Consider the following 57394-nt stretch of genomic DNA (forward strand, 5'->3'; position numbering starts at 1 on the left):
GGCAAGTGAAGTTGTGGCATCAGGAATTCCTCGAAAGAATATCTGTATAGAGTTCATCTCAAAAATCGTATCTTCGCAAAATCCAGTTTGTTTGATTGCCTATTTTTGTATCTCCTCCCCTGGCACATGTAATCGATTGATTTATATTTGTTCTTTAGAATGCTTTAAAAACGAGGGATGCTCCGAGATCAGGTTGTCTAAAGTTACGCTTGAGCAAATCAAAGCCCCCATTCCTAACGCTATCGCAATGGGGCCATTTGGATCACGAATCAAAACTGATAACTTTGTCCCAACTGGAGTGCCGGTCATTCGAGGCGGAAACCTCAATGCGTCGCGGCTACTCGATGACGAGTTTGTTTATCTTACAGAAGAGAAAGCAGATGAACTGCGCACATCAAATGCGCGACCCGGTGACATCGTAATTACACATCGCGGGACTATAGGACAAGTAGGAATAATTCCTTACAGCGCACGTCATCCACGGTACGTGGTCTCTCAGAGTCAAATGAAATTCACCGTGGACCCGGAAAAAGCCGATCCATTTTTCATCTTCTACTTTCTTCGCTCCCCCGTCGGCCAGCATCAGCTATTAGCCAACACGTCGCAGGTCGGAGTGCCCGCAATTGCGCAGCCAACAAGCAGTCTAAAGACTATAGAAATCTTGCTTCCGTCTACCGTTGACGAACAACGCGCCATCGCCCACATCCTCGGCACGCTCGACGACAAGATCGAACTCAATCGCCGCATGAACGAAACGCTGGAAGCCATCGCGCAGGCGATTTTCAAGTCCTGGTTCGTCGACTTCGACCCCGTTCGCGCCAAAGCCCAGGGCGAACCGCCCGAATCCATCTGCCGCCGCTTACGGCTCACCCCCGACCTCCTCGCCCTCTTCCCCGACCGCCTCGTCGATTCCGAACTCGGCGAGATTCCGGAGGGGTGGGAGATGGGCACTATTGCCGACCATTGCATCTTGAACGCCGTATCGTGGACAGCCAAAATGCTTCCGGCCAAGGTGTATTACGTTGATCTTGCCAATGCCAAGAACGGCATTATTTCCGAGATCCAAGTGTTCTCTTCTTCCGCCGCACCTAGCCGCGCTCGGCGTGTGCTTCGTGCAGGAGACACGATTGTTGGCACCGTCCGGCCCGGCAATCGCTCATTTGCGCTGATAGGCCAAGGGACTCCCCAGCTAACTGGAAGCACGGGCTTCGCGGTTCTCTCTCCAACACGAAACGAGCTTCGCGAGTTTGTCTATTACCTGGCGACGAATGATAATAACATCAGTAGGTTGAACCAATTAGCAGATGGCGCGGCCTACCCCGCTGTGCGATCAGAAGTCGTTACCGCTGGTGTCTGCGTTCTTCCACCCCCCGACGTAATTGACGCATTCCATGTAGCAACAGCCGAGATGGTTGATTACCAGATAGCTAACCGGGTCAATAATGACACATTAGCTACCATACGCGACACGCTCCTTCCAGAACTCTTATCCGGTGAACTGCGCATGCTATCCCACGATCAGGCCGTGGAGGTAGTAGCATGACGGAACCGGTTTACTACCACCTCGGCAAGTTCCCGCCGGCGGACCCGGAGTGGAGGCAACTCATTCCTCTGATCGGTAAAGCCAACGCCGGCCTGGCCCGCTACGATGGCTTACTGTCGGCGATTCCGAACGCCTCCGTGCTACTCTCGCCGCTGACCACGCAAGAGGCAGTGCTATTATCCAAGATCGAAGGCACGCATGTGACCATGGGTGAAGTGCTGGAACTGGAGGCAGGCGGCGAACCGGAAGATGTGACCCAGCCCAAGCGCGACGATGCTGAGGAAATCCTGAACTACCGCATTACACTACGCGCTTGCGTGGATGTCTTAAGGGAGCGGCCGCTGTCGCAGCATTTGCTGCGGCAGGCACACTTTCTGCTGATGCAGGGCGTGCGGGGAAAAGACAAGACGCCGGGCAATTACCGTACGGAACAGAATTGGATCGGCCCGAAAGGTTGCCGCATTGACGAGGCGAGCTTTGTGCCGATTGCCCCCGAACACCTGAGTGCTGGAATGGATGCTTTGGAGTCGTATATGAATGTCGATGACGAGCCAGACTCCTTGGTGCAACTCGCCATCGTACATGTGGAGTTCGAGGCGCTTCATCCCTTCAGGATGGAAATGGCCGCCTTGGCCGTATGCTGATTCCGCTATTCCTTTACAAGAAAGGCGTTCTCAGCAGCCCCGATTTCTATATGAGCGGCTACTTGGAAGCTCATTGCAAAATCTACCATAAGCGGCTGCGAGCTGTGTCACGGGACGGTGCCTGGACCGCGTGGTGTATTTTCTTTCTGGAGGGAATTATCCAGCAGTCGGCCGAAAACGAACAAAAGGCACGAGCGATTCTAGCGCTGTATGAACAGGTCAAGAATCGAGTCGTAGATCTGACAATCAGCTCGAAACCTACAAGGCTGAAATTTCAGACCTGTTCGTATTCAACGAGGCGCTGGTGATTTCCGATGGTCTGCATGCGCGCGTGGGTTCACTCACCGCCGACCGCGAGCGCTTTCTGCCGTGGCGCACCGTGCGCAACGAGAACGACCGGCCGTTGCTGGAGTTTGAGCTGGAAAAGGTAGTGCGTGGCTTTTTCGCGCCTGAATTGCTGCTGGACTATCTGCGTTATTTCATTCTCTATGAGCAGAGCGATGACGGGCTGATCAAGAAGATTGCGGGCTACCATCAGTTCCACGCCGTGCGTGAAGCGGTGCGTGTCACGGTGATTGCTGCCACGCAGCCACAGGTTGAGAAAGACAAGGCGCACCAGGAACGCGCCACCTATGGCAAACAGGTGGTGCCCGGCTCGCGCAAAGGCGGCATTGTCTGGCACACCCAGGGCTCGGGCAAGAGCATTTCCATGGCGTGCTTTACCGGCAAACTGATGCAGCAGCCGGAAATGCAGAACCCCACGATTGTCGTCGTCACCGACCGCAACGATCTGGACGGGCAGTTGTATCAAACTTTTGTCGGTGCGAGTTCGCTGTTGAAGGAAACCCCGCAGCAGGCAGAAAACCGCGAGCAATTGCCGGCATTGCTGGCAGGGCGGGCATCCGGTGGCATCATTTTCACCACGGTACAGAAGTTTGCTCCGGGGCAGAATGAAGACGTGTTTCCATGTCTGACTGAGCGCACCAACATCGTGGTCATTGCCGATGAGGCGCACCGTTCGCAGTATGGCTTTCGCGCGGTGCTCGACAAGCAGTCCGGCCAATACAAATACGGTTTTGCCAAGCACCTGCGCGATGCCCTGCCCTACGCCACCTTTGTCGGCTTTACCGGCACGCCGGTGGAGACGGATGACAAGGATACCCGCGCGGTGTTCGGCGATTACGTCAGTATCTACGACATCCAGGATGCCGTGGATGATGGCGCCACGGTGCCGATTTACTACGAAAGCCGCCTGGCCAGGCTGGATATCAATCAGGCGGAGATCGAACAACTCAGCGACCAAGTCGAGGAAATCTTCGAGGACGAAGAGAGTATCGCGCTGCGCGAGGCGGCCAAGACCAAGTGGGCCGCGTTGGAGAAGCTGGTCGGCGCTGAACCGCGTATCCAGCAAGTCGCGGTCGATATCGTGCAGCACTTCGAAGCGCGCAATGCAGCAGTAGAGGGCAAAGGCATGATCGTAGCCATGAGCCGCGAGATTTGCGTTCACCTCTATAACGCTATCGCGGTGCTGCGGCCGGAATGGCATAGCCCTGACCCGGCGCAAGGGGCAAGGGGCAATCAAGGTGATCATGACCGGCTCGGCAGCCGATAGCGAACTGATGCAGCCGCACATCTACAATGCCGCCACCAAAAAGCAACTGGAAAAGCGCTTCAAGCACCCCAAAGACCCGCCCAAGCTGGTGATTGCGCGCGACATGTGGCTCACCGGTTTCGACGTGCCGTGCCTACATACCCTATATGTGGACAAGCCGATGCGCGACCACAACCTGATGCAGGCCATCGCCCGCGTGAACCGCGTGTTCCGCGACAAGGAGGGCGGACTGGTAGTGGACTACATCGGCATCGCCGCCGAACTGCGCCGAGCCCTCAAGATCTATACCGACAGCCGTGGCAAGGGCCAGCCCACTTTGGATGCCGCCGAGGCCTTGGCCAAGCTCAAGGAATTGATGGAAGTAGCGCGTAGCCTGCTGCATGGCTTCGACTATGCATCCTATCGCATTCAGGCGACAAGCTTGCTGCTGCCCACCGCCAATTTTGTACTGGGACTGGAAGACGGCAAGAAACGCTGGGCTGACGTGGTACTGGCCATCACTAAAGCCTTCTCCCTGTGCGGGACGCTGGACGAGGCGATGGAACTACGCGAAGAAATCGCCTTTTTCCAGGCCATCAAAAGCGTGATCGCCAAGGCGACGGAGACCGACAAGAAACTCTCCGAGGACAAGAAAAACACCGTCCTCAAACAGATTCTGGATAACGCGATGATCGCCGAGGGCGTCGAGGATATCTTCAAGCTGGCGGGACTGGAACGGCCGGACATGGGCATCCTGTCCGATGGCTTTCTGGAAGAAGTGCGCAATGTGCCACAGCGCAACTTTGTCGTCGAGCTGCTGCAAAAACTGCTCAATGACGAAATCAAATCCCGCAGCAGAGCCAACGTGATTCTGGAGAAGAAATTCAGCGACCGCCTGCAGGAAGCGTTGAATCGCTATCGCAACCGGGCCATTGAAAGCGCTCAGGTGATCGAAGAATTGATTCAGATGGCCAGGGAATTCCGCGAAGCAACCAAGCGCGGCGAGAATCTGGGACTGAATCAATCCGAGTTGGCTTTCTATGACGCTCTAGCCGACAACGAAAGCGCGGTACGTGAGCTGGGCGACGATATCCTGAAAAAAATCGCACACGAACTCACCGAAAAGTTGCGCCACAGTACCACGGTTGACTGGCAAAAGCGCGAAAGCATCCGCGCGCGATTGCGCAATCTGGTGCGCATCACCTTGCGCCGCTACAAATACCCACCCGATAAACAAGAAGATGCCATCAGGCTAGTGTTGGCACAGGCAGAACGGTTGTCTGACAACGGTTGTCTGACGAGTGGACAAAGTAGGTATCAACAATGGTTTTAGTACCCTAATCAGCATTCAATGATTAGGAATAAGATAAGGTGCTACCTTGCTCACTATCTTGAATATATACGCATCGTACTTCAAAATTCAGCATCAATACCTTCTCCCGCTGGGAGAAGATTGGATGAGGGATTATGAAAACCGAATTTTGAAGTACGATGCGTATAAGTGACGGTTCGTTGAATGAGACCTAACTTATAACCAGCATAACCTCAACACGATTCCGACAGTCCAGCACTTCGGCCACCCCCTTGAGATCATGCCTTTCATGCTAATAAATCGTGTTTACTTCCCTGCTTCACAGGGCTGGCGCAGCATCTTCCTGACCGCATCGGCATGCATCTCTTCTGCCACAATCTGGCTACGCGCATATTCTTCCAGCAAGACCGACTTGCCCTGGGCCAGTTCCAGCAATTGATAATAGCGCTCCAGCGACTGGCTTTCATGTACAAGAGATTCCTGCAGGATGTCGCCAACGGGAACTGAGCAGACTAAGTCGGTATCATGCGCATGCGTCTCCAGCAATGAACCGATGGCAAGAGAGGGATGTCCTCCCAACAGAGTAACCAATTCACCTGCCTTTCGCGCATGCAACAAGCCTTCCTCTGCTTGTTTGTTTAGCCACTCGACAATGGGAATGCGATTATAACCATACACCATCAAGGCGTAGTGGGTATAACGCACCACGCCGGCCAGTTCGAGTTCCATGATCTGATTCAGTAATGCGACTGCTTTATCTTTATCGAGACTCATATATTCCTCCTTTCAGCTCTGAAGTTATGAGAACCGAAGTTTTAATAAAACTTCGGTTTATATGAGACTCCTTTTCTCATTGCTACGTTCCATCCACCTTGCGCTGGAAGCGTCTGCCCCGATTCCTTCACAACCTCTTTGTTAAAAAGCCAGCGTGGCGCGGTTGATTCGGCCTTACAGTTTGTCCGCGTGGCTGCTGAGATATTCTGCCACCCCTTCAGGACTCGCTTTCATGCCGGGTTGACCACTTTTCCAGCCAGCCGGACAAACTTCGCCATGTTCCTCATGGAAACGCAATGCGTCGACCATGCGTAGCATCTCATCGACATCGCGCCCCAACGGCAAATCATTGACCACCTGATGACGCACGATACCCTGCCTGTCAATCAGGAAAGAGCCGCGCAGCGCAACATGACCAGGATGGGTTACGCCATAAGCATTCATCACCTCGCCACCCAGATCGGCCACCAGCGTAATATCGATCGGACCGAGTCCACCTTTGGTGATGGGGGTGTTACGCCAGGCGTAATGCGTGAAATGGGAATCGACTGAGACGCCGATTACTTCCACATTACGCTGCTGAAAATCTTTTGCTCGATGAGAATGTGCGATGATTTCCGAGGGGCAGACAAAGGTAAAATCCAAGGGGTAGAAAAACAGCACTGCATATTTGTTACGAATATGCGTATAAAGATTGAAATTTTCATCGAAACTGCCATTAGGCAACACGGCAGGTTTAGTAAAATCAGGTGCAGGTCGCGTGACGAGTACAGTCATAGTATTTCCTTTCTAGTTGAGTAAATTTGATTTGGTAATAATTGAATTGACCTGTATGGGGTCAACTTTATGATTAAATCTTTTCTTCTTCTTTCTCTTTCTTAGACCATATACTAGATACCCTGGACACAAAAGTAAATAACATAAATTTCGCGATTGCATCCGCATCGAAATCAATCGCGCTCGCCAGTTCTTGATTTTAGATAACGTGATGTTGTGGGAATACCCTCTTAACCACCGCACGACGAAGGAGAAAACCGATGAGTAATGCTATGCAACTGGATACCGTTATTGTTGGCAGAAGAATTACCGTTCTTTATACTTGATGCCCGTTATAGCATCAGGAGCAAAAATCATCCCTCCTTTTTACCCAGATCAACAAGAAATCGGTCCAAGATTTCCTGACCAGCATGAGGCATCACGACAACATGTGCACAAGGCGCTTGTTGCCCATCGATACTCAATCCCATGGTCGCCAAGCTGTAGCGATTCACTACGGCATCACTCGGTTTTCTGAAATAAATCGTATTGGATTGGTGGTTGGCTCTCACAGGATGTAAATCGCTATAGTGAGTCGCCATCTCCTTCAACAAATATGCCGTATTGTCCAGCATGGCCTTGGCATCAGCGGCCTGCTTTGTAAATGACGACTCTGAGCTAAAGAAATAAAACTCAGCAGGTTTTACCGCATCGCGCGAACAGGTAATGGTGCCAGGTACCTGCAAAATATACTCACATTCATGAACCTGGCCAAACTGGGCATGAAACGCCTCAAAATTTGTCTTGGGCGTGATGAACAAGCCTGCCGGTGAAGGGAAACCAAAAAATTTGTGGCATGAGACGGCGATGGAGTCGTAGCGTTTTACCTTCTTCCCTGTTCTCTGATCAGAAACTTCGTGCCAAAGATCACTCGCAAATTGGGTATGAGGTAGATAGCCACCAAACAGTGCAGCATCCAGATGAAGATAAGAGGTTCGACCTTTAAGTTTTGATTGAATACCATCAATGGAATCAACTGCACCTTTGAAGGTCGTGCCAATCGTTGCGACCACTAGGGCCGGGTGGTTGGGATTTGCATTCAGTTGCCGTTCCAGATCGTCAATATCCATGCTGCCATCGCGAGAAGTCCCAACCACCACCCATTCCAGATTCAATAAGTCTCTGAGAATCTGAATCGAATAATGAGCTTCCTGCGTGAAATATATCTTGGGCATCTCTCCTGTTTGGCTTTTTAGAATCGTGCGGCCCATATACAGCCCGTGCATATTGCTGTCCGTACCACTATTGGTAAGAAAACCCCAGATATTGTCTGGTGAAAAGCCATACACCGCACCAAACCGGTTTATGAGCTCTTTTTCAAGAAGATGGCTATTAAAAGGAATGTGGCTATGATCGTAGGGATTGCCTACGTTGTTAAAACTAAACTGATTAAGACCCACATCAAATAGCTCCTTGCGCCAGGCGAAAAATTCCTCTGGTGGCGTAGTCATATTGATTGGATATCCCAGAAGCAAATTTTTTTGCTGTGGAAATCCTTGCATGCTTTTTAGCATTGCGGAAGAAGCATACTGCGGGCGATTCAAAAAGGATTGGCCCAGCACCCCATTAGGTGCGCAAGTCGCCACCAAAGCAGTCGCACCGGTCAAGCCAATAAATTGCCGTCGATTCATCAACATGGTATTGATCTCCTGCTCACTGCGCACATCTGGATTAAGATAATGAATAAGAGGATCAAGACAAAAAAAAGTTTATTCTTGTCACTTTCCTTCTTTATTTATTTAAATAGGTAAAACAAAAGACAAGAATTATCACACCATTCTATAAAGAACCGGGAATCTGCCCCCTTCCTCCAGTATAAGCGCCAGTCGGGCAGATTCCTCCATTTCGCTGTAAAAACTACATGCCCCCCATCAATGCTGACTGAAGTGCACTGGCAACGGAGCTTCCACCCGTACCTTGAACATATTGCACAACGATGGGTATGAATTTTTGTACCATGTCAGGTGCCAGGCCGAGTTGCTGGAATGAGCCTGCCATACCAGGTAAATTTCCAGCCGCCATGCCTGCTAAATCCCCCATCATACCCCCTCCCCCGACAGCACCTGCACTAGCAGCAGGTGCAGGTGCAGATACGGGTGCGGGTGCAGCAGCCAGCAGGCCTTGCATATCGGGAACCGAATTACTCAGAGTCGTAAAATCCCCTGCCGACATTCTGGATTTGGCATGCTGGAATAGCGCCCCTGCTCCACCTTCTGCTTGCGGCTGGGTCACGCCTAGTTGCTGCATCAATAGCCCGATCAGACCGGTTCCGGAAGTCGTTGCGGGTACAGCCGTTGTCGCAGCCTCGCCAGCCTGTAGCACTTGCGCACCTTTCTGTACCGTTCCGGATGCACCAGAAAGATCATCAAAATCAACCGCATACACATGGCTGGTCAAGAATAACGCAATGCTCAATGTAAAACATGCGCTTAACCATCTGATTGCTTTCATCGCTTACCTCCTTTATGAAAAGAACAGTTCTTGATAAGGAATTAGGATCTCTGATTAGAAAATTAGGTACTTAGCCTAAACACCTTCCCACTCTTTCCGTAATCATCAGAATTCATGGGAATAGTTAGCTTACCACCGATCCCGCCACTTTTTACTACAGAATGTCCAGAATGATTTGCGCTTAAAATGGCCTCGCTCGTGCTCGAAGGCGCTTTTTATTTATTAGCTTGCCTGGGAAATGCCATTGAACGACATCATCCTTGCTCCTTGAATCTGTGAAAACGAACTTTAGGAACCATCAGGATAGACTGATATTCCAATGATTAACCCGGATATTTCATAAATTCGCGTGATGATCACGCAGGATTTTGATTAATAGGGAAGTTTTGAGAAAGAGGGGTGTAGTGACTCATACACCCGACTGAGCAAAATCTTTCTTATTAATCAAAAGACAAGTGAGGACACGTGCCAATTTATGAAATATTCGGGTTAAGTTGCCGTGGTACGGTATCTTTCCATAAAACCAAGCCATGTATCGGTCCACTCCTCGATCGAAGGTGAATCATCATGAAAGATTGGAATGTCGTGGTCACTGTTGCAGAAAATTGCTTCAAGGACGGTTTCTCGCTGCTGTCGAATTATGGTCATGTCGAGAAGACGCCCTTTTATAATGTGCTGACCCTCAAGGTGGTGGATATCGAAGCGTTTCTCGAGTCTTTTCTTGAGGACAGGCGAGCAGATCCAGCCTATCTGCACGTATTTTGCCGGGTCATCCCCTGCACCCATGGTTTCTTTTTTCAAACGGTCGAAGCATTTGAGGAAAAAGCCAAGCAGTGTATCCAGTCATTCTTGCCCCAATTGGCTCATCGCAGTTTTCATGTCCGCATGCATCGCCGGGGTTTTCATGGGACGATAAAAAGCCAGGATGAAGCAGGTTTGCTCGGTAATTATCTGGATGAACAACTGCGATCACAAGGGGCAGCGGGTAAAGTGACCTTTGATGATCCTGATGTGATTCTGGACGTTGAAATCGTCGCTCAGCAGGCAGGCTTGTCATTATGGTCCCGCGATCAGCGCAAGCGCTATCCGTTCCTGAAATTGGACTGACTCTGCATGGGGTGATGAGCCACCATGAAACGGCGAGATTTTCTAATCCGATCATCAGCCACGCTGCTGACGCTGATAACCGGCATGGAGAAAGCCATGTCAATAACCGAGGCTAAAGAATCCACAATGAAAACGCCCATTACACTGTTTTTGTGTGGCGATGTGATGACTGGCAGGGGAATCGATCAATTATTACCTTATCCCAATAACCCGCGCTTGTATGAGCCCTATGTACGAAATGCGCAACGCTATGTCGAGCTGGGCGAGGAAATCAATGGCGCGATCCCCAAGCCCGTCAGCTTCGACTACATCTGGGGCGATGTGCTTACCGTGCTGGAAAAAACAGCGCCCGATGCACGCATCATTAATTTGGAAACAAGTGTTACCTCGAGCAATGACTACTGGCCGGACAAAGGCATACATTACCGCATACATCCGAAAAATGTCGCCTGTCTTACCGCCGCAAACATAGATTGCTGTGTGCTGGCGAACAATCACGTTCTAGACTGGGGATATGCCGGTTTGACGGAAACGCTGAGCACTCTGAGAAATGCCCATATTAAAACGGTGGGTGCCGGCGCAAATTTGCAGGAAGCACAATCTCCAGCCATTCTGGATGTGCCCGCTAAAGGCAGGATCCTGGTATTTTCCTGTGGCACAACATCCAGCGGCATTTCAAGCGAATGGGCTGCTCAGAGCAGGAAAGCGGGCATCTATTTTTTAACGGATCTATCCCGCAGGATAGTTGATCGCATCGCAATGATCGTGCATCAAACCAAGCGCCCTGGTGATGTTGTGGTGCTTTCCATACACTGGGGCGGCAATTGGGGATATGAAATTCCCCAAGAACACATCGACTTTGCTCACCTGCTGATCGATTCTGCCAGTGTCGACATCCTACATGGTCATTCCTCCCATCATCCTATTAGCTTGGAAGTATATAAGGAAAAACTCATTCTGTACGGATGCGGCGATTTTCTGAATGATTACGAAGGGATAGGCGGTCATGAATATTATCGTGGCGATTTATCCCTGATGTATTTTGCCAGTATCGCACCCGCTACCGGAAAATTGGTCGCACTGGAAATGGTACCGATGCAAATCAAACGCTTTAAATTAAACCGCGCCTCGCCAGAAGATGCAAGCTGGCTGCAATACACACTAAACGAACACAGCCGCAAATTCAATTGCAGGATCGAACTAACCTCAGACCAGACACTGAAAGTTGTGTATTAAGCTGCCACCCATTCATTTTGCGAAAGTGGGTAAACACACCGAAACGCATAGTTAAATTTGCACCCTACGGCGGATGACGCAAACTTATCCGCCCTACTGCGCTGCGCCTATAAAACAGCGCGACAAAGTACCGTGCAGCAGAGCAAATCAGCTTGATGGGTGTGTAACACTCAATTTCACAAGAAATGCTCAATCCAGACTCACGGATCATTTTTGCCTTAGCGCGTTCTTTACAGACTACCTCAGGCTACATCTGGATTCGGAAGTCCTTGACACTGCGATCTGATCCAGTTTATTAAACTGGCTTTCTTTCTCGGTCGTTTCCCGCCAGTTAGATTTTAAATGATTGTAATGACCATCCTGCCACATTCATTTCTTCGGATTATGCTGCTTTGCCTTAGCATCCAACTCACGGAGATGAGCCAGTTTTTCAGCGATTTTCGCTTCCAGACCATAGGTGGTTGGATGATAAAAATCTGCTGGCGGCATGCCATCCGGGAAGTAATTTTCACCCGCGGCATAAGCGCCTGGTTCGTCATGCGCGTAGCGGTAATTTTGTCCGAAACCCATGTCTCTCATGAGTTTGGTGGGCGCATTGCGTAATCGTACCGGCACGCGGCGTGAGGGGTCATGTTCGATCAATGAGCGGGCTTTTTTATAGGCAAGGTAAGCCGCGTTGCTTTTCGGGGCGCAGGCCAGGTAGAGCGCTGCCTGCGCCAAGGCCAATTCCCCTTCTGGGCTGCCGAGACGCTCGTAAGCGTTACAGGCATCCAGGCTAATGGCGAGTGCACGCGGATCGGCCAGGCCGATATCTTCCGTCGCAATACGAATCAGCCGCCGGCCAATATAAAGCGGGTCAGTGCCACCGTCGAGCATGCGGCACATCCAGTAAAGTGCGGCATCCGGGGAGGAGCCGCGAATGGATTTGTGTAATGCTGAAATCTGGTCGTAAAACTCATCGCCGCCTTTATCAAAGTGACGCATGCTACGCGATAACACATTGCGCACATAATCCGCATCGATCTCGGTCACGCCTTCGGTCCCGGCAGCGATATCCGCCTGCTCAAGCAGGTTCAATAGACGCCGCGCGTCGCCATCGGCAAAGGTGATCAACAGGTTTTTCGCTTCGTCGGAAAAATGCAGTTTTGGCAAATCCGCTTGACAAGCGCGCTCAAACAGGTGCGTGAGCTCGTCTTCGGATAAGGGACTCAGCGCATAGACCTGCGAACGCGAAAGCAGGGCGCGATTGACTTCAAATGAAGGGTTTTCTGTGGTGGCGCCGATAAACGTGATCAGCCCCTGTTCCACATAAGGCAGAAAGGCGTCCTGCTGCGCCTTGTTGAAGCGGTGCACTTCATCGACGAACAAAATGGTGTGCCGGCCCGATTGCTGGAGTACATGCTGAGCTCGTTCGATGGCGTCACGGATATCTTTTACACCGGACAGCACTGCTGACAGCGCAATGAATTCAGCATCAAACACGCGCGCCATCAGGCGTGCCAGGGTGGTTTTTCCGCTGCCTGGCGGCCCCCATAAAATCATGGAGTGCGGTTTACCGGATTCAAAGGCAAGACGCAACGGTTTGCCAGCGCCTAACAGATGCGCTTGACCGATGACATCATGCAGTGATTGAGGGCGTAAGCGCTCAGCTAACGGTGCAACAGGTTTTTGCGGTGCAAATAGATCAATCACTGATCACATCGGCCCCTTCAGGCGGGGTAAACTGAAATAAATCGGGAGCGAGCACAGGATTGGCAGCAAGATCTGTAAATACCAATAAAGTAAATTGTCCGAAGTTGTCGCGCAGCACCATTTCGCGCAATTCGCCTGTTTGGGAAAACCCCATGCGGATCAATTCAAACGTGCTTTCCTGAGCCTTAGGTATGGCTTCCAGCCATTCGATCTCATCATCCACCTCGATTTCTGTCAGATCAAAATCCCGTTCGATGGTACTGCTGCCCGCCAGCAAGGCAGCCGGGCTGCTGCCAATCGCCAGATCCAGTTGACGTACCGTGACCTGATTAAGATCCTGATCATAAAACCATACTTTTGCACCATCCCCAACAATCAATTGCTGATAAGGTTTCTCATACGTCCAGCGGAATTTGCCGGGTCGCTCAAACATCATGACGCCACTGGCTTCCTGCACGATCTGAAGGTTTTTATCAAGCAAGGTTTGTGAAAACACGGCCTTGAAAGTTTGCGCTTTTTGAACGAATGTCCTAAGGCTATCGATAGCGGAAGCCTGAGTAACAAGGGAAAATAAGCAAAGTAACCAGAATAAGCTCAATCGAATCATGCTGCCCCTCATAAAATTAGCCGAATGGAACCCGTACAGTCAAACATACTTTTGTCACCCACCAAGGCTTCCTCAATCATCCCGGTTAGGTGCCAGCACCTCCCGGTTACCATTGCTCTGCATAGCGGAAACGAGGCCGGCGCGTTCCATTTCTTCGATCAGGCGAGCTGCGCGGTTGTAGCCAATACGCAGTTGTCTCTGCACCAGCGAAATCGAAGCCCGGCGTGATTTCACCACAATGGCGACCGCCTCATCATACAGCACATCGGTTTCACCTCCTGCCTGCCTGCTTGTTTCACCATTTTCGCCAGTAAACTCGTTTTCTTCATCATTCGCATTGAGAACTTCCTCGACATAACACGGTTCACCGTGTTCCTTGAGGTATTCCACCACTTTGTGGACTTCATGATCAGCCACGAAAGCGCCATGGACACGTTGCGGATAACCGCTGCCGGGAGGCAGATAAAGCATGTCACCCTGGCCGAGTAAGGCTTCTGCACCCATTTGATCAAGAATGGTACGTGAATCGATTTTGCTGGAAACCTGGAAAGCGATTCGTGTCGGAATATTGGCTTTGATCAGGCCCGTAATGACATCAACCGAAGGCCGCTGCGTCGCCAGCAACAGATGAATCCCCGCCGCACGGGCTTTCTGGGCAAGCCGCGCGATCAATTTTTCGACTTTTTTCCCCATGATCATCATCAGATCAGCCAGCTCATCAATCACCACCACAATCAAGGGCATTTCTTCCAATTGCACAGGTGTATCAGGTGTCGGGCTAAGTGGATTGGTCAGCAATTCCTCATTCTTTATGGCCTCGCGGACTTTCTGATTATAGCCAGCAAGATTACGCACCCCCAGGGAGGACATCAGCTTATAGCGCCGTTCCATTTCAGCCACGCACCAGTTGAGTGCACTTGCCGCATCGCGCATATCGGTCACTACCGATGTCAGCAGATGGGGAATCCCTTCATAAACAGACAGCTCCAGCATTTTCGGGTCGATCAGGATCAACCGCACCTGCTCGGGCGTGGCTTTGTAAAGCAAACTCAGGATGACCGCATTAATCGCAACCGACTTACCGGAGCCAGTGGTTCCTGCCACCAGCGCATGCGGCATTTTCGCGAGATCAGAGACAATAGGGCGTCCACTGATATCCTTGCCGAGTGCAATGGTCAACGGTGAAGGCATATCAGCATACGGCTGAGAACTGAGGATTTCATGCAAACGCACCATTTGCCGCTTGGGATTGGGAATCTCCAGACCCATGGTGGTCTTCCCAGGAATGGTTTCGACCACGCGGATGCTCGCAACCGAGAGGGCACGCGCCAGGTCCTTCACCAGATTAATGATCTGATTGCCCTTGACGCCGACAGCGGGTTCGATTTCGTAACGGGTGATGACCGGGCCAGGATGGGCTGATACCACTTTGACTTCAACACCAAACTCCTGCAGCCGGCGCTCAATCAGGCGAGAGGTAAATTCCAGCGTGTCATTGGATAGCACTTCGACATTTTTCTGAGGCTCATCCAGCAGATGGAGTGGCGGCAGGAGCGCATCCGGTGAATCACTAGAAAAAGAGGTTTGTTTTTCTTTGACGATGCGCGCGGGTTTCTGCACAGGAGGGTCAGGCAGCTCTATCCGCAAGGGAGAAGAAGGTTCGGCAGGCTTTCTATAATCCTCTCTTACCGGTTCCTTCTCGTCCTTGACGCGCATGAACGAGGAAGCCACTTCGGCACGCCGGTCTCGCAGGGCCAATAAGCGATTCCAGAGGGAAAAGCATGACTCTTCAATGGTCTCGCCTATTTTCTCGGAAATACGTACCCAGGATAGCCCTGAAAAAAGACTGAAACCGATCGCCATCAGAATCACCAGACCGAGCGATGCGCCAGTAAACCCAAGTATCAGGGAAAGATTTTTACTGAGGATTTCACCCAGCACCCCTCCAGGCACGAGGGGGAGCGAGATATTAATCGTATTGAGACGCAGCGATTCAAACCCACTGCTGGCAGTGAGCAGCATCATAAAGCCTGTCAGCGAAATCAGCAGCGTGCGTGGATCAAAGATGCTGGCAATATCGATGCGACGATAACTCCACAGCACTGCCGAGAGAAAGAAAATGACCCACCACCACGCTGAGGCACCAAACAGATAAAGCAGTAAATCTGCCAGCCAGGCACCCGCTCTGCCCCCTGCATTACCCACCTGATCGATATGATCGCTATGTGACCAGCCAGGATCAGTACGGTCAAAGCTCATAAAGATTAATATCAGATACAAAGCGACGCCACCCAGTATCAAGCAGCCCGCTTCTCGTAATAATTTGGAGATTCTCGGTGGCAAAGGATTATTGTTAGCCTTCTTCGCCATCGACTTATTGACAGCACTCATGCAAATATCAGGAAAATAGAGATAAAAATCAGTTTGATGATATGGAAATCATATAGAAATTCTTGAGCAAGTTCTTGTCATCATCGGTTGATCGACTTATGAACCAGCGCAATAACCTGTTATTGCAAGGCGCCCGATCACAAGCAAGTACTACGACTTTTGGGAGAAGCTATATTCTCACGAGTTCCAGGCGCGTTCCAAACTTAGAAAAGCCCGCCTACTTTTGGGCAGCTTTGAGCAATTCAATAATAGACGAATTATTGGCAATATCCAGCGCGGTCTTGCCACTCACGCTCTTGAGCGCGGGGTTGGCGCCTTTGGCTAACAACAGTTTGACGATATCCTCATGCTCATGCAATGCTGCCCACATCAAGGCAGTGATACCGTCCTGATTCTGCTGATCAATGCTGGCCCCTTTTGCCAATAAAGTTTCAACGACAGCCGTTTGGCCATTCTGCGCAGCGAGTATCAATGCTGTAAAATCGTTGGTAGCCTTTAAATCAGGCTGCGCACCACTTGCCAGCAATGTTTCGACGATTGCCGGGTGACCGGATAAAGCAGCCAAAATCAGTGCAGAAGCGCCGTTTGCGTCTTGCAAATCAGGCTCCGCTCCTTTTGCCAGTAAGGCTTTTACAATTTCCAAATGGCCATTCTGCGCAGCCAGGTGGAGTGCCGTCGTTTGATTCTCATCTCGCAAATCAATCTTGGCTCCTTTTGCCAGTAAGGCGTTGACAATTGCGCTATTGCCTTTGGCCGAGGCAAGCATCAAGGGCGACAAGCCATTTTTGCTTTGCAGATCCGGGTTAGCACCTTTTGCGAGCAAAGCCTCGACAATGGCTTCATGGCCATTTTTAGTCGCCAGCAGCAACGCAGTTCCCCCTTGAACATTCTGTAGATCCAATGCTGCTTTATTTTCCAATAGCAACTTCACAACGGCAGCATGACCATTCTGCGAAGCAACCGCCAGCGCAGTAAACCCATCAGGGTTCTGCAAATCGATTTGGGTTCCTTCTCCCAGCAATTTTTCGACAGTTGCGGCGTCACCGGTCAAGGCCGCCTTGAGAAAATCCACTTCCTTTTCGGCAAAACTCACCGATGCCTGAGTAACCAGAATGGTTACTATCGCCATAAAAACTAAACGTCTGAATTGCGGGCCGAACAAAATTTTCATATGTTTCATTAATCTACCTGAAATAACGTGATCTGTAATGGTGGTCAAGTATAACGCACCCTATTTTTAGCCGTGTTATTTTTTATAAACTGGAAAATAATCCGATCCAAGCGTCCCTATCGCCGAAGCGGAAAAAACTTTCAGATGCGTGTAATCGCCACAACAAAATAAAAAAGTGGCAGCCAAGATGTCAATCGAGTTCAATCTGTACAGCGTAGTGCCTGGGCAGCAAATTCAAGCAGATCCCGGGTACGGTGTTCGATCACGTCGATCAAAATTTGCATATCTAGTTCTTGATATTCATGCACCAAAATATTACGAAATCCAACCATTCCTTGCAGTTTACGCATCATTTCTTCGTCAATCACGCCGGCTTGCGCCAGCAAGGTAAAGGATTCACGGCTATCGCGTGGCAATCCGAGCTTGCGAATTTTCACCAGATGATTGGCGATATCAATAGTTAATTCTGCAGCACGCTGTAGATTCATCGCTACCGCATCCAGGCGAAGCTGATCCTTCACAAAAGGCAAGCCTGTTTCTAGATGATAATATTGATCGATTTGCTTGAGGCAACGTTCAATGCTGACTTTCTTGCTGAGAATAATGTCATTCATGGGTCGTAGAATTTTCCACTGCGCAAGCCTTCATTCAAAATAGCCGCCCGCTCCTCGTTGAGTTTCTGATAGCGCGAAAGCACCCGAATTTCGAATTCATCAACGGCCGTTCCATCTGTCTGAAAAAACCGCCGCCCGCTCATGATAATCTCTTTTTGCAACACGGTCGGCGCCAGGCGCAGGTTGATCAAATCCACATCCCGGTTGAATGCCACCTGCAGCGCCTGATGCAGCTCGCTGAATAAAAGTGAACCTGCCCCTTTCGCCTGCTTGGGTGGCAACAGGATGGCGATATCCAGATCACTTTCAGGTCGTTCATATTCCGTCCCCCAGGAACCAAACAGGTAAATCGCCTGCGTCTCCGGCCAGGCACCCAGAATCAACTGAATCAATTGCTCTGTATTACTCACCACACCCCCTCCCGCTTAGTGGAATATCGCAGATCAACTATTCTTATACTCACGAAAACTAGCTAATAAACCCGCAAAAGACTTGGGTGCATATCGCTTGAATCCCGCTTCATCCACATAAACAAAATCATAATTTATCTCTGCCTGCAGCACGTTGATATCTTCGCACCACTGGCGCAATCGTCGCATTTTCAAGGGTACGTCCAAGTCTTCCTGTCCCTTGGTTTCAACCACCACAACCCATTCAGGAGACAGCTTCACCAAAAAATCTGGATAGTAGTTGGCGATATCGCCAGCCGTGTTGACGTAATCGAGTTTGAAATGCACCGCCAGATAGTTTTTGGCAAAAGACACCACATCGCTGCAATCTTCCAGGAAACTGGCAAACTGCAGCTCGAAATGACTATCGCCGATCACCCGGTTGAATACACTCTTCTTGGGCATCAGATAACCCTGATCCTTCACGATAAAGGGGCGAGTCTGCCGCAATTTGAGGGTGTCGCGGATTTCTGCATCCCCTTTGGATTTCGTTGTCAGTCAGTTTCATCTTATTTCATCTGTCCGCTACATCGACAACGGTTTGTCATAGCCGGTCAATTCCAGGTAGCCGCGTCCTGCGGGCTGGCCGTCGCGCGTGACCGTCACGGCCCCTTCCCAGTAAACCGCGCCGGCCGACAGGCGTGAATCGAGTTCCTGATCATCCATCATCGGTTCAAGCTGCCACTCGATATTCCCGGTTTTGATGCGCATGGCGACCGGATAATCTGCATCCGTCAGGGGTGAGCGCCAGGTACGCATGGGATGGAAACTGATTTCATCCGGCGAAAAGAAGGTCATCTGGCCAGCAGTATCGCGCAATGCCGCATACGCCCAGACTTTTTGACCGTCCTTGCCGCGTATCTGAAAAGCCATCAGCGCGGAGCCATCGTCGAGATTGATGCCGGTCCAGTCCCATCCTTCCGCGTTCGGATCGAGATATTCCGATGACCATTCGTGATCGAGCCAGGCGCTGCCTTTAACGGCTATAGGCCGATTTTGGTGCGTCACCGTGCCGCTGACTTGCAAATGCGGCTCACTGTAATAATAACTGGCCTGCTCTGATCTTGGCCCCTTGCGGGAAAAGCCATTCAAATCTTGCAGCATCAGCGGCTGCATCGGCGCTAGCGACAGTTCAAGCGCAAAATCGGCCCCTTCCGCGTAGGTACGGTAACGGCCGTCCGCTTCACGGATAAAATACCAGTCATCCAGCTTCACCTCGCTATTGCCTGCTTTAGCATAGGCTAGACCAAACCCCTCGCGCGCGCTTTTCTCCTCATGCAGCAGCTTGCCGGCTGCCGGATCGGACAGCGCCGCATGACCGATGATCAATCGTTTGGGGGCAAAACGGCTGGGATTATCCTCATCGTATTCGGTGGCCGAGCGGAAGAAAGTCACCTGGAAGCCCAGCGGCTGCCGGTCGGGCGTTTCCAGCCAGCCCGTCACGTACCACCATTCAATGCGGAAATTTTCATGCGCGCCAAAATCCTCCGGAAAAATCAGCGCTTTCGGCGTCACGGGCGTATACACCGGCGGCGCGGCCAGTGACATCCCCAGCGTTGTCAGCAATATCAATAGCATGAACAGTTTATGCATCACGAGCTCCTTACCAGTCCTCTTTGACCGCGCGGATCACGCTGCCTGACACCGCCTGCCGCCCGGCGAGCAGCGCGGTCAACGCTGCCGCCAGCAGCATGGCGAGCGCCATGATCATCAGCCATGGCCACGGCAGATGAAGCTGCATGGTCCAGTGAAACGACTGGGGATTGACGATATAAATGAGAATCAGGCTGATGCTTCCACCCAACAGGAATCCGATAAGGATGCCGAATCCGGCCAGCAATCCCCCCTCCAATGCCAGCATGCGATAGATCTGACCGCGTGTCACGCCGATATGGCGCAGCATGCCGAATTCCTTGATGCGCCTCAGCGCTTGCGCCGAGAAACTGGCCGCCACGCCGAGCAATCCCACGCCCACCGCGATCAGTTCCAATAAATAAGTCACGGCAAAACTACGGTCAAAAATCTTCAGGCTGATTGCCCGGATTTCATTCGGCTGCCAAAACGTCAGCGACTCGCCGAAGGGCAGCGCTTTCAGTGCGGCCATCACCTGCTCAGGCGTGACGCCGGTCTGCAACCACAGCGCCGTTTCATTGACATGCAGCTCACCCGATATCTTTTGATAATCGCTCAGTTGCATCTGGATGGCGCCAAACTGACGCCCATAGTCACGCCACACACCAGCCACGACATAATCCTGCCGCCCGTCGCTCAGCGGCAAGACTACCCGTTTGCCCACCTGATAATCATAGAGATCGACCATCGCTTCCGATACCCAGATGGGAATCGCGTCCCGTGGAATTTCTGCAGGGACTAGCGCATCGTCTGTCATCGGCACGGTATTGCCTGGATCCGCCTGATCGATTGGCCGGGCAATCAGCGTGACAGTCGGCCGGGCCGGATCCAGGGTAATCTGCAGTGAACGGATCAAATCGATGCGTTCGATTCCGGCTGTGGCCGCGATCGCTTGCTGCTCCTGCGGCGTGAAACCAATCGCATCCTGGCGCACCTCGGTGCGCACATAGACATCGGCAGGCAGAATATGCGTCAGCCAATCTTCTATCGACAGACGGAAACTCGCCACCATGATCGCCATCGCCACCATCAGGCTGAAACTGGCCAAGACGCCCCCCAGGGCAATCGCAGCCTGTTGCGGTGCATTAGCCAGTCTGGCCAGTGCCAAAGTCGCCAGCGCACCCGCTGTCAGGCGGTTACACACGCGAAACAGGCCAGAAAAAAACCATGCAGCCATTGACGGCATCCAGGCGATTCCGCCGATCAGTAATAAAGCCACCGCGAAATAGCCAAAAAGGGGCAGTTCAGCCACCGGCGGCAGTTGCGTCAGGACAACCGCCAGCGTTACACAGACCAACGCAGGCCAAGGTGTACGCAATCCCGCCAGCGCAGTATCCTCGCTCCCCGATTTGAGCGCTGGCGCAGGATGAGCTCGCGCTGCTTCCCAGGCAGGCATCAGGCTGCCCAATAAGGTCACGCTCACACCTAGCACAAAAAAGAGTACAGCCGCCAACGGACTCAATTGAATGCTCGGCTTGATCTCTGGGAAAAACCCTCCACCAAGCTCCCCGCCAAAAACATGCAAGGCTGTCGCCGCCAGCGCGTAACCCAGCCCAAGACCCAGCAGTGAGCCCACTATGCCAAGCAGGCTGCTCTCGCGCAGGATCTGCCGCAGGATTTGATTACGCGTCAACCCCAGCACGCGCAGCAGCGCAAACTGCGGACGCCGCCGCAGGGTGGACAGCACTTGCGTCGAAAACACCAGAAACGTGCCGGTAAACAACGCAACCAATCCCAGCACGTTCAGATTGATGCGATACGCGCGTGACATGTTATGGACGCGCATTTCCTGATCGGCTGTTTCAGTGACCACGTATTGCGCGGGCAATTCCTTTTCCAGGGCTGCTTTGAAAGTACCGTGATGGATGCCTTGCTTTAGCTTAAGATCGATGCGCGACAGCACGCCGACATGATCAAAATGCCACTGCGCCGCGCCAATATCCATCACCGCAATGCGCTGCCCGGCATGCGCTCTGGTCAGTCCGCCCGCTACCCGCAATGTCACGGTTTGGGTGCCCAGACGCAGCGGCAGCTGGTCTCCCTGCTTGACTTCCAGCCATTCCATCGCTGCAGGCGACAGAAAAATCGCATCGGCTGACAACATGTCGAAGGCGCGATCGTCAGCAGGCACCCCGACTAAATCCGGCGTCATGGCCACGGCGCGATACACATCAATCCCCAGGATTTTCAGAGTATTGTGCCTGTCATCCTCCGGCCTGCCAGGGACGGCGGCCTGGATTTCCAGCACTGGACTCGCGACCGCCACGCCTTCACGTTGCGCCAATACCGGATAGAGCATTTCGTCAAAGGTCGGCTGCGTGGCGCGCACCTGCAAATCGGATTGACCAGACAAGCTTTTGACGGCTGCAGAGAACTCATTGACTGCCGCGGTATTGATCAAATGGATCGAAAACCCCATGGCAATCCCCAATGCGATCGCGATGACCGCAACCACGATTTGTAGCCGATGCGCCTGCCACTCGCCCAGCAGCAACCAGCGGGACAACAGATTACGCTTCATGCAAACGAGCTGTATCTAAGGATTGCAAGCCACTCTTGGTCAGCAGCAGAATACGGTCAGCGGTTGCCGCGGCTGCCTGCGAATGGGTGACGATGATGCCCGCCGCACCGTTGGCCTTGATTTCGCTACGCATCAACTGGAGAATCTCCTGTGCCGTGTCCGGGTCAAGGTTACCTGTTGGCTCATCGGCCAGAATCAGGCGGGGGTGATGCACCAATGCGCGCGCAATCGCCACACGCTGCAACTCTCCGCCCGATAATTGCCGCGGAAAATCCTGCTCCCGCCCCGTTAGCCCGACCGCGGACAGCATTTGTTTCGCGCGATCGAGCGGCAAATCATTGAGCAGCAGCGGCAAGGCGACATTCTGCAGCAAGGTCAAATGAGGCAGGACATGAAACGCCTGAAAGACAAAACCGAAATGATGCCGCCGCAGGTGGGTTACGGCATCGTCATCACCTGCTGACAGCGCGATGCCATCAATGCAGATCTCGCCGCTATCGGGCGCATCGAGTCCGGCGATCAGGTTCAAGAGCGTCGATTTCCCCACGCCAGAGTCTCCCATAATCGCCACATACTCACCTGCAGCGAGGGTATACGACAAATTAGACAGCACTTGCCGTCCATTTACATAAGCCTTGCTGACGCCGCGTAATTCCAGGGTCGCTGTATTTTTCATGATAAGCCGATTGTCCCATGAAAAAGAACCAAAAGGCAGCTATACGGATCAAGCAGACAAATATCGTTTATTTGTCTGGCTAGCCCGAATATTTCATAAATTGGCACGTGCCCTCACTTGCCTTTTGATTAATAAGAAAGATTTTGCTCAGTCGGGTGTATGAATCACTACACCCCTCTTTCTCAAAACTTCCCTATTAATCTAAATCCTGCGTGATCATCACGCGAATTTATGAAATATTCGGGCTAGACCTAAACTCATTCAGGATGTTTGGCAGGTGTCATGAAATCTGGCTGTCCTAAGCCAAGCATTTCCCTTCAAAACACGATGGTCCAGCCGCTACGGGATTGCTCTTTGGTATAGGATACGCCGTGATACTTAAGTCCATCGGGATTAAGCAAGCTAATAATGCCCCCGTTGTTCCCCAATTGCGCGCCCTGACCGTCCAGTTTCACTACGCCAGCCGCACCTGGATTAAGCACCAGGTTACTGATAAAAGAGCGTTTTTTATTTTTATCTGCGATCAGCCAACCGGACAAATCAACCCTGCTTGGCGAGCGATTTATCAAGGTCACCGTTTCATTCCCTGGATCGCTTCCTTCCGGATCGACCAGCGCCGCGATAATTTGGATATCGGATTCTATTTGAGGAGGTATCAGGCCTTCGCATTCAGGGAGTCGATGGCCTGTTTGATCGTCGGTATGCCAGCACTGTGATTGGAAGGCCAGAAAGACCGCGACCCATTGTTCTGGCCAAACCTCGATGCCAGCCCCAACCTGTTCGATACTGGGAAAATGAAAAAGCAGTCCGCCATCCTGCCACACGCCGTCTTCCTCAACAAATTGCCCCACATTACCTTGATTCATGTGGATATCGTGAATCCCGTTTCCAGGCAAAAAACCAAAATATTTGTCTTTTATCCTTGCTTCAGGTCCCCAGCGTTCACCAAAAGTGTAAATGCTCGCCCGTTCGTCACCAATGGCGCGTTGTACATAAGCATCTATCTTTTCATTGAGATCATTATCCGGCCCTGGAATGTTATGCGGTAACGGACGCATTTGCCTGGGGTCGAACAGATTGCCGCGTATGAAATCCAGCGCCATTTTGTCTGGCGCATTCTCCAACCGGGTAAATCCCTTCTCCAGATTGACCAGTTTTTTTAGAATGGGGTGCTGAAAATCATCGATGATTAAATATAAAAGCTCAGAGGGCGCCAGCTTGGACTTTACATTAATGGCGATACGATAGTCCGTGGTGTCGTCGATCAGATGCACCTCATAATGCGGGCTTGAACCTTGTCCAACGATTTTATTAATCGCCTTGCCTTTAAGAACGCCATATTGTTTTAAAGCCATAATTCCTCCTAAAATGCGTTGTGGTAGGGGTAACGTTTGAAAACTGCTGTTCAAATCTATATGATTTTTCTCTATTCGCTCGGTCAACTTAGGTTATTCATAGATGACAAAGCCGCCGGGGGGAACCGTTAAATGAACCGCTTTGCCATTTCGTACTTCAATCTTAATTGCTGACCCTATCTGAACCCGGTCGGTTGAATAAATACATTCCAGAAATTGCGATTTATCACCGTGTAGAGCATTATCAATTGTCACCCAGGCGGTTCTGGGCTTATCGATGTCTGTATTAACAGCAAGTACTATCTCGTGATTATCGAAAATGCGGGACCACGGCACAACAGAAAGAATACGGTCGCCTATCATGTGCGGCAAACCGAAAGTACCGGCCTCGCCACTCTCAGAAATTTGCCGAAGATACTGCCGGCCTCTACGCAGTGCGAGGCGTTCTTTTCTAATTTGATTAATGTCGGCAATCAGCCGATAGATTTCATGCGCCTCATTAAAGAAATGCCGATCAGTGCTTTGCAGGGAGCCGAATTTTCCGCCAAACATGCACTCACGCAAATAACGGTCATTATCGCCCGCACCGTTGAAAGCTTGTTCTGTACCGTAATAAAGACAGGGAATGCCCATCGTGGTCAGATTAAGCGCAACAACCGCTGACAAATGAGCATAGCCGTGATTTATCGTATCGCCACAAAAGCGCGCTTTATTTTCACCTTTACGAACCTGATCGTGGTCATCGAATAACGTGACAATATGCTTGCCATACCAGGTATGCGAGCCTTTACCCACCAGTACTGAGTTTCTGAACAGACTGAAATAGGATTGCGGATCGCGATAGCCTTTAGCCAGATATTCCAGTTTATCCGGTATCTCATCAATTCCCAGAGCAGCATTGAGTCCTGTGGTTTCCATCAAATTAAAGGCAAATTCACGTCCGCCGGTGATTTCACCGATCAGATAGAAGTTTTCCTTACCCAGGCTTTGAGCATATTCCTGAACGACTGCGGTGAAATAGCGGGTTGCTCCAGGTTCCATGTGCTTGACGGTATCAATGCGATAGCCATCAATATCAGCGAATGCGATCCAGAATTTATAGATGTCGCAAAAAGTGGTCAGTGCTTTGGAGGGGTAAAAGTTATCAATAATCCGTTTACCCTCGGCATTATAGTCATGCCTTCCGTGATCGATGTCTTTCAGCGTAATAAAATCACCTTCCCGAAATTCCGGATCATAATCCCAGTTTGAAATGCGTCCCTTGCAAGTGAAATTATCCGTATCCTGCAACTCTTCCGGCCAGATCGCTTGATCCGGCCATGCTTCCGGATGAACTGCCAGATCGATCCGTGCGAATGGAACCTCAGCTTTTCCATCAGCGTTACGATAACCTTTAACCCGGTAGGAACGATTGTCCCAGCGCGGATCCATGTAATGACCACCGTGCCCATCGTCGGTAACATAGCGGTCAGCATCATAAGCGAACACATCGCCGGAATGATTGAAGATAATATCCAGAATAACGTAAATACCCTGAGCATGCGCAGTATCCACGAGATCCTGCAAATCTTGTCGGCAGCCGAAACGAGGATCGATGTCCAGAAAATTCTGTATGGCATAGCCATGGTAAGAATACTCGTCTTTCGGCATCTGCTTAAATACTGGGCTAATCCAGATTGCGCTGACCCCGAGCCGTTTCAAATAACCTATCTTGCTTGCCAGTCCCTTTAATGTTCCGCCCAGCCAACGGTTACCCTGAGCAGCCCATTGCTTGCGATCCGCTTTATAGGCATCGCGGTCAAATTGAAATTGCGGCGTGGTTCCGGTCAGAACCGGGCTACCGCTATTATCTAGATAACTCTTTTCCTTGCCATCAGAAAACCGGTCCAGCATCAGAAAATAGAGCACCTGATCTTCCCAGGCTGCGGGTGAAGGTGTGAACTGCCGCTTTTGATAAGACACCCAGTCAATATCTGCAATCGATCGTTCGATTTTATCGTGGGTTTTATTATCTGTATTTTTCATGGTTTTTCTAACCCCCTGCTTCATTAAGAATTTAATGAATTCACAGTAACGCCGATTATTCGCCCGGTGGAAAATCTCTAAGTTGCTCAACATCCGTGATCACGATCTGGGGTTTTCCCCTGTAAATTCGGCGGATACAGGCTGGCTTCCCCCGAAACGTAAACATAGTTTCGACCTTGGCTCCCATAGCGCTTTTCGATCAGCCGTAAAATGGCTTGCGTGGCTGGCGAATGGCGATCTCCGGCGTTGGTTGCCGAGTTCCAGCTAGCCACGCCTGCTGCTTGAGCATTGCTTCAGCCTCCATGAACTGGCTGTGATAAAGTCACGAATGCCCGTATTTAACGAAATAAAGACTTCATTCCTCCTGCATCATTCTTAAATTCGAGTTTTCTTGATCTCCGGCTTTATCGACATAATTGCTCCTACAGCTTTATTTATTGCCAGCGCCTGTACGTTCCAGAAGGAAGTTGAATGATGAGAAAAAGTCTGAGGTCAAGGTGGAGCCGATGATATTCCCATGATTGTTTATAGCTTGGACAAACCAAAGAGAACCATGCTCGGGAGGCATGTCCGTGACCAAATCGGCCAGGTTCAATCGCACGCCCGGGCTAGGGATAAGATAGCTGTTGCCACTCTCACTAGCCGGACTCCTCACCTGCGTGATCACGATCAGATTATCGTCATTGAACTTCAGATCATTGCTGATGGTGGGGAATTCAGGAGTTCCTTCCACAAAGTAAGTATGAAATACCCCTTCTTTATCCCATACGCCGATGCGTTCAATACCGCTGAAAACGAACGAATAGCCGAGGATATCGCCACGGTTGTTGATAGCCATGGCCCAGGAGTAGGACTCAGTCGGCAGCGGGTGGAGCAGCGTGGCCAATCCGGTGCGGGGATCGAAGCGGAAGCCCCTATAGCCAAGCCCCTCAATGAACGTGGTCCCGGAAATGATCCCCTGATTGTTCATCCTAAGGGAGAAGACGGACGGAGTGACTGGCCCGAAATCCAGCGGCGTCACTTTGCCATTCTTGTAAAGTGCCAGCGTTCCATTGAAGTTCTCATCCACAGAAAAAACCAGGGCCATGCCTGAATCGTTGATTTCCAACACGAAACTACTAATTTCTCCCGGAAGCCGCGGAATCAATTGTACTTCGTTCCCGCGAAACAGCGCAGCCTGCTCGAAGAAATTCTCGGGATCAATCAGCACCGACCCGCCGATCGTGCCGCCTTGGTTGGCCGTAATGGCGGAACCCTCCTGCAAGATAGTCAGGTTTCCATCTTCGAAAACAGCGACATAGTTGATAAATGTTCCATCCGACTCATTGAAGGCGAAAGCGTTACCGTAAACGCGGCCATCGTTGGTGATAGCGGAGGGACTGAAACCACCCAGGAATCCCGGTGGGAGTGGAACTGTTTCATCGAGCCAGACATAGTGATACGCTGGTATTACGCCCGTGGCTGCTTTTTTAAGCGGTACGACGCTTTGATCCTCAGCTTCGAGCGGCAGGAATTTTTCAGGATGCTTTTTGGCCAGGGCGGCATAAACTGCCGCCGGAATATTCCGCACCTGCCCTGTCAAACACGGGTCAATCACTTTGGTTCCCCGCAAGCGATGGGCATTCACTGCAGCTTCCCCAATTGCCTTCTTATCCACGGAATCGTTTCGCAGGAACCTTGCCGAAACTGGTTCCCTGACAATACACCCCATTTCTCTGGCGTCTTGCGTTAAACCGTTTGAGCCCGCGAGTGCTACAGGGAGTAATAAGAAGAATGTAACAAGCATTCCAGCAACCATGGCAAACTGTCTCTTGAAAGTTCTCATGATGTTTCTCCTCAAATAGAAGAATTCATTGGAGATTCCCGGCACGACTACTACAACGACTGGCAGCAGAAAAACGGGATCAACCCATTAGCCAATTCCATTTCTGCCGCCAGTTCACTTTCTGATCGATACCCGAAACAGTGTGGCGCAACAGATCAAACCAATTCAGCTTTGTCGCATGATGATATTAAGAAACAATAAAGAAGCAGGCAATAATGCAAATGCATACAATTTTTATTTCTCAGTATTGAAGGACTCTGGAATGGAGCGATCAAAATTGATTCAATCGATCCTATTGGATGGATGAGCGCTTGGCGCCTGCAGCGCAATCCGGCGTAGCAACCAGCCCAGCAAATCGGAACCGGTAATGATGCGGCGTCTTTCCTTCTCCCACACCAGAATCAGGTCTTCGTCGATGACATCGTCACCCGGTCGCTCCGGACGCACGATCAACCGGGTCAGCGTCTGTCCGAGAGGCAAGTGCGGGTCGCGCACGACCAGAGGACGATGGCACAACTGCACAGGATCAAAAGGCGCGGGGTCGAACAGCGCAGCTCGCAGCAACGCAGCCGTACTCACCACTAAGCGCGGTTCATCGGCTTCATCCACCAGCACCAGCCACTTCTTGTCGCAGACCGCGATGCGCTGCAGAAACGGATCTTCCACACTGCGCGTGATTTCCGGGAACACGGGTCGGCCATTACGAAACGCCAGACGGATCACGCTTTGCGGATCGAGCAGCTCTCCTTCCTGGCCAACCGGCAGATCATCCAGGGCCAGGAAATTGATCGCGCCGACAGCTTCAACATGGCTGATTTCAGTACCGCCACCACGAGCGTGTTGTTCCAGTATCTGGATGATCTCATGCTCGCGCAGCCAGGGCGTTCCTTCCGGACCCACCCAGGCATCGAGCAGTTTGCTTGAGGGCCAGGCCACCGGCCATAGTATTACCCGGTAGAAACGCAGCATCGGCACAAACCGCGCCGTAACCGACAGCGCGTGGCGTGAGAAATAGGCCTGTGGAATGATTTCACCGCCAAAGGTAATAACCACCGTGGAAAACAGGAAAGCACTGAAGCCAGTCAGCACCGAATCGGCCAGTAAGGTTAGCAATACGTTGATCGCAACATTCCCCAACAAGATAGTGGTCAAGGTGAAATTGGCGTCTTGCCGTAAGGCCAGGACGCTCTTGGCACCCACGTCACCACTTTCTGCTGCAACTTCCAGACGCAGACGGCTTAGGCTGAACACGGCCAGATTCAGGCCAGAAAATACCGCTGATTGGCCCAGGCACAGCGCAATGCCGAGCCAAGCAAACAGTTCGCTCATGAAATACTCCTCGCTCGTTGCAATTGAACTCCGGGCTTCACTCGTCCAAGGAATCTGGCGGTTCCATATCGCCGTTTTCGGCCCCCTCTTCAGTCAGATAATGGCATAGACGCCAGGTATGATAGGTTACGCGCTCCAGCCAGCGAATGGCATCCAATGCCTCCAGCGCATCGAACGGACTCTGTTTTCCGTGGGCTGTCTGGCGCAGGATAGCCAGACGCTCGTCGCGACGTAACTCCGCCAAGACCTGCGCTTGGTGTTCCATCTGCATCAGCCACTCGAACGATACCCGATCGAGCAATCCCTGGCGTGCTAACGTCAGCACTTTTTGACAGCGGGTCAGCGCACCCTGCAGAGCTGGCTGGGCCATCACCTTGCGTGTGGCGGCAGACAGGTTCAAGCGGGTGAGCAAACGTGCCAAATGATCAATCGCGTGCAATTGGGCTATTCGCGAGCGGGATAGCGGTTCGTCGTCTGCAATCGGTGGAATCTTTGCAAAGAAGTGTTGCGTCGTTTTTAAAGCACTCTTGACTTCAACCCGCTGTGGCTCGCTGACACGCGCCACCGCACTGCTCAACAACTGATTCAGTTGGCTGATCGTCTCAAGCGTGGTGACGATCAAGGTACGGCGCGTGGATTCCAGCGCTACTGCCGGAGCCTGTAACAACGTATCGTCCAGGTGACGGGTAAGCCGCGGCCCCTGCTCAGGCAGCAGCCGCTCAATCGAGCGCGCAAAAGCACGGTTAAAAGGCAGAAAAATCGCCACGCCCAAGGTAATGAACGCAGTATGGAACGCAGCCAAACTCACCGCACCCGGTTCCAAACCCATCTGCTGTTGCGCGAATGTCAGCCCCCATAAAAATGCTGGCAATAACAGCAGGGCCATGACGCCGGTAACCAGATTGAATGCGATATGGGCAAGCGCGGTGCGTTTGGCGGAGACGCTGCCGCCACTGGCAGCCAATGCGCTGGTAACAGTCGTGCCGATCGCTGCACCGATAACGAGCGATGCTGCCTGGTCAAAATTAACCGCATTAGCATGCAGGGCAGTCAATGTCGTCGCCACCACTGCGCTCGAAGACTGCATCACGACCGTCATGAGTGTACCGATCACGACCGTTACCAGATGGCTGATCATCCCTGTCGATGGCAGCGCAGCCAGATCGAAGATCCCCGCCATATTCTGCATGCTGTTCTGCAAATAATCGATGCCTATGAAAATCAGGCCGAAACCTGCCAGAGCCAGACCCAGCGAGCGCCAGCGTCCATGGGAGAGTAACCGTAAAAGCGCACCGATGCCTACCAGTGGCAACGCGTAAAAACCCAAACTCACTTTCAAACCCAGCATCGAAACGACCCAGCTGGTGCCAGTGGCTCCCAGGCTTGCTCCCAGCACCACGCCCACCGCCTGCGGGAAGGTAAGCAATCCCGCGCTGACGAAACCAATCAGCGTCATGGTCGTCGCACTGGAAGACTGTACCATCACGGTCACCAGCGTCCCGGAAGCAAAAGCCTTGTAAGGTGTGCCAGTGAAGCGCACCAGGGCGCGGTTAAGCGCGTCACCGGCTAATGCCTTGAGCCCGTCAGTGAGCAATACCACACCCATTAGAAACAGGCCGATACCTCCTAGCAGCTGGAAAATCATGGCGGTCATGATTGGATCGCTTCAAGTGAACAAAACAATCCGCGCGCTTCACTCAACAACATTAATCTGATCAATCTCTACTCTCCACTTTGTACAAAAATATGCAGGTTATTGACTGTTGACAGTATCCATCAACGCTTAGATAGGGTTACCGATTCCAGCATTTTTAGGCTATTTATCCTTACCTATCATTGGACTCGCTTGGCTCCATCATCCGTTTTGATTTTGTCTGAGGTAACCCGAATATTTCATAAATTGGCACGTGCCAATTTATGAAATATTCGGGGTAACATGATACGCTCCAGCTGTAAATCGGCATCGATGCGATGAATGATCGGTAATCGGTCGGTCCGGATTTTCTGACAGCTTGCCACATGACAATCAGCGAGGAGCAGGAAACGTGCCACCAGATAATGTAGCTGAATTTCGTTTCTATGCCGAGCTGAATGATTTTCTTTCTCCCGAGCAACGGCAGCAAACGATGCGCTATCGTTTCAGTGGTCATCCAGCAATCAAGGACCCGATCGAGGCATTTGGTGTGCCTCATACCGAAGTAGAATTGATTATCGTCAATGGCCAAGCGGTAAAATTCAATTATCGACTCCAGGCAGGCGACCGTGTCGCCGTCTATCCGGTTTTCAAAAGACTGAACATTGGCCCTTTGCTCAGGCTGCGCGAAAAAATTTCACCGGAGCCACGCTTCGTGCTGGATGTCAATCTGGGAAAGCTCGCCAGATTCATGCGCTTATTGGGTTTTGACAGCCTCTATCGCAATGACTATCAGGATGCCGCTATTGTAAAAATCGCAGTCAGCGAGCAGCGTATCGTGCTGACGCGGGACCGCCGCCTGTTACATGCCAAACAGATTCAGCATGGTTATTGGGTGCGCGCAATCGATGCCGGCAGTCAGATCGATGAAGTCATCCACCGCTTCGATCTATGCAGGTTGATTCACCCTTTTGCACGCTGCCTGGTTTGTAATGGTGTGCTCGCATCCGTCGACAAAACGAGCATATTGGATCAGCTTGAACCCAAGACCAAACGTTACTATCAAGCTTTCCGTCAATGCGTCAATTGCCAGCGCATCTACTGGGAAGGCTCTCACCTGGAGAACATGCGGCGACGCTTCGCTGGTTTACTGACGCGGGAGCGCACTGATCCATCAGAAATCGATATGACCCAAGCGTCAAACGAGTAGACCGTTCAGCCTAACGGTTGTCACGCTGTTCGACCTGAGCTCGTCGAAGTCCAATGTCAGTTATACTCATCACACTTTAAAATTTGGCATTGACAACCTCCAGCGGGAGAAGGTATTGATGCCGAATCTTGAAGTATGATGAGTATACTATGATCATGTAAGCTACTTATCAATCACATAAGTAACTTCCCCTACTCCCATTCCAAAAATGAAGGAGTCACCATGCCCATCCATAATGCTGATATCGCAGCCATTTTCGAAGAGATCGCTGATTTGCTGGAAATCGATAGTGCTAACGTGTTTCGCGTGCGCGCTTACCGCAATGCTGCCCGCACCTTGCAGGAATTGGGTAAAGATGTGCGAGCGATGGTAGAAAAAGACGATGACCTGACCAGACTTCCTGGCATTGGTGATGATCTTGCCCATAAGATACGGGAAATCGTCGAGACCGGTCACTGCGTTATGCTGGATAAACTGCACAAGCAACTGCCGTCGACCATCACGGAATTACTGAAAATCCCCGGGCTGGGACCGAAACGAGTAAGCGCGCTGTATCACGAGCTGGATATCCATACGATGGCGCAATTGCAACGCGCCGTGCGCGATCACCGTATCCAGGCCCTGCCCGGCTTCGGTGAAAAAACCGAGATGCACATTGCCGATGCCCTGGCCATTCACGCGGGCAACACCGGCCGTTTCAAATTGGCCGTTGCTGCCCAGTACGCCGAGCCGCTGGCAGCCTGGCTGCGTACAACTCCCGGAGTTCAGCAAGTAGTGATAGCAGGCAGCTACCGGCGCGCACGGGAAACGGTAGGCGATATCGATATTTTGATCACTGCTATCTCAGATAGCCCGGTCATGGCGCACTTTTGCGGCTATGACGAAATAGCTGAAGTCCTCTCTCACGGCCCGACGCGTAGCAGCGTAGTGCTCAAGTGCAAACTGCAAGTGGATACACGCGTTGTCAACCCTGAGAGCTACGGCGCAGCCCTGCATTATTTCACCGGCAGCAAGGCGCATAACATCGCCATACGCCGCCTGGGTCAGGAGCGAGGACTCAAGATCAATGAATATGGCGTCTTCAAGGGGCAGGCTCGCATCGCCGGTGAAACGGAGGAATCCGTCTATCAGGCAGTAGGATTACCGTTCATTCCTCCGGAGTTGCGTGAAGATCGCGGTGAAATTGAGGCCGCCCGGCATGGATATTTACCCAGACTTATCGAACTCAGTGATCTAAAGGGTGATCTGCATGCTCACAGCAAGGCAAGCGACGGTCATGATACCCTCAAAGAAATGGCCCAGGCTGCGCTACAGCGTAGTTTCGAATATCTCGCCATTACCGAGCATTCAAGCCGGCTTACTATCGCTCGCGGCCTCGATTCGGTACAGCTCACCAAACAGATCGATGAAATTGACCGACTTAACGAGCAATTGAAAGGCATCACGCTGCTCAAGGGGATTGAAGTCGATATTCTGGAAGATGGCAGCCTGGATCTGCCAGACTGGGTACTAGGAAAGCTGGATCTGGTCGTCGGCGCAGTGCACAGCCGCTTTGGCTTGTCCCGCGCCCGGCAGACCGAGCGTATTCTGAGAGCGATGGATCATCCTCATTTCACGCTGCTGGCTCACCCCAGTGGTCGGCTCATCGACAAGCGCGAACCCTACGATGTCGATATGCTGCGTATCATCCGCAAAGCCAAGGAGCGCGGCTGTTACCTGGAGCTCAATGCTCATCCCGAGCGACTGGACTTGCTCGACACCTACTGCCAGGCAGCCAAGGAGGAAGGCGTTCTAATCAGCATCAATTCAGATGCGCATAGCGTGCTGGATTTCGATAATCTGCGCTTCGGTGTCGGACAGGCGCGGCGCGGCTGGCTGGAGAAGAAGGACGTGCTCAATACACGATCTTTGCATGAACTTAGGCCGCTACTCAAGCGCACGATGTAATGGCCTACCGCAACAAGTGCTTCCCCACTCCGTGGGTGTTCCTATTTTTGCTTTTGATAATACTGCCGGGCTGCGTCCATCGGCAGTTTGTCACCCAGCCCTACCCTCGCTGGGGCGAGGAAATCCCGATCAATCAGGCAAATGATGCCAATCCGCTGATCCTGCGGCTGATGCGACCCGCCGAGCCGATTCATGCATCGGCCTGCGTGCTCCTCGTTCACGGCATGAATGAATATATCGGGCGTTATGGTGAAATCGCCCGCTATTTCGCTCAACGTTTCATCGTGGCAGGCTTCGATCTCTATGCACATGGCCTGTCCAATCCGATGCTGCAACAGGCAGATCAGGCCTTGACTGCAGGCGCTGCCAGACAGGAAGTCGGTGATGCCTACCTGGCGCAAACTCGATTGTATGATCTGGAGCCGATGCGACAAGGTCTAAGTCAGGCGTTGCGGCATTTGATCCTCCTTTGCAATGAGCAAGATAAAGAAGAAAAACCGAACAAACCGGTCTTCATTGTTTCTCATAGCCTGGGCGCTCTGATTGCCGCATCTTATTTGCTCTCCACTGAGAATACGCACGATTCAGCAATGCGGGTACAGGGAATCGTCTTGCTCGGACCGGCTTTCTCCGTCAGCGAAGTGCCGGGCTGGCGCGGCTGGCTGGCAAATCCGTTCATCAAGCTATCGTTTCATGCCGAGGAACATTTCCTGAATCCGCAGAATGAACCTTTGCCATTGTTGATCGTGAATCAGCTCATGTCCCTGATCACTGTGCCATTGCTTGATGGCCTATTTGAGGTTTTGTCCTGGCCTGGCCTGCGCACACTATTTACGCCGGTCACACCGGATTGGGTGGTAGATTATCTTAGCGATAGTGAAGCGGAAAAGGCAGAAATCCGCGCGGATGGCTGGTTTATCCGCCGCAATCTGCCGCGCTATGTCAAAGGAATCGAAGCGGAAGTCGTTCGCTTTCGCCGCCACATGAACACATTCGCTATCCCTTATTACCTGATCTACTCGGGCCGCGATCCGATCACCCCTGCCTGGGGGAATGAAGATTTTTCTCGTGTTACCCAGCAGAACCATCCCGACAATGCACTGCTGCCGCTACCGGAACTAAGCCACCACGAGCATCTGTTCTCATCACAACCCTTACGCGATGAACTCCTGAAAAAAATCGAGCAGTGGCTGGATCAAAGGGTGCTTTCTTGGAATCATGAGAAAACGACGAGGCCATAATAATAAATATATTCCCTGACATCAGGCTTTTTACGGGGGGGAAGAAACTACGAAGTAAGTTCTGATTCCCGGGTATCTAACGCGCAAATGGAATCAAACCATAGGTGAACCTGTCATCTCATGAAGTGTTTTAACGGCGCCTGAGTCCAGATGAAGTGCTTGCGCCAATTGACGCAAATAATCTCTTTCCGCATTCGTGTCTATATCAATTGCGAATAATGAAGCTGCATAAACCTGAGTGGCGACAATTTGATTAGGTACATTAGAAACCAGCTTGTTTAGATCCAGAGGCTGATTTAATTCATCACGAATAAATTGACGTTCTTCATCCGTAATCCCGTCTTCACCCACTTTGCCCATAAGTTTGTTCATTTCTGACTGGTCAAGTTGCCCGTCTGCTTTGGCTGCACTGATCATCGCCCGTAGTATGAGTTTTTCTGTTGCTGCAGAAGTCATCGTTTCTACTTGCTCCTTAGGCAAGGAATCAGCAAGTTCCCTCTCCTGCAAATCAGAAGATTGAGGAGCATATTTTTTCTGAAGTGCATTGATTGCCAGAGCACCGAGCATGGATAGCGCACTTCCGCCTAGCGCACCTTTTGCTGCAGCAGCTCCACCACTTAGCAGAGCGCCTGCCAGTGCCCCCAAACCGCCTAATTGGCCACCTGTTACGTTACCCGCCTGCTTGGAATGCAGGAATTTTTCAATCAAACCCAACCACTTACTTGTAGGTTGAGAAGAATTGGCCACATTTTCAAGTCTAGCATGCCCCTCATTTGTCATCACGTTCAACAAACGTCCAACAATATCGCCATAGCTCATGGTATAACTCCTCTAATTAAATAATTTTCATGAACCATTAACCCGAATATTTCACAAATTGGCACGTGTCCTCACTTGTCTTTTGATTAATAAGAAAGATTTTGCTCAGTCGGGTGTATGAATCACTACACCCCTCCTTCTCAAAACTTCCCTATTAATCTAAATCCTGCGTGATCATCACGCGAATTTATGAAATATTTGGGTTAAATGGTCCGTTTAAATTCCCATAAAATCAGAGCCATTAGTTAATCTGAAGTGAGAAAGTGAGTAAATACGTATAAATACGTAATTCAATCCTGATATATCGATAATTTTTTATCTATTTCATAATATTTCTGACTCATCATCATGCACACGTTTCCTCCTGCATTGATATGCTCAACAATCATCCATGACATGAATGATCTTCCATGAAACGTCACAACAGCCTTTACCCTTTGTCTCATGATCATCATCACGTTCTTGTTCAAGCGAGAAATCTGCGTATAGCCTCTGCCCATTCCGATAGAACGTCGCTTCACCAGATTGTCAGTAATTTTATTACTTTCTGGGATGCCAGCCTTCAAACCCATTTCCGTCAAGAGGAGGAAATTCTCCTGCCCATTTTTTCACAATATTCATCGACAGACCGTCTGGAAATCACTGAAACCTTAAAACAACATGTCAATATCCAGCAAGTCGTGGATCAGTTGAGAAAACACATTGAGCAGGAAACAGCGCTGGCTGTGAAAAGTCGGGAGCTTTCGGAGCTGCTCGGCATGCATATTCGTTATGAGGAGCAGCACTTATTTCCTGCTATTCAGGAAGGGGTACCAGAAGAAGCATTATGGGAAATCAACCGCCGGCTCACTACAAAATAAGCGCATTAGCGGCGATCTGGCAGTAAATATATCTATCAAATAGAGGTTTTAGAGAATCATGAGTCAATTATTACCCATTTCTTAGAATACTTAACCCGAATATTTCATAAATTCTAGTGACTCATACACCCGACTGAGCAAAATCTTTCTTATTAATCAAAAGACAAGTGAGGGCACGTGCCAATTTATGAAATATTCGGGTTAAGGTTTTGCTGATGAAATTAGCAAAACCTTAATATATTATTTCAGGTGCTGGCCGAATAGCTTCCAAGTCAACTTTTAGAAGTAACACCTTGATCCACAACCGAGAAGGAGTAAGCTATGCGTGACAAAAAGAAATTGACTACCAGTGCAGGTTGCCCGGTTGTCGACAACCAGAATGTAATGACAGCAGGGCCACGAGGCCCGATGCTGCTCCAGAATGTCTGGTTTCTGGAGAAACTCGCTCACTTTGATCGCGAAGTCATTCCTGAGCGACGCATGCATGCTAAAGGTTCGGGAGCCTACGGCACCTTCACTGTCATGCACGATATTACCCCATACACACGTGCCAACATTTTCTCCCAGGTAGGTAAAAAAACCGATGTGTTCGTTCGTTTTTCTACGGTAGCGGGTGAACGGGGCGCAGCGGATGCGGAGCGCGATATTCGTGGCTTTGCCGTTAAGTTCTATACCGAAGAAGGCAACTGGGATCTGGTCGGCAATAACACACCCGTATTTTTTCTACGTGATCCGCTAAAATTCCCCGATTTGAATCATGCCGTGAAGCGCGACCCTTGCACCCATCTCCGCAGCGCAAAAAATAATTGGGATTTCTGGACACTGCTGCCAGAAGCACTGCATCAGATTACCATCGTCATGAGTGATCGTGGCATTCCAGCAACCTACCGGAACATGCACGGTTTCGGCAGTCATACTTTCAGTCTTATCAACGCTGATAACGAGCGTTACTGGGTCAAGTTCCATATGAAATGCATGCAGGGCATCAAAAATCTGACTGATGCCGAAGCAGAAACGCTTATCGGCAAAGATCGCGAAAGCCATCAACGCGATCTCTACGCAGCCATCGAACGCGGTGATTTCCCGAAATGGAAATTTTGTATCCAAATTATGCCTGAGATGGATGCGACCAAAGTACCGCACAACCCTTTTGACCTCACGAAAGTATGGCCCCACAGCAATTATCCACTTATCGAAGTCGGTATGCTGGAACTGAATCGCAATCCAGCAAACTATTTCGCCGAGGTCGAGCAGGCTGCCTTCAATCCCGCCAATATCGTACCAGGCATTGGCTTCTCGCCAGACAAAATGCTGCAGGGCCGTCTATTCTCTTACGGTGATGCCCAACGCTACCGGTTAGGTGTCAACCATAATCAAATTCCGGTCAACCAGCCACGTTGCCCAATACACAGCTATCACCGTGATGGCGCCATGCGAGTAGATGGTAACTTTGGTGGCACCCAGGGCTATGAACCTAATAGTTTGGGTGAATGGCCAGAACAACCTGGCTTTGCAGAACCCCCACTCAATCTGGAAGGTGCAGCCGATCACTGGGACCACCGCGAAGATACGGACTATTATTCTCAGCCAGGCGCCCTGTTCCGCTTGATGACTCCAACGCAACAACGGATCTTGTTCGAGAACACTGCACGTTCCATAGGAGGTATTCCGCGCGAGATCCAAATTCGTCATATCACGAATTGCCTCAAGGCCGATCCAGCCTATGGCAAAGGCATGGCTGATGCCTTGGGTATTGCATTGAACGATTTCCCGAAATAGATCTTTGCTAATTCGGAAAGACATCATTTGCTTCATCCCTGAATGCCTTCGAGAGTTGTAAAAATTTTGTAAACTGATGCTTGAGCAATTAAGTATTTTCGTTATATACTGAATCTGTCACAAGTTGTTTTTAGTTACAAATTTTAATAAGGAATCAATATAATGAGATTTTTTCTGATCGCCGCCGTTTTAGCAGCCCTAGCATTGACAGGATGTGGCAGACCAAGCCAAGCATTACCTGAACAAGAAAAAGCAAACTACGAGAAAATCATGCGCGGTGAAAAGTTAGATTGTCCTCATGGATTAGATGCTAACGGAAATTGCCTGAAAGAAGGAGATGATGGACGTCCAATTGGCGGTCATTAATAATCCAAATTATAGTCGTAAAGCTATAAAAAACCGCCTAGCCAGGCGGTTTTTTTATTTCCGGCGCTCCTCGCATCAGCCAACTCTGCTTACTTCATTCACACTATCTCGGCTATAGGCTACTTAAGCTGCTCATACAATAAACCAAGAATTCGATTAGTTGCCCCCGATTCTTGAGATATACCATCCTGATTAAGCACTTTAACCTCGCTGTTGGCACCGACTTCACTTACCTGAATACGATATCGTTCCGCTTTTGAGTTAGTATCACTTCGCCAGAAAGCGAGTTTCGAAAGTATCCCTTCGCCTTCACCAGCCTTTCGGCTTTCGAAATCAGGATCAGCATAACGAACAAAATAAACCCCACTTGATCTATCTCGATCTTCAACAGTAAAACCCACACGATCAAGCGCCAATCCTACTCGACGCCATGCCCGATCAAATGTTTCACTAATGATTAGCACTCCCCCTCTTGCTTTATCCATATAAGCCTGCTCTTTAACGACAGCGACGCCATTGGTTGCAGCAGCCACTTCTTGTCTGGCAAGTCCTTCTTCCGCACCAAAGCGCATCATCAACCGCGCAAGCATTTCAGCCTCCAAATCAGGATCAGCAGGACGTGGTTGCCAAATAGTACGTTGTGTACTTCTGTCCGCAAGCACTTCATCCATACCCCGATGACTGATATAAATTTCGGTTGCGCCTGACTCGCTTCGTTCTAGTCGCGTACGAAATTTGTCACGCTCCGAAGTTGAGTACAAGCTATCGAGAAAAGTCGAAAGAACGCTACGAATGATATCCTGTGGAATTTTTGCACGATTCTCAGCCCAGTCCGTCTCCATAATTCCCACATCAGGCGCTTCAACCTTGATTAAGAATCCTAAATCCTGCCAGAACTCTTTGACTATTGGCCAAACATCTTCGGGAGCTTGATGAATCACTAGCCACCGTTGGGTACCCGATCTAGCAATATAAGCGGCATCTTTTGCTACCGGCAATATAGCGTTACCGTAGGTTCGCGGTTGCTCCTCACGTTCTTTGTTATAGGTAGAAAATGTTGCGCTTCCTGAAGAAGGCATATCAGGTACAGCATAACGATTATCTGTTGATGGTGCCGTCAGATCAGGCGGTATTTCCAATGGGGGTATTTTACCCGCCGATTTATAATCTATTTTTTTACTCTCAGGCAATAAATTACAACCAGAAACCATCAACACCCATACTATACTTAATATGATTGTTCTTTGGTGTTTTGTTCTCGACATCACAAACCTTTAAATCAGAACCTCAGCTTGTTTCATGGCATCTCTGATCAATTGATGGAATTGATTTGAGAGCGGTGTTAGAGGTAAGCGAATGCCCGACCCTATCAAACCCATTTGGGTAACAGCCCACTTTACTGGGATTGGGTTCGCTTCGATGAATAAATCCATATGCAGCTTGAGCAGTTTATTGTTAATGGTACGAGCAGTAATCAATTCTCCTGCAAATGCTGCGGTACACATTTCGTGCATTAATTTCGGCGCAACATTTGCAGTCACTGAAATGACGCCATGACCTCCTAACAGCAGCAGCGCAAGCGCACTTGCGTCATCCCCGCTATATACGCAAAAATCCAGGGGTACACGATGTAATAAATCACAACCACGCGCAATGTTACCTGTCGCATCTTTTATTCCAATGATATTAGGAATTTGTGCGAGTCGAAGAACGGTATCGTTGGAAATATCAGCAACCGTTCTACCGGGCACGTTATACAAAATCGTCGGAATATCAACTGCTTCTGCCACCGCCTTGAAATGCTGATAAAGTCCTTCTTGAGTGGGCTTGTTATAGTAGGGAACCACAGACAAACAAGCATCTGCACCCGCATCTTTGGCATAAATGGTCAGATCTATGGCTTCTCTGGTGGAATTTGCACCCGTACCAGCGATGATCGGTATCCGGCCGGCAGCATGTGATACCGCAGTTCGTATCAGCAAATTGTGCTCATCAAAATCCACTGTAGGAGATTCACCCGTCGTGCCGACGATCACGATACCATCTGTTTTTTGCGCAATATGAAAATCGATCAGCGCACAAAATCTTGCCAGATCCAGAGCGCCATCCTCAAACATGGGTGTAACAATCGCGACCAGACTACCTTTCAACATAGTAGGATCTACTTATAAAAAAACAATATTCTACCTGAAACTATCTATCACATGAATTACCGCTTAGCTTTCTTTTATAAACTCATGCAGACTTGGAAAATGTCAGAACGCTATTTACACAATCCACCCTGATCGTATCTTTAGCGGAAAAATGGCCTTGCAACAGCTCTTTCGCGAGCGGATTCTCGATTTGTGATTGGATAGCGCGTTTCAATGGGCGCGCACCGAACACAGGATCAAAGCCAGCCTGCGCAAGCTCCGCTAAGGCAGCATCAGAGACTTCGAGCTTGATTTCCATTTTCGCCAATCGCGCTTCCAGGTTCCGTAATTGAATCTGGGCAATCGATTTAATATGCCTTTCATCCAACGCGTGAAATACAACCACTTCATCAATCCGGTTAATAAATTCAGGGCGAAAATACGCCTTGACTTCTCCCATCACTGCAAGCTTGATGACTTGGTAATCATCTCCGCTCATTTGCTGAATCATTTGCGAACCCAGATTGGAAGTCATGACAATCACCGTGTTTTTAAAATCCACCGTACGCCCCTGCCCGTCTGTCATGCGGCCATCATCAAGCACCTGCAGTAAAACATTAAATACATCTGGATGGGCTTTTTCCACCTCATCGAGCAGAATCACCGAGTAAGGTTTTCTTCGCACCATTTCAGTAAGATAGCCGCCCTCCTCATAACCGACATAACCCGGAGGAGCACCTATCAAACGTGCCACCGAATGCTTTTCCATGAACTCCGACATATCGACACGAATCAAGTGCTCTTCGGAATCAAACAAGAATGCAGCCAATGCCTTGCATAATTCTGTTTTACCAACACCAGTGGGTCCCAGAAACAAAAAAGAACCATAGGGTCGATTGGGATCAGACAATCCTGAACGTGACCGACGGATGGCATCCGATACCAAGCGTGCCGCCTCATCTTGCCCCACCACCCGTTCGTGCAATTTTTGCTCCATTAACAACAGCTTCTCGCGTTCACCTTGCATCATCTTGGCCACGGGTATGCCTGTTGCACGGGAAACCACCTCGGCAATTTCCTCAGCACCTACCTGAGTACGGAACAATTTCGGTTTATTTGCATCTTTAACTTGAACTGTAGCCTCGGCCTGCTGGATTTGCTCAGCAAGCTGCGCTTCCAGCTGAGGAATACGGCCGTATTGCAATTCAGAGACCTTTTGCCAGTCTCCTTTGCGCGTCGCGGCTTCCACTTCTTTTCTGAGCTTTTCCAATTCTTCCTTGATCTGTTGCGAGCCTTGCGCACGTGATTTTTCTGCCTTGAGAATTTCTTCAAGATCGGCGTACTCCCGCTCAAGTTTCTTAATCTCTTCTTCCAGCAGCGCAAGGCGTCTATGCGAGGCTTCATCTTTCTCTTTTTTCATCGCCTCACGTTCGATCTTGAGCTGAATCAGCCGACGATCAAGCTTATCCATTACTTCAGGTTTGGAATCCCGCTCCATGCGAATGCGTGCAGCCGCCTCATCAATCAAATCGATGGCTTTATCTGGCAGAAAACGATCGGTAATGTACCGATGAGACAACTCTGCAGCTGCCACAATAGCAGGATCGGTAATGTCCACGCCATGATGGAGCTCGTACCGCTCTTGCAAGCCGCGCAAGATGGCAATGGTCGCCTCAACCGATGGCTCATCAACCAGCACTTTCTGGAAACGGCGCTCTAATGCCGCATCCTTTTCGACATACTTGCGATATTCATCCAAGGTGGTCGCCCCGACACAGTGCAGTTCTCCTCTGGCCAGCGCCGGTTTGAGCATATTGCCCGCATCCATAGCACCTTCGGCCTTTCCCGCGCCTACCATGGTATGCAGCTCATCAATGAATACGATGGTACGGCCCTCATCTTGGGCCAGTTCCTTGAGGACTGCTTTCAGCCGCTCTTCAAATTCACCCCGATATTTCGCACCCGCCAGCAATGCCGCCATATCGAGTGACAATACGCGCTTATTTTTCAACGTATCAGGTACTTCCCCGTTAACGATGCGCTGAGCCAATCCTTCTACGATAGCGGTTTTGCCTACTCCCGGTTCACCAATCAGCACCGGATTATTCTTGGTACGCCGCTGCAATACCTGAATGGTTCGCCGAATTTCATCATCCCGTCCGATCACGGGATCCAGCTTGCCCATGCGTGCGCGTTCGGTTAGATCAAGGGTATATTTTTTCAGTGCTTCACGGCTGCCTTCCGCTTCTGCACTAGACACATTCTCGCCACCCCGCACTGATTTGATCGCCTGTTCCAAAGCATTACGGTCAGCACCATGTTGCTTCAGTAGTTGTCCGGTCTCGCCCTTATCCCCGAGCGCCGCAAGCAGGAACATTTCCGAGGCAATAAACTGATCGCCACGTTTTTGTGCTTCCTTATCGGTTAAATTGAGCAGATTATTAAGGTCACGCGAGATATTGATTTCTCCGCCCGCTCCTTCAACTTTGGGCATACGTTCAATACTTTTCGTCAGCGCCTCGCGCAGCGGACCAACGTTAACACCTGAGCGTTGCAGCAACGAAGAGGTTCCGCCATCATCTTGTTGCAGTAGCGCAAGCAACAAATGCTGGGGTTCAATGTACGGATGATCCTTGCCCAGCGCCATGCTTTGCGCTTCGCCCAATGCCTGCTGGAATTTTGTAGTAAGTTTATCGAGACGCATAAAAGCTCCTGATGAGAATGTGGATTGACCTTACTATATGGGAACAGGCCGAAATTTCAACCCTTAACCCTTGAGAACTTCTTTATTAAACTCCCTACGCACTTCAGGATAAGGATACAGCATATTCAATGCGATGCTCTTTCCTGCGGTTTCTACGATTCGCACATGTTCACGCCGGAACTCACGCGCATGCCTGAGTCCGCAGGAATGCGCGATCATGCCAATTTCCTTATTAACATTCATCGCATAATTGGCAACACGCAGGTATTTTTCCCCAACGACCAGGCCATGTTGCAACCGTGGATTATGCGTGGTGACGCCTGTTGGACAAGTATTCAAGTGGCAGCGCATCGCCTGAATGCAGCCCAACGAAAACATAAAACCGCGTGCCGAGTTGACAAAATCCGCACCGACGCATAATGCCCACGCACCATGCGCCGAGGTGACCAGTTTACCTGCCGCAATGACACGTATCCGTTTCTTCAAATCGGATTCAATGAGTGCATCCACCACGCGCGGCAACGCCTCTGCAATCGGCAGAGCCGCATGATCGACGAGGGTTTGGGGCGCGGCGCCGCTGCCACCTTCTCCACCATCGATGGTCAGAAAATCAGGCGCGTACTCCAACCCGCGCCGATGAATGGTATCGCAAAGCTCATTGATAAAACGCCAGCCGCCAATAGCTACCTTGACACCTACCGGACGACCAGTTAAATCGCGGATATAGGCAATTTTATCGAGCAGCTCATCAATGTTGCCAATATCACGATGACGATTAGGGCTGATAGAATCCTGAAAAGCGGGAATACCGCGAATAGCCGCAATCTCAGGGTGTACCTTGAGGCCAAGTAGCACCCCTCCCTTGCCAGGTTTGGCGCCCTGGGAAAGCTTGATTTCAAAAGCCTTGACGAGTGGCGCAATTTCTTTGGCACGCGCAGGGGAAAAATTACCGTGTTCATCCCGAATGCCATATTTGGCGGTACCGATTTGCATGATCACATCGCACCCGCCTTCCTGATGATAGGGTGAAAGCCCACCCTCTCCGGTATTGAACCAGCACCCGGCCTTGGCCGCACCCAGTGACAAGGCACGCACCGCCGGTGCGGAAATGGCGCCATAGCTCATGCCACTGATATTAATGATCGATTTGGCTTCAAAAGGGTGCTGGCAATAACCTTCACCGATCAACAGTGAGGGCGTTGGTAACTGATCTTCTTCCAGAATAGGAAAAGCCGCATTGACGAAAATGATCGCCCCGGGTTCCCGCAAATCATAAGTCGACCCAAAGCCAACGATATTCCCCTCATTCTTGGCATTTTTATACACCCAAGACCGGGTAGCACGATTGAAAGGCATTTCAGCTCGATCACCGGAAAAGAAATATTGCCGAAAATACTTTCCCTGGGTCTCGAAAAAATAGCGCAATCGACCAATGATAGGATAATTGCGCAATATCGCGTGCTGTTTCTGAGTGATGTCGCGAATAAATAGCGTGACCACAGCGCCTACGATGATTAATCCCAGGATAGTGCCAATACTATAAGTGATCAGATCCGTAACGTTGGACATGTTGAATTCAATCTCCTTCCTAAAATAATCGGTTACACCCACATAGTAAGCGTATTTACTGAGAACATCATGAGTTCATACAATTTGGATCATGAACTGAAGAATTCTATCCAGTTAACTGGATAGATAGCTTATCGAAAATTGAGTATCCCATGGTATGGGATCAAGCAATCAAGAAGAATATCGGTTCTGGCATTGATAGAACTAACGCGAATTTATGAAATATTCGGGCTATGGGTAAAGACGATCCAAGAAAAATAGGATGACATGCGATCCCCCGCTTCTTGTTACCCGAAACCGATCACAGTCAATCTTCGTTATTCAATCAACTCTTGAATAACGACTTCGAAAACCTCTTAGTGTCTGTCGATGTCTTCAACAATCGTGGTTGGACGCATCTGCGCCGTGTTGTGAAATGACGTTAAGGCATACTCCAGTTCGTCAAATAGAGGTGCAAGCAATTTCCCAGCTGGCCGTCTGCAGCGCGAGCAGCCTCGGCTGGATGATGATGCCAGTTTGATACGGCGGCTTACAACGGTTCAGGCGAAGCTTTACTCTCCAGTGGACAAGACAATTAACATGCGCAGAAACTCCATGATCTCGAAACGGAACACATCGTTATGATCCTTGATCAACTGTTTATCAACCTTCACATTAAGGTAAGGATTGCGGATAACGGTCCGGTCCAAACTCACCAGTTCAGTGCTACCAAACTGCATCGTGCCTCCTGGTTGCTGCTGCAACCAGATATTTTTGACCGTGTGGTAAGGCGCCTCCCTTTCGTTGCTGGCAGGAAGTAATTCATGGCTCTGCAACGGTTCAAAGTGACCAACCGTGTGGCGATCTGCTGCACCTTCGCTGTAGGTGAGCGGCCGCTCGCAGTCGTTGCGTTCGATTATGCCGTGGGTCTCGAAAAAGGTGGAGAAGACCCGGCCAATAGGAAAGAAATATTTGGTGGCATAGTCAGCCTCGGAAGTCAGTATCACCAGACGCGGAGGCTGATCTTCGAAATAGCTGCAACGGGCCTGGGCTAAATCATAGAGTGGCGCATACTTAAGCGCTTCGAAAGCAGGATTGAGCAGAACCACGAGATCCCCGAACCCCTTTGCGGTACCGACATAGTTTTTACCGGTGAGGCTGTCGACAAAACGGTTGGCAAGAATCTGGGCGGTAGCGCTATAGACCGCTGCGCCGCCAAAACTATGACCCACCACTACCAGACGGCTCTTCACCGGCGGCTCCTGAGTGTTTTTGACGTTGCTGATCTCCTCCAGCCGTAATAGCAGCTCGGTCATGCCAAGATACCCCACCTCATGCGCCGTATTCTTGCGCTCCCAGAAAGTGACGTTGTTCAGCAAGGGCACGCCAATCGATTCCCCGCGCCAGCCGACATAGACTCCCACCACCTTGCGGGGTGTTTTATGCAGGTGCAGGTTACTTTCAACCTGACTCAGCTCTGCCAGGCTGGCCTTGAAATTCTCCACATTAGCATCGCCCTGCTTGGCGTCGTGATGCCAGCCATGAACAAAAACATTGATCAGCAAACTCTGGCTGGCCGCCATGATGTAAAGCTCGTCAAGCAGTGCCTGCATCTGCGCCCGGTCACGGAGTTGCCCTTGATCATCCATCTCGACAAAACCGAGCAAATATTCCTGATCGGTAGCCCTGTTGTGATACTGAATGGCATGAGATTCACACGACTCCTGCGGTGTCACTACACAGCTACTGAATCTGCTGCGATAGATATCATTCGAGGTGCAGGCAGACAGCAACGTGGTCAACAACGCCAACAGTAGTATTTTTTGAGTTGCAGTATTCATCTGAAAACCCTCCTCTTTTTAATTTTGTCAACCAGTGATCTGACATCCTGCACGCTCACCGGGTGCAGGAAGATGCCGAAAGAACGAAGGTAGAGGAAAAACAAACACTTTCTCTATTACGCTATGATGCTTTAATAGATTATCGAAATATGCTGGTTAAAAAAATACGTACAAACACGTAAGAGTAATCTTTATTGACAGGCGATCAGGCATGCCCCTAAACATGACTTTTCGTTTTAAGAATCCGCTTTATGCCCTGAATGTTTTATTCATTGATCTGTCACTCAGGCTTTTCCCTGGTCGCATTATGCATTGGGGAAAAGTACGATGAAGTTACCAGTTGGACTTAATTTAACCCGAATATTTCATAAATTCGGGTTAAGAGGAAATCTTCCCGCGTTTGCGACGTAACGGAAAGCAGGAAGGTTGATAACGCGTGTGCTAAACCGGCTTATCTTACTCAAACCTCAAGATCAAACGGCTTCCAGGTATCAGCAAAGATGCCGTGATGACACAAATCTGGATGGCCATGTGCGCATCTTCTTTTGGCATTCATCAGATTGAGTCATTCAGTGAAAGTGCACTTAACCTGTTTGCAAAACGCGGCCTGATTAGGTTAATCAAGACTGAATCACCACCCGATGATTATCAACTCATTCAGGAAACTCTATGGTAATGCAGCATTGTGGGACAGACAGAGAATCTGCCCTTATTAACTTTTAAATCAAAAATCGAGCATCCAATTAATTACTCTTTAGCAACCGCTAATTCTGCCCGAATGCGATGTAGTTTGGGATCATCTGGCAAGACAGACTCAGCCCTTTGCAGATACAGTCTGGCCTCATCGAGCCTGCCTTCAATGCTTGCTTTGGCGATAAATTGAACATAACGATCAACTATTCTCTGTAACCCGGAAAGCGCGTCCGCATTGCCTGGATCGATGGCAAGCACCATTTGGTAGTATTTAAAGGCACTATCTCTTTGCGGTGTAGTAAAGCGCGCGGCTCTCATGGCTTTCTCAGCAGCCGCTAAGTGCGATTTGATTAATACCTCGTCAAATGTTTTATCTAACACATTCTGATACTTAGGCTGAGGTAGCGGAGAATCGGTTGCGGCCAACTGCAGGTCTTTATCGGATTCCAGATCAGTTGTTATCGTGACATCCTCTGGTATTGGTTCAGAAACCGGCGTGCTTGCTGGAGAAGGTATGTTTTCGGATATCTGATCACTTTCTGGCTGGCTTGATTGGGTAATGGCCAAAGCAACAGATAGGTCCTCTGGCGCCTCTGGCATGGTGAAGGTTTCATCAGTGCGATCCTCAGATGGAAGCTGCGCGGCAACTGTATCGGATTGATCATCTAATGATTCTGAAGTTTTTTCACCATACCATACGCCCACAGCAAGCAATGCGATGATTCCAGCCATGACACCAGCCACTATGGAATGTCTGTCTACCGAGCTACGCACGGCCTCATCCGTGGCTTTTTGCTGGAAAATAATAGCTTTGCCTTGCTCGCCGGTACACTCTGGTTTAAGCAGCGCCAGAATCTCCGCCGCTGATTGCGGTCGATCGTTATAGTCAGGCCGCAGCATCCAATTGATTGCTTGCAACCATTCCGCGGTATAGGGTGTGCCTGCGGAGTCGGTGGGTAAAGTCATCGGATCGGGCTCGCCGCTGCTTAATGCCATGATCCGACTCTGAGCGGTATCGGGTTGGCGATGCGTCATACAATAGTACATCGTTGCGCCCAGCGCATAAAAATCAGTGGCGGGACTGGACTGATTAGCCTGTTCATATTGTTCTACGGGCGCATAGCCAGCAGCTAATTCATCGGCAAGTTGAGAGGTACGCGCAGCAATCGCCAGGCGTGCCGCAGCGAAATGAGTCAGCAGCGGTTCGCCATTCTTGCTCAGAAAAATCGCTGCCGGCTGGATACCACCATGCACTATTTTGTATTCATGGATTTTCTGTAGCGCATTCAGAACCGATACCAGAATGAATTTTAATTCTGTTTCAGCCAGTGAAGCGGGAGGCTGGATTACCTTAGAAAGCGATACGCCTTCCTGACGAGCCATAATCAGGTAAGCCGTTCCATTGAGCTGCAACACATTCTCAGCAACGGCAATATTGGGGTGTTCGATCTGTGTGAGACGCTCAGCCTGATCCAAGAATGCCTTTAACCCGTATTCGAAATTCTCTTTATCATCCAGAGATTTCGGTTCAACACCAGGACCATCATTTACACGCATGGCTAAATCGTGAGGAAAATACTCCTGGATATCGACCCGCTCCTTAAGATGATGATTCCAGGCATGATAGGTGATATCGAATGCGCCAATTTTTAAGGTATCCTTAATTTCGTAGACACCGAGTTGCGTACCTTTCGGCAGAATTTGATCATGTGTGTGCGTCATGATATGTATTACCCCTTTCTCTGATCTCGTTTAACGGATTGCTGAAAAGCCGCGGCAGTTGGTCATCTGTGCTATTACGCGGCACTCGCTCTCCTTGCCTATCTTACTTGATATGCCTCGGTTACTGTACTCCAAGCGCCTTGCATCTGACCATCTCTCAAAGTTCTTGGCTTTAGAACTTCTCATGAAGTATTCTTTGGAGTATCGGTAAATTACACCCATCGCCCAACAAAAGTCGTTCTTTGAATCTGGATTCACGATTTTCCCTATACACTCTGCCTCTTTTAACTACTTCGACCACGTAACCATTATCTGTAGCATTCTATGAAAATCCTTGTTTACAATGAGCTCAACCCCAAAACTATTCCGGGTTTCGCCAAGTTACAACAATACCTGGAAGATGATAACTTCAAATCGGCTGATGTTAAAAAGGTCGGCAATAATTTATATCGAGCCAAGCTTAATCAGCGTGACCGGTTGCTGTTCTCGGTTTATCGTTACCAAGAAGAAAATTATGCGCTGATTCTGGAATTTATCAAAAATCATGCTTACCAGGATTCGCGTTTTCTACGTCAGGTCAGCCATATTGATGAAGATAACATTCCGCTCATACTCAAACCTGATGAAATCAGCGAAAAACAGCTGTTTTATCTTAATCCCAACCATACGTCGTTTAATCTGCTGGACAAAATCATCTCTTTTGATGACCGCCAACAATCAATTTATGATTTGCAGCCGCCGCTTATTGTGATCGGTTCGGCTGGCAGCGGCAAGACAGCGCTGACGCTGGAAAAAATGAAACAGGCGGTAGGGGATGTGCTGTATGTAACCCAGTCTGCCTATTTGGTCAAGAATTCCCGCGATTTGTATTACGCTCATCATTACGATAACCCTGATCAGCAGATTGATTTTTTATCGTTCCAGGAGTTTCTCGAGAGTATTCGCGTGCCAGAAGGCAAACCTGTCACCTTTCAGGCCTTTCAGCAGTGGTTTAGCCGCTATCGTCAGGGGCCATTGAAAGATGCACATAAACTGTTCGAGGAGTTTCGCGGCGTTATCACTGGACCCGCCACCGATAAAAGCTGGTTAAGCCGTGCAGATTATCTGAATCTGGGCGTGAAAGAATCTATCTTTCTGAGCGAAGAACGCGAGCTGGTATATGACGTATTTGAAAAATACCTGGCTTTCTTACAGAAAGAACACCTTTATGATAGCAATATCGTCAGTCATCAGTACCTGCAACACTCACAACCACGCTACGATTTTGTCGTAGTTGATGAAGTACAAGATTTAACCAATATACAGCTCTATCTGATCATCAAATCACTCCGTCAAACACAGGATTTTATCCTGTGCGGCGACTCCAATCAGATTGTTCATCCCAACTTCTTTTCCTGGTCGAAAGTAAAAAGCCTGTTTTATCGGCAGGATGATATTCAGCCATCCAACGAACTGATCCGGATTCTGAACACCAACTACCGTAATTCACCGCAAGTTACCGATATTGCCAACAAGATTTTAAAAATTAAAAACCAGCGCTTTGGCTCCATCGACAAAGAAAGCCATTATCTGGTTGAAAGCAACGGTCACAACCAGGGCGAAGTGTTATTTTTGCAGGATACTGCCCCGGTTCGCCAGGAACTGGACAGCAAAACCAGAGCTTCTACGCTGTTCGCCATTATCGTCATGACAGCCGAGCAGAAACCAGCAGCACAACAGCATTTCAGCACCCCGCTGATATTTACCATTCAGGAAGCCAAGGGGCTGGAATATGAGAACATCATCCTCTACAACTTCCTGAGCCAGGAAGAAAGCCGCTATCGTGAAATCAGTAAGGGTGTCAGCCCTGCTGATCTGGATCAGGACATTAAATATGCTCGCGCCAAGGATAAAACCGACAAATCGCTGGAGATCTACAAGTTTTATATCAATGCGTTGTATGTTGCGCTGACCAGGGCTGTTAAAAACCTGTACTGGATTGAAAGCAACCCCAGGCAGCCGTTGCTGGATCTGCTGGGGTTGCGCAACGCCCAGGAAAGTCTGCAGCTTGCCAGCCAGCAATCCAGTCTGGATGCCTGGCGCCTGGAAGCGCATAAACTCGAACTCCAGGGCAAGCAGGAACAAGCTGAGCGTATACGCAATGAAATTCTCAAACAAAGAACACCGGACTGGCAAATCATCAGCAACGCAACACTGATCGGTCTAAAACAGAAAGCCTTTGACCATGCTGACAAGAACGCCAGAATGACTCTGCTCGAATACGGCCTGGTTTATGAAAACCAAGACATCATAGATAGCTTGCAGAACGCCGGATTCAAAGCCGCACAATATCCTGAAAAAAGCTTGCAGATGCTCCAACAAAAGCACTACAGCGCCTACAGCTTTAAAAAACCCGACGCTGTCCTCAAGCATGTCGATCTATATGGTCCGGATTTTCGCAATATTTTTAATCAAACGCCGCTAATGGTCGCTGCCTGGATGGGCAATACCGAAGTAATCAAGGCGCTGGTTGAACTGGGCGCCGATACCGAAAAAGTCGACAGCAACGGTCTAATCGCGTTTCAAATCGCGCTTGCGCAAACGGCTCGCAACGAAAGCTACGCCAAAAAGAAATTGGCCGATATCTACGAACAGCTCGAACCCACCAGCATGAGCATTCAGGTCGACGGTCATTTGATCAAACTCGACCAGCACACCATGGAGTTCTTCATGCTCAATCTAATGATCTCCCTGTCTTGTCGCGTAATGACGAAAAAAACGTTTTACCGGCCTGCCGGTTTCTCCAGCCAGGATTTTATCGATGCAGTGCAGCACATTCCCTACAGCATTTTGCCTGAACGGCGCAAACAACGGGCTTATCTGTCCAGTATTCTGGCGAAGAACGAAATCAACAAGGACGATCGCTACAACCGCAAATTGTTTTACCGCATCATGCGTGGAACCTATATTTTCAATCCTGGTTTGGCACTCAAAGTGGAAGGAGAATGGATCAATATTTATGATTTATTGGCTATAGAAAAACCGGTACTGCAATAACTAAAACCTATCGTATCGCGCTTAATCTTTTAGTAGTTGTAGGGTGCCAATAAGCGAAGCGCATTGCACCGGTATTTTTTTAATTTGGCGCAATAAAAATTGCGCCCTATGCTTGCTTCAGAAGATTGATATCATTCCCCTTTTCGATTACAGCGGGGTTAAGAAAGATATGCCATTCGTACCTACTGCGGAGCCGTTTTGGAGACGTTGTACAAACTGGCTCCCTCGCGTCTCGCTCTCATCGCCGAACACTCGCGCCACTCTCCCCTTATGGAAGCTCGACAGCTGCTTACCAAACGGAATGACGAAATCTCCCTGGTCACCATACAGCTCTCTATGCAGCTTTGGCAGCTCGTGCCAGGGAGCTGTAGGCTTTGCATGATGGGCGTTGTGGTAACCGAAGTTGAGCGTAAGAAGATTTAGCCACGGATGGTTGACTGAGATCAGGTTGCTGAATGTATGAGACTCTTCATAATCCCGATCGCCCCTGTGCTTTACCAGGTCGAAGTGATGATCGGTTGCCAGCATCAGGCCATAGTTATGCTGAAGCGCATCCATGAAGCGCAAAATCGTCAAGAAAATGGTATAGGCGATGACATAGCATATGTAGGCCATTGGCGAATAGAGGAACACTGCGAGAAGCAAGCTGAACCTGATCATGATTATCACGGTGACTCGCAACCGCTGGTTCTTTTTGTCCTTAAAAAGGAACGGCGCAAGCATGAGTGCTCCATGCATGAGAAATTCTACAACGGGTATATACAACCACTCCAATGCCTGCACAATTTTGCGCTGAATTGGAGCGCGCGCGAGATAACCTCTGTAGTCGAGCGTTATGACATCGACGTTATTCACGTGGTGCTGCATGTGATTAGCGCGCAAATCCTCGTAAGTTCCGTAACAACTGCCAGTAAGCCAATTTAACGCCTTTCCCAGCATGGCATTATGACGCGGCGACTTGAATAGGGTATTGTGCCCACAATCGTGGATCATATAAGCGGCAATCACCATGCCGTGAGCCATCGCGAGTGTGCCAATAATCATAAAGACTGGGTTCAGGGATAGAATAAGTGCTGCTCCACCAAAATAAGCCAATTGACAATAAAGCAGAACCGAAATGGTTGGACGCAAGCTGCCCTTGTAACGAAGCCAGATTTTCTCTATTTTATGAATCATGATCGATAGCCTCCTTTTTAGCTAATTCTTGAATTACAGAAACACCCAAACAGAAGCAATTATGCATGCAAATTTACATGCAATCAAGCGATAGAATTATACCGAACTAACAGGAGTGGATTCCGAAAATGCAAACAAAAATCAAAACCTTGGCCAAACCCAAGAAATACCCAAACACCAGGCGCCGTCAGTTCATTCAGCTAATTAACTGTACAGATCACTATTGGATGGAAGTTCTGGGAGATGAACTCTTCCACGACCTGAACTACTATGATCTCTTCACACAAATGTGGCTGAGGCACAATGATACTTTTTACAAGTCCGAGCTGCATCGGCTCATGCCACACATTAGTCAGCGCACCGCTGTCAAATATATTCAGATTGCAATCGATCACGGCTTCCTCGTCGAGCATCCGGACCCGGAAGATCTGCGTTCAAAGCGGATCACGATGTCTGCCGATCTCAAGCGAAAAATCGAGCTTTTCCTGGATTACTCCATCTCAGTATTCGAGACATTTTCTTTACCGGATTCTCAGCCCCCTCATTCATAACAAAATGCTGTATCTCGCCAAGCCCAGAGGGCTGCTGACCTTGGTTATTGAACTTCAACTCTGCACCAGACCAACATATCAACAACGCCATTCACCACGAATGCACGAATACCACAGAAAGCACAGAAAGGGTCTAGGTCCAGAATCAAGAATTCTTGTTCTTGCGAATAATAACCCCCAATCGTCGCTCTTATTTTCTTGATTCGCGACCTGGCCCCGATGTGGAGATCTTTTATAACCGGCAGCGCAAACAGGAAAAATTGGGTTACCTATCACCAGCAGAATTTACACAGCGATACTATGCAAATCTACTTGCTGCTTAACCCGAATATTTCATAAATTGGCACGTGCCAATTTATGAAATATTCGGGTTAAGCATATGGACTCCATATTTGACAACACATATCACTCCGTATTGGCACGCTTCAATCGGACTTATGTTTTCAATCCTGACCTGGCGCTCAAAGTGGAAGGGAATGGATCAATATTTATGATTTATTGGCTATAGACTGGCAAGCACAGCAATCTCAAGACCGGCAGGACAAGCAACCGGAATAGCTCTTTTCTTAAATAGCTCTTTTCTTAATTTGCTTTGTTATTTATTTCAGCTACACTTGTACAATTTATTGGCCAAGTTAAACAAATATCAGTTATGAAAGTTGTAACCTATTCCTATGCGCGTAACGCACTAAAATCCATATTAGACGATGTTGTTCGTGATGCAGATGTAACCATCATCAGCCGTCGTGATGCAGAAGGTGATGCAGTAGTCATGTCACTGGATAGCTACAATAGCATTATGGAAACCTTGCATCTGACCAGTCATCCTGCCAATGCAGCCGCGTTGGCACGGGCAATTGCACAAGACAAAGCCGGGCAAGCACAAGAGCATTCACTCCACCCCATTGATTGACGGTGCGCGCCATTCGATTTGTCCCCGATGCATGGGAAGCTTATTTGTATTGGCAAAAGCAGGACAAAAAGACGCTCAAGCGGATAAATCTGCTGATCAATGCGGCCGTAAGTGACCCATTTACCGGAATCGGCAAACCCGAGCCGCTACGGGGCGAATTATCAGGCTACTGGTCCAGACGTATTGATGAGACAAATCGATTGGTATATCGAGCAACTGATACCGAACTGGTCATTATTGCTTGTCGTTTTCACTATGACGATTAAAGGTAATAGCGGACGGACGGCAATAGAAAAATCGTGCCCCCTACTTACTATTTAATTCTTTTGAAGATCTCATGTAACTACTACCCCCCAAAAAATAGCAATAACTTCTTCGTCGCTAAAACTTAAATCCGCGTAATTGCTTATAGACAAAATTAACAACGGGCAAATTAATCTCAAGCAAGCATATACTCATGAGCGAATACCAGTATTACGAATTTATGGCTGTCGACCAGCCGCTTACCTCCCAGCAACAAGCCGAGCTGCGCAGTCGTTCATCGCGTGCCACAATTACCGCCACAAGCTTCATTAATGAGTATCACTGGGGCGATCTAAAAGGCGACCCACTGAATTGGATGCAACGCTATTTCGATGCGCACGTCTATTCGGCTAACTGGGGGTCGTGCTGTTTGATGCTACGTTTACCAATTTCTTCATTGGATGCGGAAACTCTGAAGCAATTTACTGCACTCTCCCAAACAGATGCGCAATCATTTTATGTTGAGGCCTTTGTCGTTACCCAAGCATCTGACCATTGGATACTCCAATGGAATTTTAACGACGATTCCGGGCGCTACGAACGCTTCTGGAGCCAAGAGGACGGTCCAGGGTGGATGGCCAGCTTACTTCCGATACGCGATGAGCTAATGCGCGGTGATACACGTCCACTTTACTTGGGTTGGCTGGCTCGGGTATGTAATGGGGAGATAGGTCAGAATGATCTCGAACCTCCGATTCCTCCAGGCCTTCAATCGCTCACACCTGCACAGACTGCATTGACTACCTTCTTGTTGATCGACCCAGATTGGCTGGCCGCTGCTGCCACAGTCAGTCAAGCTTTACCTGTCCGCAATAATATTGATCCCGACATCGATAACTGGATTGCAACCCAGTCGTTAGATGATATGCGTGCAACTATGCGTTTGCTTTTGGAAAAACGAGGACAGGAAGCTAAACGTAAGTTACAGCAGCGTTTTTTGAGCTGGCAGCGAGAACACTTGCCAAACTCTCAGAAGCTGTCTGGCAAAACATTAGACGCATTTTGCAAGTGTTATTTTCATCATGGCGATTCGAATCATATTTTCGGCAGTGCCTGGCAGGATTTCGAAATCCTTTGATAAACGGCGAAAGTTACCCAGCCAGGAGAACGTGCGTTCGACTACCCACCGCTTCGGTAAAACAGCCCATTTACCTTCGAT

44 protein-coding genes and 1 pseudogene are annotated in these 57394 nt (G+C 49.8%); 17 read left to right on the top strand and 28 right to left on the bottom strand.

Going from position 1 to position 57394, the window contains the following annotated elements:
* From BLP80_RS08235 to BLP80_RS16285, 4 genes are all read left to right on the top strand, one after another.
* The coding region (locus BLP80_RS08235) for a restriction endonuclease subunit S (RefSeq protein ID WP_090542169.1) at positions 1–1543 on the top strand (1543 nt) is incomplete at its 5' end.
* Positions 1540–2187 carry a Fic family protein gene (locus BLP80_RS08240; RefSeq protein ID WP_090542171.1) on the top strand — a complete coding sequence of 216 codons (648 nt, stop codon included), beginning with the start codon at positions 1540–1542 and terminating at the stop codon, positions 2185–2187. The genes BLP80_RS08235 and BLP80_RS08240, both read left to right, overlap by 4 nt.
* 280 nt (positions 2188–2467) lie before the next feature.
* On the top strand, positions 2468–3799 hold the full coding sequence (locus tag BLP80_RS16280) for a type I restriction endonuclease subunit R (RefSeq protein WP_256325019.1): 1332 nt from the start codon (positions 2468–2470) through the stop codon (positions 3797–3799).
* The gene (locus BLP80_RS16285) at positions 3777–5111 is read left to right on the top strand and encodes a DUF3387 domain-containing protein (RefSeq protein ID WP_256325015.1); all 1335 of its coding nucleotides are present in this window, start codon (positions 3777–3779) and stop codon (positions 5109–5111) included. The genes BLP80_RS16280 and BLP80_RS16285 overlap by 23 nt, the downstream gene beginning before the upstream one ends.
* Positions 5112–5396: 285 nt before the next feature.
* Here the strand turns inward: BLP80_RS16285 and BLP80_RS08255 are convergent, their stop codons facing one another.
* The 4 genes from BLP80_RS08255 to BLP80_RS08270 all read right to left on the bottom strand — a co-directional run bounded on the left by BLP80_RS08255 (position 5397) and on the right by BLP80_RS08270 (position 9131).
* The gene (locus BLP80_RS08255; RefSeq protein WP_090542176.1) at positions 5397–5864 is read right to left on the bottom strand and encodes a ferritin-like domain-containing protein; all 468 of its coding nucleotides are present in this window, start codon (positions 5862–5864) and stop codon (positions 5397–5399) included.
* Positions 5865–6038: 174 nt separating this feature from the next.
* Positions 6039–6641: a peroxiredoxin gene (locus tag BLP80_RS08260; RefSeq protein ID WP_090542178.1), complete on the bottom strand. Its 603-nt coding sequence runs from the start codon at positions 6639–6641 to the stop codon at positions 6039–6041.
* Positions 6642–6994: 353 nt separating this feature from the next.
* Positions 6995–8317, bottom strand: coding sequence for a pyridoxal-dependent decarboxylase (locus BLP80_RS08265; protein ID WP_090542180.1), 1323 nt, complete (start codon positions 8315–8317; stop codon positions 6995–6997).
* Positions 8318–8537: 220 nt separating this feature from the next.
* Complete coding sequence (locus BLP80_RS08270) at positions 8538–9131, bottom strand: DUF2780 domain-containing protein (protein WP_090542182.1); 594 nt, start codon at positions 9129–9131, stop codon at positions 8538–8540.
* A 567-nt stretch (positions 9132–9698) separates the two neighbouring features.
* Here BLP80_RS08270 and BLP80_RS08275 point away from each other — a divergent pair.
* Together BLP80_RS08275 and BLP80_RS08280 are read left to right on the top strand one after the other, a co-directional pair.
* Positions 9699–10238, top strand: a complete 540-nt coding sequence (locus tag BLP80_RS08275) for a THUMP domain-containing protein (protein WP_090542184.1) — start codon at positions 9699–9701, stop codon at positions 10236–10238.
* Between the two features lie 24 nt (positions 10239–10262).
* On the top strand, positions 10263–11474 hold the full coding sequence (locus BLP80_RS08280; RefSeq protein ID WP_256325016.1) for a CapA family protein: 1212 nt from the start codon (positions 10263–10265) through the stop codon (positions 11472–11474).
* A gap of 369 nt (positions 11475–11843) precedes the next feature.
* Here BLP80_RS08280 and BLP80_RS08285 read toward each other — a convergent pair whose 3' ends face one another.
* From BLP80_RS08285 to BLP80_RS08360, 15 genes are all read right to left on the bottom strand, one after another.
* Positions 11844–13166, bottom strand: coding sequence for a replication-associated recombination protein A (locus BLP80_RS08285; protein ID WP_090542186.1), 1323 nt, complete (start codon positions 13164–13166; stop codon positions 11844–11846).
* Positions 13159–13773 (bottom strand): outer membrane lipoprotein periplasmic chaperone LolA, encoded by a 615-nt coding sequence (gene lolA / locus BLP80_RS08290; protein WP_090542188.1) that lies wholly within the window; start codon positions 13771–13773, stop codon positions 13159–13161. Before lolA ends, BLP80_RS08285 begins: the two co-directional genes overlap by 8 nt.
* Before the next feature lie 72 nt (positions 13774–13845).
* Positions 13846–16164 carry a DNA translocase FtsK gene (locus BLP80_RS08295; protein WP_090542190.1) on the bottom strand — a complete coding sequence of 773 codons (2319 nt, stop codon included), beginning with the start codon at positions 16162–16164 and terminating at the stop codon, positions 13846–13848.
* 217 nt (positions 16165–16381) lie between these two features.
* Entirely contained in the window at positions 16382–17344 is a 963-nt protein-coding gene (locus BLP80_RS08300; RefSeq protein WP_090542193.1) for an ankyrin repeat domain-containing protein, read from the bottom strand.
* A 191-nt stretch (positions 17345–17535) separates the two neighbouring features.
* Complete coding sequence (locus tag BLP80_RS08305) at positions 17536–17949, bottom strand: type VII toxin-antitoxin system HepT family RNase toxin (RefSeq protein WP_090542195.1); 414 nt, start codon at positions 17947–17949, stop codon at positions 17536–17538.
* The gene (locus tag BLP80_RS08310; RefSeq protein WP_090542197.1) at positions 17946–18359 is read right to left on the bottom strand and encodes a type VII toxin-antitoxin system MntA family adenylyltransferase antitoxin; all 414 of its coding nucleotides are present in this window, start codon (positions 18357–18359) and stop codon (positions 17946–17948) included. The genes BLP80_RS08305 and BLP80_RS08310 overlap by 4 nt, the downstream gene beginning before the upstream one ends.
* 33 nt (positions 18360–18392) lie before the next feature.
* Entirely contained in the window at positions 18393–18803 is a 411-nt protein-coding gene (locus BLP80_RS08315) for a restriction endonuclease (protein ID WP_218120411.1), read from the bottom strand.
* A gap of 120 nt (positions 18804–18923) precedes the next feature.
* Positions 18924–19991: a lipocalin-like domain-containing protein gene (locus BLP80_RS08320; protein WP_090542200.1), complete on the bottom strand. Its 1068-nt coding sequence runs from the start codon at positions 19989–19991 to the stop codon at positions 18924–18926.
* Between the two features lie 10 nt (positions 19992–20001).
* Entirely contained in the window at positions 20002–22551 is a 2550-nt protein-coding gene (locus BLP80_RS08325) for an ABC transporter permease (RefSeq protein ID WP_090542202.1), read from the bottom strand.
* Entirely contained in the window at positions 22541–23227 is a 687-nt protein-coding gene (locus BLP80_RS08330) for an ABC transporter ATP-binding protein (protein WP_090542204.1), read from the bottom strand. Before BLP80_RS08330 ends, BLP80_RS08325 begins: the two co-directional genes overlap by 11 nt.
* A 317-nt stretch (positions 23228–23544) precedes the next feature.
* Positions 23545–24582, bottom strand: coding sequence for a DUF2278 family protein (locus tag BLP80_RS08335; protein ID WP_090542206.1), 1038 nt, complete (start codon positions 24580–24582; stop codon positions 23545–23547).
* A 93-nt stretch (positions 24583–24675) separates the two neighbouring features.
* Complete coding sequence (locus BLP80_RS08340) at positions 24676–26607, bottom strand: alpha-amylase family glycosyl hydrolase (RefSeq protein WP_090542249.1); 1932 nt, start codon at positions 26605–26607, stop codon at positions 24676–24678.
* Positions 26608–27037: 430 nt separating this feature from the next.
* Positions 27038–28432 (bottom strand): hypothetical protein, encoded by a 1395-nt coding sequence (locus BLP80_RS08350; protein WP_090542209.1) that lies wholly within the window; start codon positions 28430–28432, stop codon positions 27038–27040.
* A 282-nt stretch (positions 28433–28714) separates the two neighbouring features.
* Complete coding sequence (locus BLP80_RS08355; protein WP_090542211.1) at positions 28715–29761, bottom strand: DUF21 domain-containing protein; 1047 nt, start codon at positions 29759–29761, stop codon at positions 28715–28717.
* Between the two features lie 37 nt (positions 29762–29798).
* Positions 29799–31415: a Na/Pi cotransporter family protein gene (locus tag BLP80_RS08360; protein WP_090542214.1), complete on the bottom strand. Its 1617-nt coding sequence runs from the start codon at positions 31413–31415 to the stop codon at positions 29799–29801.
* A gap of 391 nt (positions 31416–31806) precedes the next feature.
* Between BLP80_RS08360 and BLP80_RS08365 the strand changes: the two genes are divergently transcribed.
* The 3 genes from BLP80_RS08365 (at position 31807) to BLP80_RS08375 (ending at position 35792) form a co-directional block, all read left to right on the top strand.
* Entirely contained in the window at positions 31807–32604 is a 798-nt protein-coding gene (locus BLP80_RS08365; protein ID WP_090542216.1) for a Mut7-C RNAse domain-containing protein, read from the top strand.
* Between the two features lie 222 nt (positions 32605–32826).
* Positions 32827–34551, top strand: a complete 1725-nt coding sequence (polX, locus tag BLP80_RS08370) for a DNA polymerase/3'-5' exonuclease PolX (protein WP_090542218.1) — start codon at positions 32827–32829, stop codon at positions 34549–34551.
* A 47-nt stretch (positions 34552–34598) separates the two neighbouring features.
* Positions 34599–35792, top strand: a complete 1194-nt coding sequence (locus BLP80_RS08375) for an alpha/beta fold hydrolase (protein WP_256325017.1) — start codon at positions 34599–34601, stop codon at positions 35790–35792.
* Between the two features lie 93 nt (positions 35793–35885).
* On the opposite strand, the gene BLP80_RS08380 is transcribed toward BLP80_RS08375, so the two are convergent.
* A complete protein-coding gene (locus tag BLP80_RS08380; RefSeq protein ID WP_090542222.1) occupies positions 35886–36611 on the bottom strand; it encodes a tellurite resistance TerB family protein in 726 nt (241 codons plus the stop codon).
* Positions 36612–37021: 410 nt separating this feature from the next.
* Here BLP80_RS08380 and BLP80_RS08385 point away from each other — a divergent pair, with 410 nt between their 5' ends.
* The 3 genes from BLP80_RS08385 to BLP80_RS08395 all read left to right on the top strand — a co-directional run bounded on the left by BLP80_RS08385 (position 37022) and on the right by BLP80_RS08395 (position 39616).
* A complete protein-coding gene (locus BLP80_RS08385; RefSeq protein ID WP_090542225.1) occupies positions 37022–37471 on the top strand; it encodes a hemerythrin domain-containing protein in 450 nt (149 codons plus the stop codon).
* A gap of 321 nt (positions 37472–37792) precedes the next feature.
* Positions 37793–39250, top strand: coding sequence for a catalase (locus BLP80_RS08390; protein ID WP_090542227.1), 1458 nt, complete (start codon positions 37793–37795; stop codon positions 39248–39250).
* Between the two features lie 162 nt (positions 39251–39412).
* Positions 39413–39616: a hypothetical protein gene (locus BLP80_RS08395; RefSeq protein ID WP_090542230.1), complete on the top strand. Its 204-nt coding sequence runs from the start codon at positions 39413–39415 to the stop codon at positions 39614–39616.
* Between the two features lie 119 nt (positions 39617–39735).
* Here BLP80_RS08395 and bamC read toward each other — a convergent pair whose 3' ends face one another.
* The 5 genes from bamC to BLP80_RS08420 form a co-directional block, all read right to left on the bottom strand.
* Positions 39736–40881: an outer membrane protein assembly factor BamC gene (bamC, locus tag BLP80_RS08400; RefSeq protein ID WP_090542231.1), complete on the bottom strand. Its 1146-nt coding sequence runs from the start codon at positions 40879–40881 to the stop codon at positions 39736–39738.
* Between the two features lie 9 nt (positions 40882–40890).
* Complete coding sequence (gene dapA / locus BLP80_RS08405) at positions 40891–41769, bottom strand: 4-hydroxy-tetrahydrodipicolinate synthase (RefSeq protein WP_090542233.1); 879 nt, start codon at positions 41767–41769, stop codon at positions 40891–40893.
* An 82-nt stretch (positions 41770–41851) separates the two neighbouring features.
* On the bottom strand, positions 41852–44452 hold the full coding sequence (gene clpB, locus BLP80_RS08410) for an ATP-dependent chaperone ClpB (protein WP_090542235.1): 2601 nt from the start codon (positions 44450–44452) through the stop codon (positions 41852–41854).
* A gap of 63 nt (positions 44453–44515) precedes the next feature.
* Positions 44516–46021: an FMN-binding glutamate synthase family protein gene (locus BLP80_RS08415; protein ID WP_090542236.1), complete on the bottom strand. Its 1506-nt coding sequence runs from the start codon at positions 46019–46021 to the stop codon at positions 44516–44518.
* 551 nt (positions 46022–46572) lie between these two features.
* Positions 46573–47841 carry an esterase gene (locus BLP80_RS08420; RefSeq protein ID WP_090542238.1) on the bottom strand — a complete coding sequence of 423 codons (1269 nt, stop codon included), beginning with the start codon at positions 47839–47841 and terminating at the stop codon, positions 46573–46575.
* 463 nt (positions 47842–48304) lie between these two features.
* Between BLP80_RS08420 and BLP80_RS16655 the strand changes: the two are divergent.
* Positions 48305–48431: pseudogene (locus tag BLP80_RS16655) on the top strand (IS4 family transposase); the annotation flags it as partial.
* A gap of 157 nt (positions 48432–48588) precedes the next feature.
* Here BLP80_RS16655 and BLP80_RS08425 read toward each other — a convergent pair.
* Positions 48589–50256 carry a protein kinase domain-containing protein gene (locus BLP80_RS08425; RefSeq protein WP_090542240.1) on the bottom strand — a complete coding sequence of 556 codons (1668 nt, stop codon included), beginning with the start codon at positions 50254–50256 and terminating at the stop codon, positions 48589–48591.
* A gap of 324 nt (positions 50257–50580) precedes the next feature.
* On the opposite strand from BLP80_RS08425, the gene BLP80_RS08430 reads away from it, so the two are divergent.
* Positions 50581–53292, top strand: coding sequence for a UvrD-helicase domain-containing protein (locus BLP80_RS08430; RefSeq protein ID WP_143002259.1), 2712 nt, complete (start codon positions 50581–50583; stop codon positions 53290–53292).
* A 147-nt stretch (positions 53293–53439) separates the two neighbouring features.
* Here BLP80_RS08430 and BLP80_RS08435 read toward each other — a convergent pair whose 3' ends face one another.
* Complete coding sequence (locus BLP80_RS08435; protein WP_090542242.1) at positions 53440–54468, bottom strand: fatty acid desaturase family protein; 1029 nt, start codon at positions 54466–54468, stop codon at positions 53440–53442.
* 128 nt (positions 54469–54596) lie between these two features.
* Here BLP80_RS08435 and BLP80_RS08440 point away from each other — a divergent pair, with 128 nt between their 5' ends.
* The 3 genes from BLP80_RS08440 (at position 54597) to BLP80_RS08450 (ending at position 56198) form a co-directional block, all read left to right on the top strand.
* Entirely contained in the window at positions 54597–55019 is a 423-nt protein-coding gene (locus tag BLP80_RS08440; RefSeq protein ID WP_256325018.1) for a MarR family transcriptional regulator, read from the top strand.
* 652 nt (positions 55020–55671) lie between these two features.
* Positions 55672–55932 carry a type II toxin-antitoxin system Phd/YefM family antitoxin gene (locus BLP80_RS08445; RefSeq protein ID WP_090542244.1) on the top strand — a complete coding sequence of 87 codons (261 nt, stop codon included), beginning with the start codon at positions 55672–55674 and terminating at the stop codon, positions 55930–55932.
* Positions 55933–55934: 2 nt separating this feature from the next.
* Positions 55935–56198, top strand: a complete 264-nt coding sequence (locus BLP80_RS08450; protein WP_090542245.1) for a Txe/YoeB family addiction module toxin — start codon at positions 55935–55937, stop codon at positions 56196–56198.
* Between the two features lie 1028 nt (positions 56199–57226).
* Here BLP80_RS08450 and BLP80_RS08460 read toward each other — a convergent pair.
* Positions 57227–57394, bottom strand: a 168-nt coding sequence (locus BLP80_RS08460) for a transposase (protein ID WP_143002210.1), incomplete at its 5' end; no start/stop codon positions are given.

Source organism: Nitrosomonas sp. Nm132, from assembly GCF_900100485.1.
Taxonomy (GTDB): Bacteria; Pseudomonadota; Gammaproteobacteria; order Burkholderiales; family Nitrosomonadaceae; genus Nitrosomonas.

Coding starts and splice junctions, on each gene's coding strand:
- BLP80_RS08240 (WP_090542171.1), top strand. CDS start 1,540: ATGACGGAACCGGTTTACTACCACCTCGGCAAGTTCCCGCCGGCGGAC.
- BLP80_RS16285 (WP_256325015.1), top strand. CDS start 3,777: ATGACCGGCTCGGCAGCCGATAGCGAACTGATGCAGCCGCACATCTAC.
- BLP80_RS08255 (WP_090542176.1), bottom strand. CDS start 5,864: ATGAGTCTCGATAAAGATAAAGCAGTCGCATTACTGAATCAGATCATG.
- BLP80_RS08260 (WP_090542178.1), bottom strand. CDS start 6,641: ATGACTGTACTCGTCACGCGACCTGCACCTGATTTTACTAAACCTGCC.
- BLP80_RS08265 (WP_090542180.1), bottom strand. CDS start 8,317: ATGTTGATGAATCGACGGCAATTTATTGGCTTGACCGGTGCGACTGCT.
- BLP80_RS08270 (WP_090542182.1), bottom strand. CDS start 9,131: ATGAAAGCAATCAGATGGTTAAGCGCATGTTTTACATTGAGCATTGCG.
- BLP80_RS08275 (WP_090542184.1), top strand. CDS start 9,699: ATGAAAGATTGGAATGTCGTGGTCACTGTTGCAGAAAATTGCTTCAAG.
- BLP80_RS08280 (WP_256325016.1), top strand. CDS start 10,263: ATGAAACGGCGAGATTTTCTAATCCGATCATCAGCCACGCTGCTGACG.
- lolA (WP_090542188.1), bottom strand. CDS start 13,773: ATGATTCGATTGAGCTTATTCTGGTTACTTTGCTTATTTTCCCTTGTT.
- BLP80_RS08295 (WP_090542190.1), bottom strand. CDS start 16,164: ATGAGTGCTGTCAATAAGTCGATGGCGAAGAAGGCTAACAATAATCCT.
- BLP80_RS08300 (WP_090542193.1), bottom strand. CDS start 17,344: ATGAAACATATGAAAATTTTGTTCGGCCCGCAATTCAGACGTTTAGTT.
- BLP80_RS08305 (WP_090542195.1), bottom strand. CDS start 17,949: ATGAATGACATTATTCTCAGCAAGAAAGTCAGCATTGAACGTTGCCTC.
- BLP80_RS08315 (WP_218120411.1), bottom strand. CDS start 18,803: ATGCCCAAGAAGAGTGTATTCAACCGGGTGATCGGCGATAGTCATTTC.
- BLP80_RS08320 (WP_090542200.1), bottom strand. CDS start 19,991: ATGCATAAACTGTTCATGCTATTGATATTGCTGACAACGCTGGGGATG.
- BLP80_RS08325 (WP_090542202.1), bottom strand. CDS start 22,551: ATGAAGCGTAATCTGTTGTCCCGCTGGTTGCTGCTGGGCGAGTGGCAG.
- BLP80_RS08330 (WP_090542204.1), bottom strand. CDS start 23,227: ATGAAAAATACAGCGACCCTGGAATTACGCGGCGTCAGCAAGGCTTAT.
- BLP80_RS08335 (WP_090542206.1), bottom strand. CDS start 24,582: ATGGCTTTAAAACAATATGGCGTTCTTAAAGGCAAGGCGATTAATAAA.
- BLP80_RS08340 (WP_090542249.1), bottom strand. CDS start 26,607: ATGAAAAATACAGATAATAAAACCCACGATAAAATCGAACGATCGATT.
- BLP80_RS08350 (WP_090542209.1), bottom strand. CDS start 28,432: ATGAGAACTTTCAAGAGACAGTTTGCCATGGTTGCTGGAATGCTTGTT.
- BLP80_RS08355 (WP_090542211.1), bottom strand. CDS start 29,761: ATGAGCGAACTGTTTGCTTGGCTCGGCATTGCGCTGTGCCTGGGCCAA.
- BLP80_RS08360 (WP_090542214.1), bottom strand. CDS start 31,415: ATGACCGCCATGATTTTCCAGCTGCTAGGAGGTATCGGCCTGTTTCTA.
- polX (WP_090542218.1), top strand. CDS start 32,827: ATGCCCATCCATAATGCTGATATCGCAGCCATTTTCGAAGAGATCGCT.
- BLP80_RS08380 (WP_090542222.1), bottom strand. CDS start 36,611: ATGAGCTATGGCGATATTGTTGGACGTTTGTTGAACGTGATGACAAAT.
- BLP80_RS08385 (WP_090542225.1), top strand. CDS start 37,022: ATGAAACGTCACAACAGCCTTTACCCTTTGTCTCATGATCATCATCAC.
- BLP80_RS08390 (WP_090542227.1), top strand. CDS start 37,793: ATGCGTGACAAAAAGAAATTGACTACCAGTGCAGGTTGCCCGGTTGTC.
- BLP80_RS08395 (WP_090542230.1), top strand. CDS start 39,413: ATGAGATTTTTTCTGATCGCCGCCGTTTTAGCAGCCCTAGCATTGACA.
- bamC (WP_090542231.1), bottom strand. CDS start 40,881: ATGTCGAGAACAAAACACCAAAGAACAATCATATTAAGTATAGTATGG.
- dapA (WP_090542233.1), bottom strand. CDS start 41,769: ATGTTGAAAGGTAGTCTGGTCGCGATTGTTACACCCATGTTTGAGGAT.
- clpB (WP_090542235.1), bottom strand. CDS start 44,452: ATGCGTCTCGATAAACTTACTACAAAATTCCAGCAGGCATTGGGCGAA.
- BLP80_RS08415 (WP_090542236.1), bottom strand. CDS start 46,021: ATGTCCAACGTTACGGATCTGATCACTTATAGTATTGGCACTATCCTG.
- BLP80_RS08420 (WP_090542238.1), bottom strand. CDS start 47,841: ATGAATACTGCAACTCAAAAAATACTACTGTTGGCGTTGTTGACCACG.
- BLP80_RS08425 (WP_090542240.1), bottom strand. CDS start 50,256: ATGACGCACACACATGATCAAATTCTGCCGAAAGGTACGCAACTCGGT.
- BLP80_RS08430 (WP_143002259.1), top strand. CDS start 50,581: ATGAAAATCCTTGTTTACAATGAGCTCAACCCCAAAACTATTCCGGGT.
- BLP80_RS08435 (WP_090542242.1), bottom strand. CDS start 54,468: ATGATTCATAAAATAGAGAAAATCTGGCTTCGTTACAAGGGCAGCTTG.
- BLP80_RS08440 (WP_256325018.1), top strand. CDS start 54,597: ATGCAAACAAAAATCAAAACCTTGGCCAAACCCAAGAAATACCCAAAC.
- BLP80_RS08445 (WP_090542244.1), top strand. CDS start 55,672: ATGAAAGTTGTAACCTATTCCTATGCGCGTAACGCACTAAAATCCATA.